Source organism: Cytobacillus purgationiresistens, assembly GCF_030813235.1.
Taxonomy (GTDB): Bacteria; Bacillota; Bacilli; order Bacillales; family Cytobacillaceae; genus Cytobacillus; species Cytobacillus purgationiresistens.
In genome coordinates this window covers 1-57,091 of the sequence record NZ_JAUSUB010000008.1, presented here as the reverse complement: position 1 = coordinate 57,091, position 57,091 = coordinate 1, and the positions used below count along the sequence as shown (strand labels likewise).

Below are 57,091 nucleotides of genomic sequence, written 5' to 3'. Positions count from 1 at the left end.
AACATTGCCTGAAATGTTAAAGGATGTCAAAGTGTGGCAGTTATCTCTTCTCTACTTTTCCGCCTATACAGGGGTATATGGGCTATCTTTTTGGATGCCGACAATCATTAAGTCCTTTACAGAATCAACCACAACGAACTTGGAAATCGGCTGGATGGCGATGATTCCGTCACTTGTAGGCATTCCAGCGATCTTATTTGTTGGCTGGAACGCTGATCGGACAAATGCATATAAAGCCCATTTAATGGTTTGCTTTATCATCTCTATTCTTGGTTTTATCGGCTGTGCATTGGCAGATAGTTTATTTATGATGGTCCTGTTGCTGACAATTACTTCTTTAGGGCTTTATGGCTTTATCGGCTGTTTCTTTGCCTATATGACCTTCTTCTTTACAGAATCAACGGCACCAGTCGGTATTGCTCTTGTTAACTCTTTTGCTGCGCTAGGCGGTTTCGTGGGGCCGATGATCTTAGGTTTAGTTGCTGTTTCAGAAGGAATGTTCATTCTTGCAGGATTATTATTGATCGGTATGATTGCACATATTGCCTTAAAGCAGAGAAAGGCAAATAATACCATTGATAAAGACCCGTCGCACAAAGCTAGCTTGTAACGTATTTCTCTCATTTTTAGAAAAGGAGGATCCTTATGTTAACACATGGAAATCACACAATCTATACTTATTTGGTGAAACAGGCAGAAGTCTATCGGGATAAACCGTTTCTATACTTTAGGGATGAATCAATATCCTATGCATCTATGTTGGAAAGAAGCAATCAAGTGGCACATTGGTTAATAAACAAAGGAATAAAAAAGGGAGATACCGTTGCAGTTATGTCCAAGAATTCTCCTCATTTCTATGATTTATGGTTCGGCTGCGCTGCTATAGGGGCCATTATTCTTCCTATAAACACAGCTTCAACTGCAAGAGAATTGGAATACTTTTTATCGCATTCAGATAGCAAGGCCATTCTTTATGATGAAGATTTTAAGAGCAATGATTTGCAGCAAGTTTCTGACGAGCTTCAGCTAAAGACGTGCCACTCCATATCAGGTGCTTGGAGAAAAGAAGTAAAAGCCTGTAAAAAAGATTTTGTTGAAATGGTTAGTGTAAGTGGTGATGATGTTTGTACTATTATGTATACATCGGGCACAACTTCCATGCCAAAGGGCGTAATGATTACGCATGAAAACTACCTTTTTGCTGGCCATTCATCTGTCCTTTATCAAGGATTATCATCCTATGACCGGTATTTAATCCTGCTGCCCTTATTCCACGCCAATGCACAATACTATACATCTATGGCCATGCTGGTTGTTGGCGGAACAATAGTATTGCTTGAGAAATTTAGCGTGTCAACCTTTTGGGAAGATGTGGAGAAATATAAACCAACCGTATCCAGCTTTGTGGCAACGATTATTAAGATTTTACTAGAATTGCCTGTACACCCTTACGAAAGGGTACATGCGATAAGGCAAATTGGATACGGATTATTTGTTAATAAACAGGATATCGAAAATTTCCAAAGTCGATTTGGAATTAGGTTGTTTCAATGGTATGGAATGACTGAGTCGATCACTACAAACATCGTGACACCTTTGTATGAAAATATGCCTTATGACCCGAATACTGGAATATCAGCGATTGGAAAACCTGCTTTAGGGCATGAGGTAAAAATGGTCGATGAAAATGGCAACGAGGTGCCTCCATTTACTGCCGGACAAATGATCATAAAAGGACCATCTTTAATGAAGGGCTATTACAAAAATGAGGAAGCAACCAGACAAACAATTAGAACTGGCTGGTTATATACAGGAGATCAAGGCTATGCCAATCATGAGGGATACATTTGGTTCGTTGATCGAGATAAAGACGTAATCAAGCGTGCAGGTGAAAACGTATCCTCCATTGAAGTGGAAAATGTCATCTCAGGCTTTCCTGGAATAAGCGATTGTGCAGTGATTGGTGTCCCGGATAAACTGCGTGATGAATCCATCATTGCATTCATTCAAACAGCTCATGAAACTATTTCATTGGAAGAATTACAATCATTTTGTGAAAAGAATCTTTCATATTTTAAAATACCTCAAGCGTTTCAGATGATAGAAGAATTCCCAAGGACTTCAATTGGAAAAGTGAAAAAGAATGTCCTTCGCGAGCGATATAGCCAGCAGATTAAATAGCTTCATTTATTGATACAAGCCAATCTTCGTTTGAGATTGGCTTTTTTTTATGTATTTTTTAAATAAAAGACCTTTGATAAATTAGATGGAAATGAGGAGATAGTTCGTTTTATAAAATTGATTGTAAACTATGTGGATTGTCTAGAAGGTGAATCCCAATCAAGATTCTTGCTTCAATTTGAAGTAGGAGATGTCGATAAGAATGATAATCGGTTCTTAGAAAATGGAATTAAATTTGTTAATAAACCGCATGATCGAAAGGAATGGGGAGAACGTGTTGCACATTTTCGAGACCCTGAGGGGAACCTGATTGAAATATATATAATGCTGTGATTGATATACAAATTAAAACAAATGCAATGTTTCTAAGAAACCTCAAAAAAATATAGGTTTTAAACAACTTGATTGTTACTGATTTTTATTAGTATGAGTTTAGGTTAGAAATTTTTAACAACAATAACAACTCCTTATCGATTTATTTGAATGGAATTATTTTTGTTTGTGAGATTTAAAATTATTCATCTTTATTGATACTGAACACCCAACATTCTAATAGATATCTTATTCTTGAATAGTGGAAAATGGATAAATTTTAGTTTGATGAATGATGAACAATCAAAACTAAAAATCACTTTAATTATTGAACAATTTATTAAAATTGAACATAACTTAACTAAGGAAAAGACCCAACTTTCATATTAATATGAAAAAAATGATGAAGTGCTACTTAATTTAAAGTTTTCAGGTACCTCTTCTAATTTCAAATAAGCATAAAGAGGGTTCAACCCTTAAAACCATAAATAATCAAAAGAGAAGGGAAACGCTGGAAAGGAATTATAGGTTTATGATAATTAGCGGGGAAGAAATGGTGATATCAGGAGCGTGGATACTGGCTATTGGCTCCTTAATCGAGGGTATTGGGCAAACTAAACAATCCTTTACCGGGACAGATCTAGGAAAAGACGTAATCAGTAATGGAAATGCGATTGAAGCTTTCGGAAATTCCCTGCAGGCTGTTGGACGTACAACATTACTAAATCCAGAGAGTGGGCCTCCCGAAATATATGCCATCACCGGAGCATGGCTTGAGGCGGCAGGAAACACGGGAAATGCTATAGGAATTGATATTGCACTAAACGTTTCAGAAGAAGAGGGAGTTAGAATCGATACTCTCGGTAGTGAAGTGCAGGGGCTTGGAGCTGCTCTTGAAGGATTTGGTGCAGCTATTTCAGCAGATTCATCGTTCAAAACACTAAGTGTAACGGGAAACAGCCTTATTTCTCTCGGTTCCTTTTTAGTAGCAATGGGGAACATTTTTATAATGAATGAAAAGGTTGAAACAGGAGAACAAATACTCTTCATCGGAGGCTGGATTCAGGTTATTGGCTCATTCACAATGCTGGTAGCAATTCTCATTGAGTTCAGCAGCGAGGAGACAATATAGCTGCCTACTTAAGACAAACTACTTCGTTAGGATCTTCTGAATCTCCTATTTTTCGTCATTCTCTGACCGATACTTGTAACCTCTTACGAGCATAGCGTCTTTTAATTTTTCCAGGTAGGGTTGGCGGGCATATTCCGTTACCCCATATTAATATCATTTTGAATGTATAACTCGGTTCCACTTTTTATCTTCATTTCAATGATAAGTATGATGGAGGAATTAACAACGAAGATTACAGAGGAATTTATTTCTTATTATGACCTTAATAGTGGAGAGGTTGAAACCGCAGATTCTAATGAGACGGTAATGAAATCTACATTGAAGATATGCAGACATATTCTAAGATATAAAAACTTTTACAATGAGCAGTTCAAAAAGCCAAATTTCATTCATTATTTATCGCAAGAATTATATACGCAATTAATCAAAGTTTATTCCAATAATGGTTATGCTATTTTTGCTAGCTATGGTACAGTTGGCTATCTATCACAATGGGTACATGAAGATTAGCCCGGAAGAAGCGTCAAAGGGATTGGCAAATATCGGAATGGCAAATTGGGCTAAATTCACTTAAAATTATCGTGATTAGAACCGCTTAATCTTTTGGAGCATTCCTATTATCGAGTTCAGCCAGATAGAACTGGTTGAACTTTTTTTTGCATTTAACTACCAGGAGCAGCATAGAAAGACTATGGCGAAGATATTGATCCGATAGCTTAATTTCCCCGCTACTCGAGAAGCAAAGGATCAGGCTGTCATTTCACATTTCTTTCTTAGACTACAGAAGGATTTTCCAGTACGATTTAACTCATTAAGGTCAACCCTAGGACCTTCGAACTCATGTCTAGACCCATACTATACGCACATTGACTTTAGAAAATTTTAGCATTAGTATGAAAATATACTTTAATTAAAGTACTTTGGATTTAATTAAAAGTGAGAACTTATACAAAATTCAAGAGGAGGATTATTTTTGAATAAAGAAGTAATATCATATGAAGATATTAAAGTATTTACGACGAGATCAGAACAATTCCATCCACTCAATTGGTATAAGCAAATGCTATTAAATGAACCTATCAGCTATAACAAATCATCGAAAACATGGAATGCATTCAGGTATGATGATGTCAAAAGAGTGTTAAGTGATTATGAACATTTTTCAAGTGAAGGCGACCGTACAACGATTTCAGTAAAATTTAGTGAAGACAACTTTAATGATAGTAAAGTAAATTTCGTTACCCTTGATCCACCTAAAAACAGAAGAGGAAGAGCGTTGCTAGCAGCGGCTTTTACACCTCGGAGTCTAGCAAATTGGGAACCTCGCATTCACCAAGTTGCTAACAATTTATTAGACCAGCTAGGTGACGAAGAATTGATTGATGTGGTTGACGGCATTTCCAATCCTCTGCTTACGATCGTGATGTCAGATTTATTAGGACTCCCCTCACCTGATATCGCATTATTTAAAAGCTGGGTAGATATATTATTCCTGCCATATAAAAAAGAAAATCAAGAAATAATTAATCAAAGGAAGAACATGGCTATTCGGGAGTTCTTCACGTATTTACTTCCAATTATAATGGAAAAGCGAAAAAATCCAGGAGTTGATATTATATCAGATCTGATTAAGGCAGAAGTTGACGGAGAAAAGCTTACCGATCAGGAAATTGTGGAAATGACTATGGCGATCCTAGGAGCTGGTGTAGAAACGACTAGTCATATGATTTCTACTACTTTTTATTCTCTATTATATGATGACGCAAAATTGTATTCAGAATTACGCAGTAATCCAGATCTTATTCCTGCTGCTGTTGAAGAAATGCTGCGTTATCGTTTCCATATGAGCAGGAGAGACCGTACCGTTAAGAAAGATAACAATTTACTAGGAGTGGATTTAAAAAAAGGAGACGTTATTGTCGCGTGGATGAGTGCAGCAAATATGGACCAAAACATGTTCAGTGATCCGTTTACTCTTAATATTCATCGTCCAAATAATAAAAAACATTTAACATTCGGCAACGGACCTCACTTTTGCCTGGGTGCTCCACTTGCGCGACTAGAATTAAAAATCATTCTTACAAACTTTCTGCAAAGGTATTCAAGAATTGAATCAGTGGAATCATTTGAATTAGAAAAAAATTTAACAGATTCAGCCACAGGACAATCATTAACTCATCTTCCTCTAAAAGCTTATAAATAATCTTTTTAACATTATCTAAGTATCCCAGTGGGGGATACTTAGATAATGTTTTTTATATTTTTCTTTTAAATAAAACTTATTTTAAAAAACTATGTGGAAATAAATGCGGTTTAATAAGATAATATAGGTCTTGAGATACTAAAAAGGAGGTTTAATGTTGATACGGATATATATATTAGGAATGTTGGCTCAGACTGTCAATTACCCTTACATGATAAGGAAGAGATTACTAGAAGTTCAACCTTACACTTCGCTGAGTGAAGGGAAATTTTACTACGACTTTGAGTCACTAAGAAAAAAGCAATACATTGAAACAGTGGAAACAATACAAGAAGAAAAACGCCCAGACAAAACAATGTATACGATAACTAACTTGGGCAGAGATTATCTTGAAGAAGAACTCTACAAATGTTTCAAAAAAAACTCTGAGTTAGAAGACTTATACATTGCCATTAATTTTCTAGATTATATCGATACAAAAAAAGCCGGCTTGATTTTCGAAGATACAATACAAAAAGAAAAAAAGCGTTGGAAAAAGTTCGAAGAGAAGAAAAAAATACTTCTATCAGGTGAAAAATCCTCAAATACTACCCAATTCATAACTGATCATGCTTTTAATAAAGCTTACTTTAATATTGAATGGATGGAGAAACTACTTGCATTTATAAAAAAATATTAGTGTACTATAAAGTGAATCCAGAAATTAAATTTAGTAACTTTTATAGAAAGCTACTTGTGACTAATGAATAGAAAGTGTTTACCAGCTTCGATTATAGATTTATAAAATTCTGCACAAATGGAACAATATTAAGAAGTTTAGGCTATCGATATTTGAGAATCCGACTAGGTAAAGAATGATGTAAAAATGACGAGTCGCAAATTATTTGTATAACCGGAAAATCCTGGTTGTGCACTATTTTAAGAGGATTGGCAACAATCACTCTCAAGTTGAATTCAGTTTATAAGACTTACCAATTTCTTCAGAAAAATAAATGTAAAGGCATTATCTTAGGCATCTCCCAAAAGAACGCCAAAGATAATGCCCCATAATCAGATTTTCTTTCTAATTGACTATTTAAGCTGATTATATTCATGGGAATTTGTGTCCTTTTGAATATATAAAGCTCAGTCCTAAAAAAGACTGAGCTTTATATTGATAAGCTACTTACCTTGTGTAGTAGAGTGATAAATGTTTTCTTCCTCTAAAATGGAAAGTGCAATATTCATTGCATAAACTCCACCAGCCGGCTTTGTGCCTTCAATATGAACAGCAAAGAAAAAAGTATTATCTCCATTCTCTATATAACCTACAAACCAGCCATTAGTATTTTCCCCGTTTACTTCTAAGGTTCCTGTTTTTCCAGATAACCGATTGCCGTCTGATACTTCTAGAAGTAGAGAGTCTTTAACTGTTTGGATATTAGATTGTTCAAAAGCCAATTCATTATTATAGAATTTTTTTAACATATCTACCTGTTCAATCGGAGAAATTTTTAGAGATCCATCTATCCAATAATTAGAAATATGACCTGCAAAATTTTCATTTCCATAATTAATTTTTTCGAAGTAATTCTTCAATTGCTCTTTGCCCATCTTTGAATCGAGATTTTGAAAATACCATGAGGCAGACCTTTCCATAGCAGAGAATAAATCGAGGTCTTGATTCCATTCCTCATAAGGATTTTGATTTCCATTCCAAGACATTTGAGAATGCTCCCTTGTAATAATTCCAGATTCTAACGCAAACAATGCACTAAAAATCTTATATGTGGAACTTGGCTCGAATCTAGTAGTACTTTCTTCTTTATTGTGTATCGTGTACTTCTTTTTATTTGAATCATATATTACAGCACTGCCTGAAAGTTCATCGAAAAAACGACTGTAATCTCTGTATACTACATTTGTACTAGCAAAAGTATGCGTCTCTTTATCTACCGCTAATGCAGATATTGTAGGAATACTAATCAAAGTGACCGCGAGAACAATGGTAAACACAAGATAACTTTTCATCTTAAGCTGATTTGATTCTACTTGGAAATTAACGATCTCAACTATACGTCTCTTTACTTGTTTGAAAGAGCTGCTGATTTCTGAAGCAGACGACAAAAAGCTTGAGGATCGTTTTGATGGTGAAGCAAGTTTTAATATTACCTCGCCATATTTGATATGCGATTGCTTATCTAACGTTTTTAATACGGCATAATCGCATGAAATCTCCATTTCTGTTTTCATCTCTCTTAAGAAATACCATACGAGAGGATTAAACCAATACACAATTCTAGATAAGCACATCAGATAATTTATTAGTATGTCTCTGCGCTTACAATGATGCAGCTCGTGAAGCAAGACAAACTTCATTTCGTGACTTGAAAGAGTAGAATTATCTTTCGGTATAACAATAAATGGACGAATAAGCCCGAAAGTAATTGGTGATGTCACCAATGAAGAATATCCAAAAATAATCTCCTTATTAAAATGCATTTCTTCTTTACATGTATAAAAAAGTGTTGATAATTCTTTGTTTTTCACTTCTTGTACGCTTTTTTTTATTTTATAGATTCTTAGATTGCTATATAAAGTAGCGGTAAACATAACAATCATTCCTAATATCCATACAATAAAAAAGACAGTATTCATCGGACCAAGTGACGATTGTTCAATTGACATAGAAAAGTCTTGCAGCCAATTTGCATTTTGATCAATTGTGTCAGCAGCATTGCCTATGGAATTTATATCAGAAAATTTCGGATAATCTATTCCGAAATTTACCAACCAGTCAAATAAAGAATTTATTTTTAGAGATTGAAAGGGGATAAAAGGAACTATCAATGAGAAAAGCGCAATTAAACTAATATGAAATTGAGTATTTACAGTTGTTTGCGCCCTTAATGATTTTTTAAAGAATATGATGATGCAAAAAATCAAGGATAAAATGAGATTACTAATAAAAAAAAGAGTAAAGAAAGAACCTTCCATGTTATTCCTTCTTTCTATTCTTACGTTCTTCTAATATTTGATGCAACTCATTAATTTCATCATCTGATAGCTTATCTTTTTCCAAAAAGTTTAATACCATAGAGTTAAGCGTACCATTATAAAAACGATTTAAAAAACTATGACTTTCAACTTCAATGTAATCACTTTCAGCTACATTCGGTGTGTAAACAAACACACGGCCTTCCTTGCCATGATTCAGTGCACCTTTTTTTATGAGCCTTAGCAACATTGTTTGAATGGTTTTAGGATTCCAATCACTTGTTTTGGATAACTTTTCAATGACCTCATTTGTATTAATTTGGGGATGTTTCCAAACAATTTTCATTACTTCTAATTCTGCCTCTGAGATTTGAGGTAATTTTTTCATTTTAACCACCCTTAAACTTACAATTGTAATATTATAATTATATGGTTCATATCTTTATTAGTCAAATCACCCCTGCAATTTAATTATAAGTATTGCAATTAAATCTTACATATGTAATACTTTTAAAAACTACAACTGTAAGATTTGGTTCTTAGGAGGTTACTAATGATTAAAAATAAACCGTTAATGAAACGTTTTGGGATTGGCGAAGAATTGAAAATTGGCTATCCATTAACCACAAGCCAAATCTCAAATGATGGCAGCATGAACAGTGATATTCTCCTTGCTGATTCAGGGTATGGACAAGGAGAAATTATGGTTACTTCATTAAATATGGCTCTAGCTTATAGTGGTTTGTCAAATAATGGAGATATCATGACGCCATCACTTGTTCAAACAGGTAATCAAAAAGCGGAAGTTTGGAAAGAGGGAGCGATATCATCCGAGCATCTGAATACATTGCATGATGCATTCACTGCTGTCATTCATGAAGAAGGCGGCACCGCAATTAATTCTAAAATCTCTGACGTTCTATTAGCTAGTAAAACAGGAACAGCAGAAATAAAAGTATCTAAGGATGATGAAGCCGGAAGTGAAAATGGCTGGTTCATTGCAACAGATTTAGATACCTCTAAAATATCACTTGCAATAGTGTTAGAGGATGTAAAAGCGAAAGGTGGAAGCCGCGCTGCTATACCAGTTGGTAAAAATGCATTGTCAGACTACTTGCAAAGATGATGGTAGTTAATAGCTTGTGGCAAGTGTTAAAAAGAATTAAATTGCCTATAAACAATTGGCAATCCAAAAATATAATGAATGGAGTTAGATATTTATGAAATTATTAAACACGTTTTTTACCACATCTAAAATGAAAAAAGTAGTTCCTATACTACTTCTCTCATGTTTAACGCTAGCAGGCTGTTCTGGTGATAAAGCCAATACTACTGAACCTATAACCAAAAATAAAGAAGCTGCAATAGCAGATAATCTTAGCAGGCTTGAAGAGAAATTCGATGCTAGACTAGGTGTCTTTGCAGTGGATACTGGCACGAATCAATCAGTGGCCTATAGATCAGATGAGCGTTTTCCCTTTGCATCAACTCATAAAGCTTTAGCTGTTGGAGCACTATTACAACAAAAATCAATCGAGGAACTTAACGAAAGAATTACCTATAATCGTGATGATCTTGTTGATTATAGTCCGATAACAGAGAAGCATATTGATACAGGAATGACTTTAAAAGAGCTTTGCGACGCATCTATTCGTTACAGTGACAACACTGCAGGCAACCTTATACTTAAAGAACTGGGCGGACCTAGTGGTTTTAAAAAATCACTCAGAGAGATTGGGGATAAAGTTATCAATCCAGAAAGATTTGAGCCAGAGCTAAATGATGTAAAACCAGGAGAAATTCAGGATACTAGCACACCGAAAGCATTAGCTGCGAGCCTACAGGCTTTCGTGATTGAAGACATACTCCCAGAAGAGAAACGTGTTATTTTAACTGATTGGCTTAAGAGAAACACCACTGGAGATCATTTAATTCGTGCGGGCGTTCCGAAAGGCTGGGAAGTTGGAGATAAAACGGGTTCAGCATCATATGGAACACGAAATGACATTGCTATCATTTGGCCGCCGAATGGAGAACCTATTGTTCTTGCCATACTTTCCAGCCGTGATATAAAGGACGCTGATACAAACGACAAACTGATTGCAGAGGCTACAAAGGAAGTCATCGATGCCCTTAAAGGCAAAAAATCATATTAAACACAGTATAAAAGAAAAGATAGCTGAATCTATTTCCTTATTAAATAGATCCAGCTATTTTAATTTTGGATTGGGTAATCCTAAACATCAATTTTTAACCGGTTAATGTTTACTTCAACAATAGGATATAAGTTTGTGTCTGCTGTTTTACCATTTCGATGCGGCTTACATAGTAAATTCTTTTCTTCATACCATATGAAGGAGGGAAGAGTTTTATAGATGCTGAGTCACTCCTGCTTTTTAATAGTAGGATTAATTTTAGCATATATTGTATATAACATCTTTTCTAATTAAAAATTACATCATTATTCTTTTAATATTACGCTCAACCCATATCAGTTATATGGGAAATGATCTTCTATCTTTGTTTGATATTTTTTATAGCAGGTTTATTTGGTGGTGTTTACTTACTTGCAAATATATCAGCTGTCTTTATTCTATTATCAAGCTTTAAAAAGGAAAAAAATAGGGGAAGTCTTTTTTGCTATAGCTCCATTTGTTTTATTTTTTCTCGTGCAAAACTGATTAAACTAATGGGGACTTTTTTAGAAATATGAAGGAAAGTACGAAAAAAGAAATATATTCTTGGGTAAAATCTATTGTATTTGCTTTCATCATTACTTTTATTTGTAGAGTATTTATTTTTATACCTACAACTGTATTCGGAGAATCAATGTTACCTACTTTTAATAATGAAGATAGGATTGTAGTGAGTAAAACGTCAGAAATACAACGATCTGATGTGATTGTGTTCGATGCTCCAGATATGGCTGGTAAACAATATATTAAAAGGGTAATAGGTCTTCCAGGAGACAGTATTGAGATGAAAGATGATGTGCTTTTGAATGATTCCAACGGTGCCTTTTATTCAATCCCTGAAGGATTTACTTTTCCTCTGCAACAAAGCGACAGATTGGTTGAACAAACAATTGGGGATAAATACAAATAAAAACAACTAGGGTAATTGTATCTATCCCTGTTGTTTTCGACTTAATTAGATAATATCGGACTGTTCATTTCAAAGAATTATTGAGTAATTTCATTAACAATTTGAGTATGTGCCTCTATAGTTGATGTAATTGGTCGTCCAAGAAGTTTTTCAAAATCATTGCTCTCGACCTCTAATGTGCCTTCTCGAATATCCTTCTGAATGTCAACAAGCATAGAAATAAGTAAATCTGGTAAACCAGCACCTTTCATAATATCGGCATAAGTAACGTCATAAACCTGCTTCACTTGTACTTCTTTACCTAATACCGTGCTAAGAGCAGATATAAGTTCTTTTTGAGTCAATAGCTGGCCAGAAAGCTCGTTGATGGTATTTTCGTGTCCTTGACCAGATAGTACTGTTGCCGCAGCGCCCAGCCACGGCAGCTCAGGGAATTAGAAGAAGACCAAATGGTTCACAGAGAGGTATATAAAGAAGTTCCTCCCAAAGTAGAATACTCACTAACACCAAAAGGTTTAGCTTTATTCCTATACTGGATAAGATGGGAGAGTGGGGAAAAAAACTAAAAGAATTAGCCAAAGGAGAAGTAACTCATCAAATAACAAAAAGTAATAGGGCGATCGATCCCTTCTATACAGGCATTAACTAGAGAGAGCGTTTCTTCATAACGATTGAACGCTTTTTTGTATGCAATAATAGAAGCGGTTTAACAAAAAAAGTGATGAATAAGAATTAAACACTATTTTTAAAAAACTATTAGATCTGATTCTCTATCATAATCCCATATTCGTAAGTTTTTGATTCTACCAGTACAAAATCTATAGTTTTCATGGCTGCCGATTATTCCTGATGCAGATATAAGTAATGCATTAGTTAAAAATTATTCTAAATTCTCTTTGACTTTTTGTATACAATTGTATACGATTTAAATATATTTTATGTATACAATTGTATACAAGAAAGGAGCCTTCTATTGGAAAAAGAAGGATTTAAGGGTCATAGCAAAGATAGTCACCATTGGGGTGATGGAAGAGATCACAAGAAGAGCAGACATGGTGCTAAAACGTTTCGCCGAGGAAGAGCCATTGCATTTTTAGAAAGGATGAATCTTAAACGTTCGATATTAAAACAACAATTAGAAACACCAGAGCTTCAATCTATTAATCCAATTTTAGTCGGGGAATTAAAAGCAATTGATATGGTCATCAATGAATTTGTTCAACTATTTGAAATTCATGAAAGTGAAGTAATAGAATTGCCTAATGAGAAGAAAGAACCAACGAAATCATCATTAATGGATAGTAAACAATCTGGTGAAGAAAGGAATTCATTTTAATGAAACAAACGAACAGTTATATCGATTCAGTGTATAATGCACAAGATGCTCTTTTGGAGGAAGTGATAACATCTATAAAAGAAAATGGAATGCCATCCATTTCGGTATCTCCCTCTTCGGGAAAATTACTAACTTTGCTTGTATCAATTTCAGGAGCTAAAAATGTTCTGGAGATAGGGGCTCTTGGGGGATATAGTGGAATTTGCCTTGCCCGAGGATTCGGGAGCGAAGGGGAACTGACTTCTCTTGAATTAGAAGAAAAATACGCTAAATTAGCACACAGGAATCTATCAATTGCTGGCTTTGCCGATCAAGTATCATATATTACTGGGGAAGCTTTGCAGAGCTTGGAAAAACTAGTTAGTGATAATAAGCAATTTGATTTTTTCTTTATCGATGCTGACAAAGAAAATTATGAACATTACCTAGGATATTGTATTAATCTAGCTGAATCGGGTGCTTTAATAGTAACTGATAACGTACTTGCCGGCGGTAGTGTAGTAGATCCCGGTGCTAAACGTAAACGTTATACAGAAATAATGAAGAATTTCAATGAAACTGTGGCCAATCATCCTCAATTAGAATCTTTGCTTATTCCAATCGGAGATGGTATGACCATTTCAAAAGTTAAGAAATAAACAGCAAAGTACTGAACTAAGAACCATTAAGCAGCTGGTTAGAATAACAAAATCACAGTGATAACGGTATTTAATAGCGTTGTTGATTTCCCAATGCTAATGAAGTGTCTTTATTAATTCACTGTAAATTAGTTGATGATAATAGGTGATTATTGTTTAACAAGCAAAAGCGAAAAAATCCGTAACTTGACGATTCTAAATTTATATTCGTGAGTGAATTTAAGAACATCGAATTGGCAAATATGTTAATTCTATTGGTTTTGTAATTATTTCATCAATTACTATTGTATATTGTAATTCATCATATTTTAATTTTTTCAAGTCAATAGAGGATTAGGTACTGTTGTTATGAAAATAACAACAGGAGCAAGTACATGGAATTGAAGGTTACGTGCTGAAAAATTATTCCTTTTTCGTTTGCATCCATGGTGATTGGTGGACAAATAATTGGAGAAAGCGGGAAAGCTAAACGAATTGATGTATTAGCAACAGCATTACATAATAAAATGGCCATAGATCAATTGTTAGATTTAGCTTATGCAGCTCCATATAATGGAGTATGAGGTCCCTTTAGGTGAAAAACTTGTAATTTATGTTTTAATCGCGATATTGGAACATGATTTAGGTAAAAAACCTGTAATTCATGTTCTAATCGCGATATTAGAACATGATTCAGGTGAAAAACCTGCAATATATGTTCTAATCGCGATATTGGAACATGATTCAGGAGAAAAACTCGGAATATATGTTCTAATCGCGATATTAGAACATGATTCAGGTAAAAAACTCGGAATATATGTTCTAATCGCGATATTGGAACATGAATCAGGTAAAAAACTTGGAATATATGTTCTAATCGCGATATTGGAACATGATTCAGGTAAAAAACCTGTAATATATGTTCTAATCGCGATATTGGAACATGATTCAGGAGAAAAACTCGGAATATATGTTCTAATCGCGATATTGGAACATGATTTAGGTAAAAAACCTGAAATATATGTTCTAATCGCGATATTGGAACATGAATCAGGTAAAAAACCTGTAATATATGTTCTAATCGTGATATTGGAACATGAATCAGGTAAAAAACTCGGAATATATGTTCTAATCGCGACATTGGAACATGATTCAGGTAAAAAACCTGTAATATATGTTCTAATCGCGATATTAGAGCATGAAAATCCAACAATCGGCTAGCAAGAATAAATTAAAGTGTTAGAAACCCAATCATTTTGTGGAATTTTCAATCACAAAATAAGGTTCGGTCTGCACTTTCCCTATGAAGGGATATTTCAATACCATTAATTTCAACATTGTTTATTGCACTTATTACCTTTTTTTCCTCAGACCATTCTGCACAGAAGATTTTTTATATTATTGTAGCCTTCACGTTTAATTGATTCCATTAACCACGCAGAATCTTTTCAGATTTTCTCAAGGCCTCTGCCAACTACTTCTCATTCGTCAACTAATACTAAAGAAGGTTGGTTATCTTTAGCCTCAATTTCCCCCAGTTCAGGAGTAAAAGGCCCATTTTTTCAGAAACTTTTGCACGCTTAAGCCACCGCTCGTCTCAAGATAGGCGTTCTTTACTTTATTCATGCTTAATATCCCTGTTGCTCTTAACAAAGTCCTGAACTGCTCCATTTTAAGCTGGTTTTATTGCATTTCCTTAACATTAGATAAATGTGTACCTTTTTGCCGACTTTCTTTGCACGATAGTAATTTTTTTTGTGCAACATCGATAGCTGAATATTATCACCCGATTGCACCACTCTAACCGTTTTTTGCACCACTGAATATCATAAAACGCACCACCAAAATAAATTACACCAGATCGATATGTGAACCTGACAGAATCATGAATTTCGTCAGGTTCTTTCTGCATTCTGGCTCTTGTTAAATCAAAGTAATCTAAGCAAACGTAAAGGTATTTGATGTTTTTGTATAAGTTTACTTTACTTTTGTAAAAATTGAGTTTATAATTTGATTCAAGAGGTGGTTATCATGAAGAAAGATTTTGGTGATTCGATATCAAATAAGGTTTATGAATATCGTGTACTTGCCAGAATGTCTCAGCAAGAATTAGCAGAGAAAGTCGGGGTTTCCAAACAAACCATCTTCGTAATGGAAAAAGGAAATTATGTTCCGACTCTGCTGTTAGCTTTTCGAATTGCCGAATTTTTTAATGTTGATGTAAACGATGTTTTTACTTATGTGAAAGGAAATGATCAAAATGAAAATTAAGTCTATCTCTGATATCCCTAACGCAATTTTTTACCCTTTAAAGTCTTGGGCTGAACAATCTTCGGGAAATTGGAATATTCTCATTGGGGTTGGTGGGTTACTGCTTATTGGAAGTGCGATTTTTGCCTATTTTTTTTATAAGAAGATTGGGCAAGACGACGAACGGACAAATAAAATCTTTTTGAAAAGCAGTTACTATATGCTGTTGGCAATTATTCTATGTGACATGATTTTTCCCAATGACTATATGTGGAACATCTTTTTCTTGTTCAAATATACGTTGGCATTTTTAGCTGGTGGAATTTACTTGGCCGTCCAATATAAAAAGGATTTTTCATAAGGAAAGGTCGATGAGCGAGATCCGGCCATGGATGGAGGATTAGACAATACTGATAAATATGCTAACTAAGCGATATGGAAATTCAATAGTTTTAAAAGATCTCTCTTTAGATTTCAACCAAGGAGAAATCGTTGGTCTGATTGGAAGAAACGGCGCTGGAAAAAGTACCTGCTGAAGATTATAACGCAATCCATTCAACCTATGATGGGTCAGTTACAGACAATCATCAGGTAGGGTACTTGATCGAGGAACCAAAGCTATTCAATAATAAGACAGGATTATTCCACTTAACTTATTTTCGGGAATTTACGGAAACACCTTCAAACTCAATGAATACGAGAGGCTCTTACGGAACCTGCAATTATTCGATGTGTTGAATAAAAAGGTGAAGAAATATTCTTTAGGAATGCGGCAGAAGTTAGGAATTGTCATTAGCCTACTAAATAATCCACGCTACATTGTATTAGATGAACCTACTAACGGCATGGATGTGGAGACTCTTTTGAGGTTTTGGAAGAATTGAGAAGTATGGCTGAGGAATGGAATGTCGGTATTTTGATTTCTAGCCATAAGCTATAAGATATTGAGGCTATTTGCGATCGAGTTTTATTCTTAAAGCCTGTCTTTTGAAGCTTCAAGTCTCGATATACTCCATGTTAGAACAGTGTGATTATTCCTCTGAGGATTTCAAGGAATAGATAGTAAATATGGGGAAACATGAAATTGACAGCTACATTGCCAGTATCAGGCTGCCTGATGATAATCAACCGCTTAAGCCTGAGATTGATGATTTACCATTTTAAGAAGCCACCAATCACCGTGTTTTAATGATGATTGGTGGCTTTTTTATATGCGGTGGTGCAACTTTTGATATTCAGTGGTGCAATTGGTGATAATATTCGATAGCTGCCGAGATAACTTCATCAAGCTGGAATATTGTATTTTGCTGTTAGTGATTGCTAATTAATAAACGCTTCCAACAGCAGATGGGAAAGCAATAGGGTTTCCATTTTAAGCCCTATTTAAAGGATTTTAAAGCACATTACTAATACAAAAAGATATGTTGAAAATAAAAATAGGGAAAATATCATGAGAAGAGGCCAAATTAGTATTCATGTTAGAGGAGAAATATTTAGATAGTCTAAAGATATTAGTTGACTGCTGGAAGACTATCGAAATTGCGGCAAATAGTAAGAGAAATCAAGTTTTGTTAATAATATAAAAGTAATAATGTCAGAGAATAACCTACTTGCAATTTTGTCAATTGAGTAGTAAAGTGAAAACAAACACAAGAACAGGAGGGTGATGAATGCGGGAAAATACCTTGGGGTCGTTGATTTGGCTTCGATTAATGCGTTTTACTAACCAAAGCAATCAGATGTCGAATGATTTCTTGAAGCGATTTGATCTAACGACGGCTCAATTTGATGTCCTGATGCAGGTGCGAATTTATCAGCCGCTTACACAAATGGAGCTGGCAGAAAAAGTGACCGTTACGCAGGGCGGGATCTCTCGCATGCTTGTAAGACTTGAAAAAGAAGGCTATATTGTGAGAAAGCTTGATTGGAAAACAAAAACGATCAGCTTGACAGACAAGGCAGAGAGTATTTTAGATAGAGCTATGCCGGAACAGCTGGCGTTTCAATCGTCCTTTTTTGATGATGTTTTGAGTGCAGAAGAGCAGCAAACACTGTACAGCTTGATGACACGTATTCATAAGCATAGCCAAAAAAAGGAATTGCCGCCTGAGTGATTTTTTTTGCTTTATCATTTGACTAGTCAAGTTAGGGGAGGGAAATTTATGTATACAATACCCGGACATCATCATATTTCGATGATCACGAAGAATGGGCAATTAAATAATCAATTTTACACAAAGGTTTTAGGTCTTCGCCGTGTGAAAAAGACAGTCAATCAGGATGATCCATCCATGTATCACTTATTTTATGGAGATTTAATAGGGAGCCCTGGAACAGAGCTGTCTTTTTTTGAAATGCCGCTTGCAGGAAGAACTTATCGAGGGACGAATGCCATTACACAAATTGGTTTGCTTGTACCTTCATCTGAAAGTCTCCGCTATTGGAGGAAACGCTTTGAGTTATTTAAGGTTAAGCATGACGATATAACAACCTTCGCCGGCAGAAAAGCGTTGCCTTTTGAAGATTCAGAGGGTTTGCGGATGGTCTTAATAAACAATAATGGAGAAGATATTCCTGAGGAATGGTCAGCTTGGAATGAATCTGAGGTTAATCAAAAGCATCGCATTTTAGGAATGGGAACAATTGAAATAACCGTAAGATACGAAAGGAAATTGGCAGAAACACTTAAGGAAATGTTTGGCTATACAGATGCGAGCCGTACTGATGAAGAATTGATTTTTCAATCTGTACCTGGCCGTGCCTTTGGAGAGATCGTGATCAAACAGCAGCCAGGTCCGAGCGAAAAGCCCGGCAGAGGAAGTATTCATCATCTAGCCATTCGGGTGCGAAATGAAGTGGAACTGCAATATTGGAACAAGGTTGTTCAAGCAAACGGATTCCAATCAACAGGTATTGTGGATCGATTTTATTTTCAAAGCTTATACTTCCGCGAATCAAATGGCATTTTATTTGAAATAGCAACAGATGGTCCGGGCTTTACAGCGGATTCATCTGTAGAAAATCTTGGAAAGACGTTGAATTTACCTCCGTTTTTAGAAAAAAGAAGAACAGAAATAGAAGCAAAGCTAGCACCACTTGAATAGGGAAAGGGGAGAATAGCAATGGAACAATTTCGCATTGCGAAGAACAAAGGGGTTGAATTTGGCCTTTATTCAATAGGGGATCATCTTTTTAATCCACATACAGGAATCAAAATAAGCGCCCAACAGCGTATTCAAGAATTAGTTGATGCAAGCAAACTTGCCGATGAAGCAGGATTGGATGTATTTGCAGTGGGGGAGAGCCATCAGACTTACTTCACAACACAGGCTCACACAGTCATATTAGGTGCAATTGCTCAGGCGACGAATCAAATTAAAATTGCCAGCTCTGCTACTGTCCTAAGCACATCAGATCCTGTTCGTGTATACGAGGATTTCGCGACAATCGATCTTTTATCCAATGGACGCGCTGAAATCGTTGCTGGACGTGGCTCTCGTATAGGTGCTTATAGTTTATTAGGGTATGATGTTCGAGATTATGAAGAACTGTTTGAAGAAAAAATGGATCTACTCTTAAAGTTGAATAAGGAAGAGGCTGTTTCTTGGGAAGGTCAATTCCGTGCAGCATTGAAAAATGCATCGATCTATCCACAGCCATTAAATGGTCACTTGCCGATATGGCGAGCAGTAGGTGGTCCACCAGCAAGTGCAATCAAGGCTGGACATGCTGGTGTGCCGATGATGCTCACAACACTCGGCGGCCCGGCGATTAATTTTAAGGTATCGGTTGATGCCTATCGTGAAGCCGCAGAACAGAATGGATTTGACTCAAGCAATTTACCAATCGCAACGACTAGTTTATTCTATACGGCAGAAGATTCCAAAGACGCTTTGCGTGAATATTATCCGCATATTAACTCAGGCATGCAGGCATTACGCGGTGGCGGATATCCAAAACAGCAATTTGCCCAATCGGTTGATTATCGTGATGCACTAATGGTTGGAAGCCCTCAACAAATCGTAGAAAAAATGCTTTATCAATACGAATTATATGGCCATCAGCGTTTTATGGCACAAATAGACTTTGGCGGAGTGCCATTCGATAAAATAGCGAAAAACATTGAATTAATCGCAACAAAAATCATGCCGGAAATAAAGAAACACACAGCACAGGATTAAGGGGGGATTGGATGAAACTCGTAGGAATAGCAGGATCAAATGTTGGCTCTAAAACGCGTACCGCTATGGATTACACCCTGAAAATTGCTCGAGAAAAGTACCCGCAAGCAGACATTACCCTGCTGGATTTAGCAGAATATGATATGGCATTTAGTGATGGACGCAACTATTGGGAATACGATGGTGATACCAAATATGTAACAGAAACAATTATGGACGCAGACGCACTGATCATTGGGACACCAACCTTTCAGGCTTCCATTCCAGCTACATTGAAAAATATATTTGATTTGCTTCCAGTCAATGCTTTTCGTGACAAGGTTGTAAGTATGGTTGTAACTGCAGGGACAGCTAAGCATTATTTAATGGCCGAGCAGCAATTAAAGCCAATTCTAGCATACATGAAAGCTCATATTGTCCCCACTTACGTATTTATAGAAGAAAAGGATTATCTCAGAAGAGAAATTGTCAACGATGATGTTCTTTTTCGGATGGAAAGGTTAGTGGAAGATACTGTACTGCTTGTGGATGCCTACTCGCAAATACGTGAAAAGAAAGATGCAGAGTACGATTTTTAATATCAAATAAAAGTTTTTAAGAATCATACGGTATATTGGCCTGACTTTATCTAAAAAAGAAGACGTACAAAATAGACTTTGTACGTCTTTCTTTTTATTATATAAATCGAAACTACTCCACTTCAATACTAAAAGCATAAAAGGCATCGCCATTTGACATGTTCGAGTCCTCTTCATCCAGCCACCAAACCCCGTAGGAATAAAAGTAAACCCCTTTGCTGGAGGGTCCAGTAAACTGGTGATCTTGCAATGATATCTCTGTATCTTTATTGTTTTCCTTCACTTGATAGAGCTCATACTCTTTAGGCTTTGGTTTGTAGTCCATTAGGATGGTAATGCTCTCACCTGGTTTAACCTTGATAGGCTCCCTGTCCTTCAAGAGTTCGATTGGCCCTGCAGTATCAACGCAAGTGCTGTGGAAGCCTTCACTCCAGCAGTAAGATCCAAGAACGGTTTCGTAAGTTTTTCCATTTGCTTCAATTAACACATCGGGTGGACGGTTACCGCTTAACTTATCGGTAGAACAGGCTGTAAGAGAAAGTAATAATAAAATGAAAACAATTGAAACGGAATGTTTCATGTGAATTCCTCCTTACCTTATGGACGAAGATAGAGAGAACGAGGTTGCAAGGAAGGAGTGCTCTTTCAATAAAATATAATATTCTAACTCAACTTTAATCTGACTTAAAAACTCATCAATTTGCCTTTTATGATGATGATCATGCCAAACAAACCCCCATAATAATTAAACAATGAATGAGGATAACCGGAATATTCATCAATTGTCTCTCCCTTAATTAGGAAGGCGGGGGATAAATTCTTCCTCGGGTTTTTTTTAATCCTGAAATAAATGCATTCCTAATCTCCTGCTGCTCTGTTATTAATGCTTCAACGGTTATTCCAAATAAGGCATACTTTGAAGCCCTTTTGATTAAGTGGCACAAACTCAATACTTTGGATGACAGCATCTTGTTTCATTATCGGCAGCATATCTTCAAGAACAATAATTTGGCTAATAATTACTGCCATAGACCATTTCCCTTCAGCAATCGGTTTGTAAAAGATATCTTCCTCTATTTTATGAGTGATTCCACCCAGAAATTAAAACGTCTTCCTTGAGATGATGAATGGTATACATCATTGTTCATCTCCTCGCGTTTGTTTAGTATTTATTCCTTTTTACGTACTTAAAACCCTCTCTCAACTTAGATTGATTATGTATGTGAAATGTTAAATCTTTCAATTTGTCAATAATGTAGACTGAACTTGTTAAGATCAGATGGAATAATAAAAAAATCAACATAAAAAAGTCCGCTCCATGCAGAAGCGGAAAAGAGACCATAAATCAAGGTTAGTTCAAATGAATGATACAATATATAGTGTGGTCAATCGATAAAAACGTCTATATATTGTTGTAATTGATTTTATCATACATTTTCACCTAGAGCAAACAGCTATTGAAAATCTGCAAAAAAAGTTGAAATTTATTAAATAGGATTGCTTTTATGTCCTAGTTTTGTAAGATTTATATATATCGAAAGTAAAGGGCTGTGATTTCATGATTTACACATTGACGTTAAATCCTTCAGTTGATTATCATTTACAGCTTGAAAAATTAAGAATAGGTGAACTTAATCGTTCAGTATATGAAGAGAAGCAGCCTGGAGGTAAAGGGATTAATGTCTCTCGTGTTTTAAACGAAATGGGAGTAAACAGCATTGCGCTTGGATATGTAGGCGGATTGACAGGTGAATATATTAAAGATTGTTTGGCTCGTGAACAAATCGAGACGAGTTTTATTCATGTGAACGAAGATACTAGGATAAATATAAAAATAAGTGCAGAAGAAGAGACCGAGGTGAATCAATCCGGTCCCATCATTTCAGATACCAATTATGCAGATCTTTTAAGAATAATGAACACTCTAACAAATGAGGATATGGTAATTATTTCTGGGAATCCTCCAACTGGAATAGATTATATCGATATTTTTCAAATCTGTATGAAAAATGCCATTCCATTTGTCCTTGATGCAGAAGCTGAGCATATTAACATTGCTTTAGCATATCGTCCATTTTTTCTGAAGCCGAATCATAAAGAACTAGGAGCTTTATTTAATACATCGTTTTCTGCTCTTAATGAGATGATTCCTTATTGCTTGAAGCTGGTGAAAATGGGAGCGCAGCATGTCATGGTTTCTATGGGGGACAAAGGGGCAGTCTTGGCGACAAAGGAAAAGGTTTATCAAGCGGAAGCGCCAACTGGAAAAGTCCTTAGTACAATTGGTGCAGGAGATTCAATGGTCGCAGGGTTTTTGGCTAAATACATAATGGGTGAAGATATTGAGCGTGCTTTCGCAGGTAGTGTGGCAGCAGGCAGTGCGACAGCTTTTACAAATGGTATATGTCGAAGAGAGCAGGCTGACTGCTTAGTAGAGCGTGTAATTGTCACAAAGGAAGAGGTGGAAGGGTGTTGAGAATCACAGATTTAATGACAGAAGACACTATACTTCTCAAGATGGAGGAAAGGACTAAGACAGAAGTAATCAATAGAATGGTCGAGAAGCTCGATGAAGCAGGGGTCTTGTATAATCGCCAGGAGTTTTTACAATCTGTTCTAAAGAGAGAAGAACAAAGTACAACTGGATTTGGTAATGGAATAGCGATTCCACATGCAAAATCGAAGTCAGTTAAGAAGGTCACAATCGCCTTTGCGAAATCGGTTGAAGGTGTCCACTTCGAGTCATTAGATGGGAAACCAGTCAATCTTCTTTTTATGATTGCTGTCCCTGAAAATGCCAATCAAACTCATTTAGATATTTTGGCGAAGCTGGCAACCGTTTTAATGAAAGACGATGCAAGGATAGAGCTGTTGAAGGCGGAATCGACTGATAAAATTAGAGAAATCCTGCATTCTTTTGATGAAAGTGAATTCAGTGGGGATAAAGAGGGTATAAGTGAGGAATCTCCCTATATTGTTGCAGTAACAGGATGTCCAACAGGCATTGCTCACACTTATATGGCTGCTCAGGCTTTAGAGGAGCAGGCTGCAAAGCTCGGGATAGGGCTTAAAGTGGAAACGAACGGTGCGGCAGGTGTGAAAAATCATCTGACAAAAAGAGAAATCGAAAACGCGGCTTCTGTCATTATTGCTTCAGATACGAAGGTGAATCTAGCGAGGTTCAGTGGCAAGCATTTAATCATTGCATCGGTCGCAGATGGCATGATTAAGCCGGAAGTGCTACTTGAAAAAGCGCTAAAGCAAGATGGCCCTTTTTATGATTATTATGATGGTCTCGAAACGAGTAACGGGAGAAGAAGAGATTTTTATCAGCATTTAATGAGTGGGTTGTCCAATATGCTGCCATTTGCTGTAGGCGGCGGTATTTTGTTCTCGATTGCTTATTTAATTGGCTTTAATGAGAATCCTTTTGCTCAGTCATTACATTTTATAGGTGGTCAAAGTGTTTTTAGCTTGCTGCTTCCTATTCTGTCAGGCTATATTGCTAAAAGTATTGCAGATCGCCCTGGTTTTGCCCCAGGAGCTGTTGGGGGATTGCTAGCTGCGATGGATGGAGCGGGCTTGCTTGGTGGTATAATTGCCGGATTTCTATCAGGGTGGATCGTGAATTTATTGAAAAGGGCTGTCAGTCGCATCTCTCCTTCATTTTCAGCAATGACGACTATTCTTGTTTATCCTGTACTTGGTATGCTCTTAATTGGAATGATTATGCTACCGGTAAATCCTTATATTGAATTTTTTAATGATAGAATAGCTAACACTTTTTTTGGACTCAGTCCAAGCTTAGAAATAATTATTGGTGCATTATTGGGTATGCTCATGGCAATTGATATGGGAGGACCTATCAATAAAATCGTCTATTTAATTGGCATTGGATTTTTAGTCGGCGGGATATATGAACCGATGGCTGCAATTATGGCAGGAGGAATGATACCGCCGCTTGCAGTGGCCTTGGCATCAACTTTGTTCAAACATAAATTTTCGTTAGCCGAGCAGAAATTATATAGGGGAAATTATGTAAAGGGACTTTGTTTCATGACAGAAGGAGCGGTTCCGTTTGTTAACACTTATCGAAAACGTTATCTCTTGCCTATACTGATTGGCTCGGGATGTGCGGGTGCCATTTCGATGGCTGCAGGTGTCGGACTTGCCACACCCCATGGGGGAATCTTTGTTGTTCCACTCGTATTTGGTCAATGGTATTTATATGTATTGGCTATCATAATCAGCAGTTTAATTTCAGCGCTTTTAATAGGAGTCTTAAAAAAACAATCAGCATGATAGGCTGTTAGACTCAATTTCGAAAAATAGAACATGTGTTCTGATAAATATGCTGTAATATGATATAATGAAATGGCAATAGATCGTTCATATGGGTGGTCGGCTAACCCCGTTTTGAAAGGGGGTGATGCCTTTTGACAGTATTTGAATCGTTGATGCTTATGATTTCTTTTTCAACTTTGATTATGGCTGTCTTAGCTTTTAAGCATAAAAAATAGACCTCCCTTGATCTGATAACCTGAGGGTAAGGTCTACGTCTTTTTCTGGCCGACCCCTAAGGGACAAACCTATTGCAGATGACCGTGGGTGCAGCAACACCTGCGGTCATTTTTTTCATATGATATCTCTTTTAGGATATCATATGAATTTTCGAAAGTCACGGTTAAATGCACACGGCATACATATTATCTTTACGATTGTCATTTGAAAACTATGCGTGTCCACTATGATTTCACATTCCCTGGCTTAATTGCGAATAATGTTGCGAGGGCTGCTAAAAGGATTAGGCCGCTTAATAAATAAAATAGCATATTGTCCGATTGTTTTAACATTACGGCAACAACAGGTGGCCCTGCAGCAACACCTATAAATCGCATGGAACTATAAATTGATGAAATCGTTCCCCGTTCTTCTTTTTCAATTCCTTCTGTAATCAGCGCATCTAAACATGGCAAAGCAACGCCAATACCGATTCCGCTAAATAAGAACAAAACGATTAAGAACCACAGTTTATCTGAAAAGCTTAAAATAATGATGGCTACAGAAGACAACGCGCATCCGCAAAAGGTTATCCATTTCATCAATTTTTTGTTTTCTTTTATCAGTTTTCCTGTGATGAAGGAGGAAGCACATAGTGCAGATAAAGGAACTGCGAGTAAAAGCCCCTTTTTTATATCTTTAATATGATATGTTTTTTCAAGCACATCTGACAAATAAAATAACACACCAAATAGGGCAAACATTAGAATTGCGCCGATTGCAAAAATAGCATAAAGCCATTTTCCCTTTTGAGTGAAAGTTTCTTTTACCTTCTTAAAGAACTGCTTAAACGGAATGGGCTTTTCCCTTTTCTTTGGTGTTTTTACAAGAAAGAGCATAAGAATAATGGATATTGCACAAAAAACCGGAATTGAGAAAAAGGGTAAAAACCAGAAAATTCCTGCCAGTAATGCACCCAAAATAGGGCTTAAAACTTTTCCGAAAGTGTTGGATGTCTCAATTAATCCAAGTGAGCTGCTGACATCGTCATCATTTTTAAACATATCGCCTACAAGAGGCATGACAATGGGGGATGCCCCCGCAGCTCCTACTCCTTGCAATGCGCGCCCGATTAATATTACCCAATAGGGATCCTTGAATTTCCACGCTGCCCAGCCGGATATAATGCCGCCAATCCCTGCTATCAATAGACTCGGAATAATGACTTTCTTTCTCCCAATATGGTCAGACAAATATCCTGCAATCGGAATTAGAAAAATCGCGACAATGGAGTAAACTGTTATAATCATACTTACCTGAAAGGATGAAATGGACAGCTCCTTCTCCATTGCAGGTAACACCGGGATGAGCATAGAGTTTCCTAATGTCATCACAAGTGGGATCGAGGATATCGAGAGAATTGCCCATTTCTGATTATTTGCTCCGTCATTTTTTTTCTTTTTTCCTTTATCAGTAGATTTGCTCACCGCATCTTCAATATGTTCCATTACATCATCCTACTCGCCTTCATTTATTATTCAGCTATGTATTAATATGAGCTAATCACGAAAGAAAAAAAGCTTACTTTTTTTGGGAATAAAAATATGAGAACAATTTGATTGGTCAAAATCGTAATTTGCCGATAAAATATGATGTATAACAAATGGTATAGAGGTGACTTAAATGAATAATAGGAAATTGATCTCATTAAGCATTGGTAAACCCAAAGCTTATGATTGGAAAGGTAAAAAGATAGAGTCTGCAATTGGGAAAACGATTGTAGCGGAGGCTTATTTAACTAAAGAAGCATTTTCAGACGACGGAGTTGCAAACCCTGTTTTTCATGGCGGACCGGATCGAGCAGTTTGTCTTTATCCATACGAACATTATCATATGTGGAAGAAGGAGTTTAATCAAGAATTTCAGCCGCCATCTTTTGGTGAAAATATTTGTATGACTGGCATGCTTGAAAAAGATGTTTACATAGGTGATATTTTTTCCTTAGGCGAAACAACCATTCAAGTTACACAAGGAAGGATTCCATGTTCAACGATTTCTATGCATAATGATGTAAATCCATTATTAAGCCGTATTGTTGAAACGTGTTATACGGGTTATTTCTTCCGCGTATTAGAAGAAGGCAAGATAACAAAAGATTCGAGCATAAAGTTGATTGAACGAACACAAGTTAAAATGTCTGTACTTGATGCAACTCAAATTATTTTACATAAGAAAAGAGATCGAGAAGCAGTTGAATCTTTACTGCAAATCAAGGGGTTAGCAGAAGATTGGAAAAATCGTTTAAATAAAGCAATGCAAAAGTAATTAAATTTTCTGTTGACTTTTTCAATCATAAGGAATAGTATAATAATCAATATATAGCACGGCAATGACGAAGAGGAGTAACTTTTACGGAAACTTAAGAGAGCTGATGGTTGGTGAGAATCAGTGTGGACGTAATGGTGAATGGACTTCCGAGCTCCCAGACCGAACCTTATTAACTAGTAGGCTCTGGCGAAAAGTCTCATCGTTACAAGAGACAGGTATTATAGCCTTTTGGCTTTGATATCTGTTCAAGTGAGCTGTTTTTTACAGCTAATGAAGGTGGCACCACGGGTTTCTCGTCCTTTTTTTATAGGAGAGAGCCCTTTTTTATTTGAAAAAAATAAGTAAAATCGTTTGAACAAGAGGAGTACATTAATCTTGAATCGTTACAGAGAGCCGGTGTGGGTGGAATCCGGTACGATGGATTAGTCGAATGGGCTTGTGAGAGGTACCCTGAAATAATAGTATGGGACCCGGACTTCCTCCGTTAAAAGGATAGGGTATCGATAAATAAATCTATTTATCCGTACCTGAAGAAGGGAGCAGATATTGCTCTAAATTGAGGTGGCACCGCGTCTTAGCAAATACGTCCTCTATATGCACAGGTTTACCTGTGTGTATAGGGGACTTTTTTATTTTCTGCCTGTCGTGGCAGCTTGGGATCCACTTCCATCATTCAAATAAAGGAGTAGTGAAAATTATGCAAAGTATGCAAGATCAGATTGTCACGATAGAGCTTGAGGGAGATACATTAACGCCTATACTCATCTATCAGCGATTAAAAGGAAAGAAAAAATTCCTTTTTGAGAGCTCGTTAAAACATGAAAAGTCAGGGAGGTATTCCTTTATCGGAGCGGATCCGCTCTTTGAAATCACAGGGTTCGGCGGAAAGACGATCGTACTCAAGGATGACAAGGAGGAATTAATAGAGAAAAAACCTCTGGACGTTTTAAGCGAACTTTTACCTCATATAGATGAAAGCGAAATGGCTTCCTTGCCATTTATCGGCGGAGCGGTTGGCTATGCTGGGTATGACGCAATCAGGGAGTATGAAAAAATTGGTGGCCCGCTTAATGACGAGATTGAAGTACCGGATGTTCATTTCATGTTCTTTGAAGAGATAGCAGTCTTTGATCACTTAGAACAAAAAGTCACACTCCTTGGCATTCCAATCCAAACGAGCCGGATTGATTTGGAAAAAAAGTTAACGCAACGAAAAAAAGAGATCATAGAAAATACCGCTGCAATTCAAAGAAAAGAGTTGAAATTATCAAGCTTTAAGGCATCCATGGAACAGAGCAAATATATCGAGAAGGTGAAGGAAGCAAAGGAGCATATTGTCGAGGGTGACATCTTTCAGGTAGTTTTATCTCAGCGTTTAACAGCGGATATTGAAGGTGACCCATTTACTTTTTATCGCAGGTTGCGTGTGCAGAATCCTTCACCATATATGTATTACATTGATTTTGGTGATTACGTAATTGCTGGTGCTTCACCTGAAAGCTTAGTAAAAGTAACAGGAAATCAAGTCATAACTAATCCGATCGCAGGTACGAGGCCAAGGGGGAAAACGGAGCAAGAGGATAAGAGATTGGAGAAAGAACTCGCAGAAGACGAGAAAGAGATTGCCGAACACCGTATGCTATTAGATTTAGGGAGAAATGATTTAGGCAGGGTGTGTGAATTTGGAACTGTGGCTATTAGTAAGTATATGGAAATAGAAAAGTATAAACATGTGATGCATCTTGTGTCTGAGGTGGGTGGGACGCTCCGTGAAGGAATATCAAATTTAGAGGCATTGGTTGCTTGTTTGCCTGCTGGAACAGTATCGGGTGCGCCCAAAATCAGAGCAATGGAAATCATCAATGAGCTGGAAGAGGTAAAGAGAGGGATTTATTCAGGAGCAATCGGGTATTTATCGGCTAATGGAAATATGGATTTCGCGTTAGCCATTCGGACGATGGTTGCAAAAGGTAATAAAGCGTATATCCAAGCTGGTGCTGGCATTGTCCATGATTCCATCCCTGAAAAAGAATATGAAGAAACAATTCATAAATTAAGTGCTTTTCTGGAGGCAGACCATGATTTTATTGATTGATAATTATGATTCTTTTACTTATAACCTCTATCAATATTTAGGAGAGCTTGGCGAAGAAGTGCAAGTCGTTCGCAATGACAGTATAACTATCGTGCAAATCAAGGAAATGGAACCGGATGCTATCATTTTATCGCCTGGTCCGGGGAGACCTGAAAAGGCAGGGATTTGTATCGATGTAATTCAGCAATTGCATCAACAGATACCGATGTTAGGCATTTGCCTTGGACACCAGGCAATCGGGTATTCATTCGGTGCCACTATTGATAAAGCCAAAAAAATTATGCATGGGAAAACGTCGAAACTAATGCATAATGGCTCGGAGCTTTTTCAATATATGCCTCAGCCAATTGATATTATGAGATACCACTCACTAGTGATTAAACAAGGAACTTTGCCCTCAACCTTTAAAGTGCTGGCAAAATCAATGGATGATAATGAAATGATGGCAATCAAGCATGAAGCCTATCCGCTTTATGGACTGCAATTCCATCCAGAGTCAGTCGGTACTGACTATGGGAAGAAAATCCTTGCTCATTTTTTACAATTAACTAGGAGGGAACAGAAAGATGAAAAACATACTGCAACAATTATCTGAACGACAATCCTTATCAGAAGCAGAAATGCAGGATGCGATGGATCATATATTTTCACCGGAAGTGACTGATAGTGAAATTGCTGCATTTCTTATCGGTTTAAAAACAAAAGGTGAAACAGTGGAAGAGATTGCGGGAATTGTGCATTCATTAAGGAAAAGATCGATGAAATTTAACAAGAAGATTCCTAATATTCTTGATAATTGCGGAACAGGCGGTGATGGATCAAAGAGTTTTAATATTAGTACTACGTCGGCTTTCGTAATAGCAGCCGCAGGAATTCCGGTCGCAAAGCATGGGAATCGCAGTGTATCAAGTAAAACCGGAAGTGCGGATGTCCTTGAACATCTGGGCATCAACTTAAACTTATCCGTTGAACGCACAGAGGAAATTCTTGATGAAATCGGCATCGCCTTTTTGTTTGCACCCCATGTGCATCCGCAAATTAAAAGAATTATGAAGGTACGGCAGGATTTAAGGATCCCGACTACTTTTAACTTAATTGGTCCACTCATTAATCCTGTGCAATTAGATCATCAGTTATTAGGCATTTACCGTAGAGATTTAGTAGAGATGTTTGCTGAAGTCCTGCAAACATTAGGGCGGAAGAGAGCCGTTGTTCTCAACGGTGCAGGTTATATGGATGAGGCTTCACTTCAAGGAGATAACTATTTAGCCATTCTAAAGGATGACAGGATTACTGCGAGAACCCTTCATCCAGAAGAGGTAGGTTTATCAGTCTATTCTAATGAAGAAATACGCGGCGGAGATTCGAAGGAAAACGCAGAAATTTTATATAAGGTATTAAAAGGAGAAAAAGGAGGATACAGAGAGACTGTACTCCTTAATGCAGGGATTGGTATTTTTACTGGTGGGAAGGCAAACAGCATTCGAGAAGGCGTAAAAGCTGCACAAGAAATAATTGACACAGGAGCCGCGTTAAATAAATTGGAGCAGCTTATTCAACTAAGTAAGATATCGAAAGAAAAGGTGATTTAATTGGATACAATCTTAGACAAAATCATTGCTGAAAAAGAAAAGGAAGTTGCGGTTTTATCGAATGCAGCCATTTACGAAGATAACCTTGTAAGAGAGAAAAGGTCATTATTGTCACGGTTGCAGAAGGGTGAAGAGCTCGCTATCATTGCTGAATTTAAGCGTGCATCTCCATCTAAAGGAGAAATTAATGCAACTCTCGACCCAAGTGAGCAAGCGAGAATGTATAAGGCTTATGGTGCAGACGCCATATCTGTGTTAACGGATAAAACCTTTTTTAAAGGGAGTCATGAAGACTTGACAGTAGTCTATGAAACGGTTGATGTGCCGATATTATGCAAAGACTTTATCATTGATGAAAAGCAGATCATTCAGGCAAAAAATGCAGGTGCAAGTTTAATTCTATTGATCGTTGCTGCGTTGGAGCGTGAAAGGCTACAAACATTATTTGACTTCGCTGTCAAGAATGACCTTGAGGTATTAGTGGAGGTTCATAATGATGCAGAGGCAGCGTTAGCGATAGGATTGGGTGCTCAAATAATCGGCGTGAATAACCGTGACTTGAAAACATTCCAGGTTGATATCGGAATGACAGAGAAACTTGCGCCAGTGATTAAACAGGCAGGAGCATTCTTAATTAGTGAGAGCGGGTTGAAAACAGAGGAAGATGTGGCAAGGGTGATCCGTGCTGGAGCAGATGGTATCTTAGTCGGCGAAGCCTTTATGAAAGCGGAGAATTTAGAAGGCTTGTTAATAAGCATGAAGCAGCCAGTGAAGGGAGTCAAGCGGTAATGAAAGTGAAAATCTGCGGGATAACAGAAGTGGAAACAGCCAAATTTGCAGTAGAGTCAGGAGCAGATGCCTTAGGTTTCGTCTTTGCCAACAGCAAAAGAAAAATCGACCCTGAAAAAGCAAAACAAATCATCGATCAACTGCCAGATTCCATACTAAAAGTCGGCGTCTTCGTCAACGAAACCAAAGAAACAATCAGACAAATCACAAACCAAACCGGCATCAACGCCATCCAACTCCACGGCGACGAATCCCCCGAATTTTGTCGAAATTTGGAGGTGACAGGCACCACAAATGCTGCAAAAAGCACCGCGAAAATAAAAGCCTTCAGCATTAATGCGAGAGAGGATTTGCAGCAGCTTGAGGGGTATGATTGTGATTATGTTTTGTTGGATAGTGCGAGAGGGAAGTATCATGGAGGCAATGGTGTTGCGTTTGATTGGACGATGCTTGAGGGAATTGAGTTGGTTGATAAGAAGGTAATTCTCGCTGGTGGTCTCAGCCCGCAAAATGTGGCAGAAGCAATAACACAAACAAACCCTTATATGGTGGATGTCAGCAGTGGCGTAGAAACCAATGGTAAAAAGGATATGGAGAAAATAAAAGCCTTCATTAAAGAGGCTAAAAGTAATTTAAAGGAGGAAGTCAGATGACTATGACAAGCACATTACCTGATGAAAAAGGCCAATTCGGTATATATGGTGGCAGATACGTTCCTGAAACATTAATGCAGGCTATACTCGAACTGGAAGAAGAGTATAAAAAAGCAGTAAATGACGAATCCTTTCAAGCTGAGCTTGATGATCTCCTTAAAGACTACGTCGGCCGCGAAACACCGCTTTATTATGCCAAGCGCCTTACAGCATATGCCGGTGGCGCTAAAATCTACTTAAAGCGTGAGGACTTAAACCATACAGGAGCTCATAAAATTAATAACTCTTTAGGCCAGGCGCTTTTAACTAAACGCATGGGTAAAAAAAAGGTAGTTGCTGAAACAGGGGCAGGACAGCACGGTGTCGCAACCGCAACAGCGTGTGCACTCTTAAATCTAGAATGCGTCATTTTCATGGGAGAAGAAGATATTAAGCGTCAGCAGCTTAATGTTTTTCGGATGGAAATGCTGGGTGCCAAAGTAGTGGGGGTGAACTCCGGCAGCTCAACTTTAAAAGATGCAGTCAATGAGGCATTGCGCTACTGGGTCACGAATGTTGAAGATACTCATTATATTCTTGGCTCTGCTATGGGACCCCATCCATTCCCAATGATGGTTCGCGACTTTCAAAGTGTAATAGGCAAAGAGACAAGACAGCAATTTTTGAAAAAGGAAGATAAATTGCCAGATGCAGTCGTTGCTTGTATTGGCGGAGGCAGTAACTCTATAGGGATGTTCTACCCCTTTATTGAGGATGAATCTGTCAACCTTTACGGAGTAGAAGCAGCAGGGTTAGGCTTGGATACCGATAAGCATGCAGCATCGTTAACTAAAGGAAAACCAGGTGTTCTCCACGGAGCGCTTATGTATTTATTACAGGATGAGCATGGACAAATTCAAGAAGCACACTCCATCTCAGCCGGGTTAGACTATCCAGGAATTGGTCCAGAGCATTGCTACTTAAAAGAAATTGGCCGCATAAGCTATGAGTCAATTACAGATGAAGAAGCGCTAAATGCCCTGCAGATTCTATGCAAAACAGAAGGGATCATTCCTGCATTAGAGAGCGCTCATGCAATTGCTTATGCATTAAAGTTGGCGCCAACAATGAAAAGTGAAGAAAGCCTTGTCATTTGCTTATCTGGACGAGGGGATAAAGATGTAGAAACAGTACGAGCAAGACTAGGAGGCGAAAATAAATGAACAGGATAGAAAAGGTATTCCAAACTTTAAAGCAAAAGAATCAAAAGGCATTCGTTCCTTATATTATGGCGGGTGATGGCGGGCTCAAAAGCTTACAGGAAAAAATCACTTTTTTAGAAAAGGCAGGGGCTACCGCCATTGAAATTGGAATTCCGTTTTCTGATCCAGTTGCGGATGGACCAGTGATTCAACAAGCTGGCATTCGTGCATTGAAGGAAGGTACCACCCTTAGGGATGTTGTATCTGCTATTGCGGAAATTCGTCCGATTGTTCATATTCCATTATTATTCATGACCTATACAAACCCAGTAATGGCTTATGGAGTGGAGGCGTTTATTCATGACATTAAAAAATCAGGTGTGGACGGTCTAATCATTCCAGACATGCCGATTGAACAAGAGGACATCATTTCACCATACTTAGAGGAAGAGAATATTGAGCTGATTCGCCTCGTTACTCTGCAAAGCCCGCTCAGCCGAATTGAAGCAATCGCGAAAAAAGGAAAAGGCTTTGTTTATGCGGTGACTGTTAATGGGATAACAGGCTCAAGAAGCGGATTTAATGAGAAGTTGGGAGAGCATTTAAAAAAGGTAAAAGAGGTAAGTCCGATTCCGGTTCTAGCTGGCTTTGGCATTTCAACTCCTGAGCATGTCGAGGAAATGATCAGTTATTGTGATGGTGTCATTGTTGGCAGCAAAACGATAGAATTACTTGAAAAAGGGGATTATCAAGGGATTGTAAATCTCATTGATGCCTCAAAAACTACAATAAAATTATAATGAAGAAAAACCTCCATTACTCTGTAAAATTCAAGACAAGTGAATGTTTGTTTTTATAGACAGAGTAAGAGTTCATCTTTAATGTCACACATTAAATAAAATGAAGCATATCACTTTTATCCAGTGGTATGCCTTTTTTATTAATTAGACCACTAAATGGTCTCACTTACTACAACAACAATCATAAAATTGCTATCATTTTACATTGGCAAAAGCGCATTTCATCAATACTGAGTGATGCATTTTCTTATTTAGTTGAATAAGGTTAAGTGACAAAAATAATTGTGAAAGTATTTTTTTGTGATAATCATTACTCTTTTTCCATTTCATTTAAAATAGAGAACGTGATTGTAGTACCATTCTTCACTTGAAATTTAACTTGCATGTTACGTAACCTCATACCCTATAGTAAGATTGAGTGAAGGGTTATTTTTATATGAAAAGAAAAAAGGCATGGATTATTTTAGCTGTAATTTCTTTCGTTTTATTCTTACGATTGTCCGTTATCGGGTTTCTTTTTAAAGATGATGGTTCAATAAGTGGTTTTGTTACAGATGAAGGTAAGGAAGAATATGTGCAATCATATAATGAAGCGATGAATTTTTTACCACAACCTGTAGAGTCAAAAATAATCAGCACGGATTTTGGCGAGGTGCAGCTATACAAATTTCAAGAAGATGAAACGCCGAATAAACACCTATATTGTTACTTTCCGGAAAAGGGTCTGCGACACCCATGGGGGAAGCAAATCTCCATGATTTCCTAAGACACCGTCCTGTTTACACAGTTGATTTGATAGGTGAGCCAGGGCTAAGTGCAGGAAACTTGAGCCTTGATACGATTATTACTGAAAATCATCGATGCAGCCAAGAGGTAAGAGCTTTTTTTAAGTCAGTGATTAGTTCTAAATTTCATTTTTCTACTTTCATTCAAACCTACTTCAAAAACAATGTAGGTAAAACATATCGTGATGTTGTAGATGTATGGTACGAGGAAGAGGAGAGAAAAAGAGACCCCTTGTACATGAAGAGCATCGCTCCTCAATTCGAATACAATCAATTCATTCGTGATTTCTTCTTAGACTCGGCAAATAAAGGAGAAACCCGTGAAAAAGCGATTGAAGCTTGGAATGAAATAAAAAAACTTGCCGGAAGTAATCAAAAAAATAAGTCTCTATCTACATTTTATTATTAATACTGAAGACATACCTATAGGCTTAAAAGAGCTGTGGTACTTTGCATGATTTCATGGGTTCAATTACTCCGTCCATAATTTTCACCCAGACGGCTATTATCTAAAGGTCAAATCCATCACCCTTACAAGGAGTGAAATCTCTCTGATTATGCTCCCCCCTTAAAAGCCTGTTTAGCTTCCAAGGATAAAAACAACTATTCTGGAAAAAATATAAATAGCAAATAAATAATAAAGGGTGATGGTGATGGATTATGGAATGGAGCAATATCAAAATGATCTTGAACGGTATGTAAACGATATTCAAGGACAATTGAATCATCTATCCCATTCCTGGAGAGAATTTAATTGCTGTATCATGACTGAGTTTGAAACATTGCAGAAGCTCGTAAATGAAGCCCATAATATCACATCAACCTATTATTTACAGCACTATTTATCTCCTTATACGGAACACTTCGCAACCTTATCTCTAGCTGCTCAACATTTATCAAATAAACGGCATGGTGGATTAATTGTCATTGAACGCGATATCAATGTTGATCCGTATATACATAGTGGAACCCCAATTGGAGCAAAGGTCAGTCATACCTTATTAGAGACGATTTTTTATCCAGGCAATCCAATTCATGATGGCGGGACGTTAATTAGAAAGGATGAGATTGTCTCTGCAGGTAATATTCTCCCTGTAACAGAAAAGCAAATTGCAGGAAAAATCCTTGGAACCCGCCATCGTGCAGCCATCGGTATGACAGAGCAGACTGATGCAGTTGCCATTGTTGTTTCAGAGGAAACCGGCAGAATTTCATTTGCATTTGAAGGTGAATTATATGTTGTTCGCCCATAAGTAAACATAATGTAGAGCATGAATTCCTCTGTTCATAAGCCTTATGTTGAACACGTTATCGTTCATGACTCCAAAATCCATACGATCCACTTACAACGAGTCCTCTGTTGGAGTCGTTTTATATACCTCTTGCTCCTCGTTGTGAAAGGGATAGCAAAGTATGAATATGATTGAAGTGAATAAGTGCTTCAATTAATTAATCACCAGGCTGCTTGCTCTTTTTTTTACAGATCTATTTATTCCGCTTGCATTATATTTCTTAAAATGGATAAATAGAAAATGCTGTAATGGGGAACATTGTTAATAGTTCCCAAAGGAGGATAATCATGAACAATAATGAAAATGATACAAACTATGAAACGGATGAAACGTTAACGACAAGGCAGGGACATCCGGTTACAAACAACCAAAATATTCGTACGGTAGGCAATCGTGGACCTGCAACCCTTGAAAATTATGATTTTATTGAAAAGATCAGTCATTTTGACAGAGAACGTATACCAGAGCGAGTCGTTCATGCCCGCGGAGCTGGTGCACATGGGTATTTTGAAGCGACAGGGATGGCGGGAGACGAACCTGTATCTAAGTATACTCGAGCAAAGCTATTTCAGGAAAAAGGCAAACAAACTCCTGTTTTTGTCCGTTTTTCTTCGGTTATTCACGGCGGTCATTCTCCGGAAACTTTGCGTGACCCACGAGGGTTTGCGACAAAATTCTATACGGAGGAAGGCAATTGGGATTTAGTGGGAAATAACCTTAAAGTGTTTTTTATCCGTGATGCGATGAAATTTCCTGATATGGTTCATGCCTTTAAGCCTGACCCTTTAACAAATATTCAGGATGCAGAGAGGTTCTTTGATTTCTGTGCGAATTCTCCTGAAAGTTTCCATATGGTTACTTTCTTATATTCACCATGGGGAATCCCAGCCAACTATCGTCAAATGCAAGGTTCAGGTGTCAATACATACAAATGGGTGAATGAGAAGGGCGAGGCAGTTCTTGTTAAATACCATTGGGAGCCGAAGCAGGGTATCAAAAACCTAACACAAAAAGATGCAGAAGAAATTCAAGCGAAGAACTTTAACCATGCTACCCAAGATTTATACGATGCCATCGAACGTGGAGATTACCCTGAATGGGAGTTCTATGTGCAAATGATGAGCGATGATGATCATCCGGAACTTGATTTTGATCCGCTTGATGATACAAAGCTTTGGCCGGAGGACCAATTTCCATTTAAGCTTATCGGGAAAATGGTGCTGAATAAAAATCCGGAAGATTACTTTAATGAGGTAGAGCAAGTTGCTTTTGGAACAGGAGTCTTAGTAGATGGACTTGATTTCTCTGATGACAAGATGCTTCAAGGCAGAACGTTCTCTTATTCCGATACACAGCGTTACCGTGTTGGACCGAACTACTTACAGCTGCCAATTAATGCACCGAAAAAGCAGTCACAAACGAACCAAAGAGGCGGTCAAATGTCATATTATGTAGACAAGGCGCCTGGTCAAAACCCGCATATCAACTATGAACCATCAGATCTTGGCGGGTTAAAGGAAGCGAAGCAATCTGGTAAAGAATATACGCCGATGATTAAAGGCAATCTAGTTCGTGAATCAATTGACCGTGCGGATAATACAAAGCAAGCAGGACATACTTATCGTGAATTTGAGAGCTGGGAACAGGCTGAATTGGTTTCGAATCTTGTTGGAGACTTATCAATTTGTGCAAAAGTCATTCAAGATAAGATGATTGCACTTGCTGAAGAAGCAGATGAAGATTATGGACGCCGTTTACGCGAAGGTCTTTCGAGTGCACGTAAGGAAACGGGCACTCATAAAGGACGACCATTAGGTGATAAAGATGGCGATGATGCCCCACAAACAGCTGAGGACAAAGGCCATGAAGCGGACCGCTATTAATATTTAACAAAGGAAGGCTGCTTGTGCCTTCCTTTTTCTTTTGGGGAAAGGGATATAATCAAGGAGATTTTAACAAACTTTGTTCATAAAATCCTATTAATAAATTGATTATGATTGATGAAAACGGTTAGACTTCATAAATAATATGAATGTTTTTTGAACGTTTACAAACGATAGATTTTTCTAGGGGTGATATTAATGTGCGGTCGATTTTCATTAACAGAAGCAGTATTTGAATTGCAAAAGGTGTTTGATTTTTATTTTGCAGAAGAAGAGGCACCGAGATATAATATTGCTCCAGGGCAACAGATTTTAACAATCATTGAGGAGGAAGGAGCAAGGATTGGAACAAAGATGAAGTGGGGACTTGTTCCTTATTGGTCTAAGGAAGCGAAAATTAGCTATAAAATGATTAATGCACGTGCTGAAGGAATTGAAACAAAACCGAGTTATAAAGTTCCTTTTAAAAAAAGAAGATGTATAATATTGACAGATGGGTTCTATGAGTGGAAGAAAACAGAAGAAGGCAAACAGCCTTATCGGTTTACTATGAATAACGGCAAGCCTTTTGCATTTGCAGGTTTATGGGATGTGTGGGATAAAGGAGAAGAACCGCTTAAGAGCTGTACAATCATTACAACGGGTCCTAATGAAGTCACAGAAACGATACATGATCGTATGCCTGTCATATTAAAAGAAAAGGACTATGATTTCTGGCTTAATTCATCTGAGCAGGATTTGGAACAATTAAAATCACTAATGAAGCCTTACGACGGTGGTGAAATGAAGAGGTATCCTGTTTCCACACTCGTCAATTCATCCAAGTTTGATACACCTGATATGATACAAAAATTAAATAGTTTATAAATATGCAAGGTCATTTAGTGAAGATTCACTAAATGACCTTATTTTCACAGCTTAAAATGTATTAAATGTGGCTTAGAAACTTACTAAAGGATGTGGCGAGTGAATAGCGAATCCATCATCGACAAAGTCGATTTCTGTGCCTTTTAAGTAACGGAGGTCAGACGGATGATACACAACCGTAACTCCATCAAATGTTATATGCTCTTCTTTCTTATGTACTTCAGTTGTAATGGATAAATCATACTGCAATTGATTACAGCATTCGCTTGTCACACGGTATCGAAGAATAGATGCATCATTGATTCCCTTATCAAATGACCGTATAGCATGGATGGCATTTGCGGTTAAGATAAACATACCATCATCCTTGGCTGACATACATCGGTAATTCAATGTGACCCATTTCCCTTACGTAGACAAAAAGCTGGCCTTTATGGTTAATTTCATGATCCATGCCCATTTGGAAGAGCTGCTGCCCCGTGATTTCTGAACCAAATATTTTACTTAAATCTAATGAACGAGCTAAGTCCTCTGCGGTCACTTCAGAAAGCAATTCTGCTGTTATTTCAGTAAGCATTGTCGCTGCATCGTAAAGGTCTTCCGGTATGTTCTCTGCAGGTTTGAAAATAAGGGCAGGGTTGCCAGTTTTAATCGTTTTAGCAAAGCCGTAAAAAGTATTAAGCATATGAATGACTAATTTATCAGTAGCCATGGAAGTTTCTGTTGGCTTATAATCATAATGCTTTTCACTAATCTTATGGATCAATTCATTTGTAACTTTACGGTGAGATAAAAAGTAATTAACTAATTGGTTTGTTTCAGTCATGGTTTTTCCCTCCTAATATGCTAACCACTATCTATCTTAACCAAATCAATATACGTTCATCAAATTCTTTGCCTGTACAACCGATCATTGCAGCCTTCATTTAATCCATGGCATGTCTTATAAAAAAGAAATCAAATACAAAAAATGTGGAATGAGGTCGGATGAGGTTTAAACCGGTCTATAGCTGCATATTAAGTGAAGATTAAGAGGGGATGTTTTTAATTTTTTTCCTTTTAATCATGTTCGTTAATTTACTCCATCTCTTCTCCTTTATCTCTGTACTTTGACCAACGAGACGACGAATCATGAATTGAATAGTCTCTTCGATGAAAGCAATAATAAGTATAGGTCCTGCAATGACAGCGATCCAAAGCCACATATTGATGCACCTCTTTTACTTTAGAAGTAATAATCATATTATATATATTTATATTATCCTAAGAAATATACCTCTTTCTCTAAGAAATTACTTTACCAATTAAAAGGATATCCGCAAGAACTAGCTGTTTTATCTCTTCATCTTTACATCTATAATATTCACCAAATAAAAGTCCTAATTCATTTACGAATATTAGATATTCAGTTTCTTCTATCATCTATTTAACTCCCTATCTCTTAATTGATACTATAAACATTTCCGATTTAGCCCAAAGTTAAACTCTTTACTATTTACAGTAATAGAAATAAATGTTAATTATTCTGATGGTTATTCATTATGAGCACCGCATGATTTGGAAATGTGTACAAAGAGATACAGCTGTGTTTACGATAGGACGGAAAGTGTGTAGTCGAGAAAGATTAAGTTTTACAATGTTACATTGACTGATGTCCATTGTGGCACGGTATTTGCAAGAAATATTACAAGTGAAAATAAAGCGCTTTCTTTATTGTATGATCAGGGTTCGTCAGGGGGGAGAACAATTGAAGTAATAAATGGATGATAAACAGTGATGTTTTCCGACTATTCCACCTTATTCCAAGAAACATTGAGAGGAGTGAAGTCTGTTGAATAAACGGTGGCATAAATATTATCCAGAATGAGTCACACGCAATGAAATAACGATTCCTGAATGGACAATTATTGATTTACTTGATCAATCTGCAAAAAAATATCCAGGGAAAATTGCAGTGATAGACGGGGAACGACCATTGACTTTTAAAATTGGTCGATTAGCAACCGTTTAGCTGCAGCGATGCACCAGAGGGGTTTCAGGAGAGGTGAAAAATCCTTCGTCAAAGTTTAAAAGAAGAACCTTTGCAAGAACCATTATGAAGTTTTTGATGACTAAAAATATTGAATTCCAAGGGGATGAGGGCCGATGCGTTGGGTAATATTAGGATTCTTGTTTTTTCTCTACATTATTAATTATGCGGATAAAGCAATCGCAGGGTACGCTGCAGTAGAAATAACGAATGACTTTTCCTTAACGCCCACACAATGGGGCTTAGTAGGGAGCAGCTTTTTCTGGTCCTTCGCTTTAGCAAATATATTTGGAAGCGGTTTAGCTGATCGCTTCGGTACAAAAAGGATGCTGTCTATCATGGCATTAAGCTGGACGATTCTTCAATTTGGAGTTTATTTCATCACTAGTCTAGAGATGCTGATTGTCTATCGAATTCTTTTAGGAATATTTGAAGGTCCATTTTTCGCAACAGCTATCACACATTTAAATAGATGGTTCAAACCGGAATCACGCGGTTTGTCTACTTCGATTTTAAACTTTGGGGCGACAGTCGGCGGATTAATTAGTGCCCCTGTATTAGTGTATTTAATTGTCAATCATGGGTGGAGGTTCTCCTTTGCTTCTCTAGGTTTTCTTAGTCTAGTCTGGGCAATTCTATGGTTGATTTTTGGCAAGGACGCCCCAAAGGATGGAAGCTATGTTGAAGTCAAGGTCCAAAAGGAAAAGCCGAAATTCAAATGGGCAGATATGAGTAAAGTACTGCTTTCTATCCATTTTCTCATTCCATTGTTCGCATCGTTTGCCGTTTATTGGTATATCTCATGGAATCAAGTTTGGATGCCGTCGTTCCTTGTCCAATCCGTAGGCGTTTCACCAACTCAAATGGGCTATTTTGCCGCTCTGATCGGATTAACAGCCGGATTGTTCACGATCGGGCTTGCCATGTTTTCGGATTATTTGTTTAAGAAGAATGGCAGTTACAAAATTTCCCGTGTCGTTGTACTGGGGTTTCATTGATCATTGGTGCAGGTTTGTTTTATTCATTGACTCAATTCCGCAATGTCGCTTGGATTCTTATAGCATTTATTATTGGTAAAGGTTTGCTCAATGCGACCTTTACATTGGGACCACATATTGTGAGCAAGTTGATGCCCGAACGCGCCACGATGCTAATTGGCACATTTATTGGTGTAGGTACGATGGCTGGAGCTGTAGGGCCGCTTGTTAGCGGAAGCCTTGTGCAAATGGGTGGAGCTGATGTTGTTAAAGGCTATGATTATACGATTCTATTAATGGCTGGTTTTGCCCTGGCAGCAGGTCTCTTGCTGTTACTATTTACTAACCCTGATAAATTTGCGAAGAAGAACGCTGCCATCCGTTTGGATGAAAGTGAGAATCCAGGGGTAAAGGGTTAAATTGTGAGGCAGTTGGTTGGAGCAGTTTTTGTATATGAAATAAAACTGTCTCCTTTAGTGGACATTGTCTCATTTACCGTCCATATAAGGAACGTTTTACTTGAGAATATACCCGAAAAGAGTGGGTTTCTTACCCGCTCTTGTTTTGGCATACTTTTTGCATTAAATATAAGTAAACGCTTGCAAGGAAAAGTATTTTTTTAAGAGAGAGGAGAACGCATTATGTTAAAAGGGATTCGTGTCATTGATTTTTCTCAGTACCTTCCAGCTCCTCATACAACATTGAGACTTGCAGATTTAGGAGCGGAGGTAATTAAGGTGGAATCACCAACTGGAGATCCATCGAGAGCGCCATCAGGCAAAGAGGATATGGGATACGTTTTTTTAGCACAAAACCGCAATAAAAAGAGTGTTGCGCTGAATTTAAAAGAAGAAGCCGACCGAGATGCTGCCTTACAGTTAATTGCAAGTGCTGATATTGTCATAGAAAGCTATCGGCCAGGTGTTGCTGACCGCCTTGGTATTGGATATGAGGATGCTTTAAAAGTTAAAAAAGATATTATTTATTGCTCCTTATCAGGGTATGGCGGAACAGAAGTAATGCGTCATTTAGGCGGTCATGATTTAAATTATTTAGCAATAAGCGGGCTGCTTTCACAGCTCAAGGATGAAAACGGCCGCCCTATTCAGCCGGGGACACAGCTAGCTGACTTTATTGGAGGTATCACTGCAAGTGAGGCCATTCTTGGTGCGCTTGTTAATAAGGAAAGAACAGGAGAGCCCAGTTATTTGGATGTTTCCCTTACTGATTCCGTCTTGCCGCTTATGTCGAACCACATTCTAATTGAAAGTCTTACTGGGGAACAGAATGGTGTAGCAAAACTTGGCGGTAAACATGTTTGTTACTTTATTTATGAGACGAAAGATGGTCGATATGTGAGTTTGGGTGCATTGGAGCTTAAGTTTTGGAGAAATTTTTGCTATGGCTTACACAAAGAATCATGGCTGACAGAGCATTATTCCTTAGCTTCAGATGAAAATCCAATTTTTACAGAAATGAAAGCAGTATTTGCCAGTCGTACATTAGATGAGTGGGCACAATTCTCGTTGGAAGTCGATTGCTGTTTAGCGCCTATTCTGGAAACGGCAGAAGTGGTTAAGCATCCATTGTTCAAAAGCCGTCAATTCATATTCAACGAAGAGGGTGTCAACTATACATCTACAAGGTTCACTGAGGAAGCACAAGAATTCACCCGAGCGCCACAACTTGATCAGCATGCAAATGAATTAAAGCAAACAAAGTAAAAATAAATTAACGAAACGAGTTTTCATCAAAGGGAGGAAAGGAAATGAAAGGGATTATTTCTTATGGGGCTTACATACCTTACAATCGCCTGCAAAGGAAGAAGATCGGTGAATTTTTTAATAAACCCGTTTTTGGTGGAGAAAAAGCAATCGCTGGCTATGATGAAGACAGTGTGTCAATGGGAGTCGAGTCTGCTATCGATTGTCTGGCTGAAATGGAAGCAACAAACATTGATCGCATCTACTATACAACCACAAGCGCACCTTACAAGGAAAAAGGATCGGTGTCTACGATTACAGCTGCCTTGAATCTGACCGCAAATATTCATGCAATTGAAGCTGCCTCATCTTTAAGGAGCGGTACTTCCGCTATTATGGCAGCAAATGAATCTGAAAAAACATTAGTCATTACAGCTGATTGCCGCATAGGCGCACCGACTGGTCAAAATGAACAATGGTTCGGAGATGGGGCAGCCTCATTTTTGATTGGATCAGGTGAAGATGTCATCGCTGAAATTGTGGACTCAGGTACGGTTCAAGGTGAAATCATTACTGCGTGGCGAAGTCAAGGTGATAGCTTTACACAAGACTGGGAAGAAAGATTAGGAACAACTGTCTTTCTTGATCAAGTGAAATCGAATGTTCAGCCATTTCTAGAGAAGAATAACTTAACAGCAGATGCTCTAACAAAGGTGATTATCTCAGGACCGGGGACACGTGCGCATACTGCAGCAGCACGATCATTAGGCCTCCAGACACATCAAATTCAAGATCCGCTGTTTGATAAAGTTGGGCGGACAGGAAATGCACATGCCCCAATGATGATGGTCTCTGCTTTAGAGTCAGCTCAGCCAAATGACCAACTGTTGATCATCAACTTTGCTGAAGGGCTTGATATGATTCTATTAAAAGTAACAGAAGCCATCACACAGCTCACACAGCGGAAAGGTGTAAAAGGCTATCTCGAAAGAAAGAGTGATAAGGTCACTTATAGTGATTATTTGAAATGGAGAAATCTCATAGAAACAGAGCCGCCAAGAAGACCTGATACCGATCGGCCCTCAGCTCCTGCTTTGTATAGAGGGTATCGTCAGAATCTCTCTTTCACTGGGTCAAAATGTAAAAGCTGCGGGACACCGCAATTTCCAAAGCAGCGAGTGTGTGTACAATGCCAGGCAAAAGATGAAATGGAGGATTATCGCTTTGTTGGTCAATCAGCTAAAGTAACAACCTTCACGCTCGATCATTTAGCTGCTTCTCCAGCACCCCCGATGATTGTTGCCGTTATTGATTTTGAAAAAGGCGGGCGAATCATCTGTGAGGTCACGGATTGCAATCCAAAGGAAATAAAGATCGGGATGAATGTAGAAATGACTTTTAGGAGATTATCCGAAGCTGGCGGCATCAGCAACTATTTTTGGAAAGCAAGGCCGATAAGGCAGAAGGAGAGTAGCTGAGATGAGTAAAAAAGGGATAACAGATAAGGTAGCTGTAATCGGAATGGGTTGTACCCGATTTGCCGAGCATTGGGATAAAAGTGTCGATGATTTATTAGTGGAAGCTGCTTATGAAGCATTTACGGATGCAGGGATTGAGCCTTCAGATGTTGAGGCCGCTTGGCTTGGAACAATGATATCAGGCTATGCAGGCATTACTCTCTCAGGTCCTTTAAAAACACAATTCATTCCCGTAACAAGAGTGGAAAATATGTGTGCCACAGGGTCAGAGGCGTTTAGAAATGCATGTTATGCAGTAGCATCCGGGGCATATGACATCGTGCTTGCAATTGGAGTGGAAAAATTAAAGGATTCAGGGTATAGCGGATTAAATGCACCGAGACCAGCTAGTGATGGCACATCACCAAATATTTCTGCACCTGCCTCCTTTTCATTCTTAGCACCGGCCTACTATAACAAGTACGGGCTATCTGACGAGCAAGGCAGGGAAGTACTGTCAAAAATTGCATGGAAAAACCATTATAATGGCTCATTAAATCCGAAAGCACAATATAGAAATGAAGTATCGATGGAGAAAATCACGAAATCTCCTATGGTGGCAGCTCCATTAGGAATTATGGATTGTTCGGGAGTAGCAGATGGGGCAGCGGCAGCGATTATCGTTAGGTCAGAAGATGCCCAAAAATATAGAAAAGATCCAATGTATGTAAAAGCGCTTTCCATTGCTGCAGGTCCAGGAGATGGGAAGCTGCGACAAGATTATGATTTTACTACTTTCAAAGAGAATGTTGCGGCTGCACAAGCTGCCTATAAGCAAGCTGGCATACAAAATCCGCGTAAAGAGATTGATATGGCTGAAGTGCATGACTGTTTTACTCCTACTGAATTGGTTATCTATGAAGATTTAGGTTTCAGTGAAAGAGGTCAGGGCTGGAAAGATGTTTTAAAGGGTGTATTTGAATTAGGCGGGGAGCTGCCTATTAATCCAGATGGCGGACTAAAATCATTTGGACATCCGATAGGAGCAAGCGGACTTAGAATGCTCTATGAAATGTACTTGCAATTTCAAGGGAAGGCTGGAAAACGGCAATTGGATGATCCAAAAATTGGCTTGACCCATAATCTAGGAGGCACGCCGATGCAATGTGTATCCTTTATTTCAATTGTAGGCAAAGAAATTTCATAAAATATGAGGAGTGAGGTACATCGCAGCTGTATTGGAAGAGAAGATTGGCATTAAATTAAAATCGCTCTCATTTAAAGTGGAAAGCGGAAAAATCCCAACTAGTGCCCGAAAGAGTCAATTATGAGTAAAAGGGGTAACTAGATCGCCCAACTAGTGCCCGAAAGAGTCAATTATGAGTAAAAGGGGTAACTAGATCGCTCAACTAGTGCCCGAAAGAGTCAATTATGAGTAAAAGGGGTAACTAGATTGCCCAACTAGTGCCTGGCATTATCAATCTTGAAGCAGTAAGGGAACTACTTCAAACATCAAACCACAATACACAAAAAATACACGTCAGAATTAATCTCAGACGTGTATTTTCTTTGATTAAACTAAGTTTTCAAATGAAGTAAGGGCTATCCATATACGATTAGCTCAAGTTCGCTATCATTCAAAGAATATCCAACTTCCGCAACTTTTTATAAAATTGTGATCTGCTAATTCCTAATAGTTTAGCAGCAGCTGTGCGATTTCCATTGGTTTGATTTAATGCGAAGGTAATTGTGTCCTTCTCTGCATTGTCCATATTCAACTTATAAAAATCAGATATGGACACTTGTTCAACATTGGTTTTTTTAAGAGCAGGAGGCTCGGAAGATTGATTGATTTTCTGTTTTTGGATATATTCCGGAAGATGCTCGATTTCCAACACATCACTTTCGATTGCATTCAATGCTCGTTCAACAGCATTTTCTAATTCGCGCACATTACCAGGCCATTGATACATAGATAAAGCCATTAAAACAGTTTTACTTAGATGGACATTGCCTAACCCCATTAAGTGACATAATTTTTTCGTTATTGATTTGGCAAGCAATGGTATATCATGAGCTCGTTCACGTAACGGCGGGATATTGAGGACGATTACGTTTAATCTATAAAATAAATCCTCTCTGAATTCATTTTTTGCGACCATTTCAGTTAAATTCTTATTGGTGGCTGCGATTATGCGAACATTGACATTGATCGTTTCGTTACCGCCAACTCTCTCAAACTCTTTCTCTTGTAAAACCCTAAGCAGCTTAACCTGCATTAATAAAGGCATATCGCCAATTTCATCTAAAAATAGGGTGCCATTATGAGCTAGCTCAAATTTACCCGGCTTTCCGCCCTTTTTTGCCCCGGTAAAGGCTCCATCTGCATAGCCAAAAAACTCAGATTCCCATAATTCCTCAGGGATGGCAGCACAGTTCACCTTAATGAACTTTCCAGTACGATGGGATGCGTTATGGATGCCCCTTGCAAAAAGCTCTTTACCTGTGCCGCTTTCACCTAATAAGAGGACGTTTGAAAATCCAGAAGCAGACTGTCTGGCAAAGTGCTTCAATTTCTTTAACTCTGGATCTTGTGTAATAATATCGTCCAAATCAAAAGGAGTTCCGCCTATTAATGATAACTCTCCTCGATAAAAAGACACCTCTTTCTCTAGGTCTGTTAAAGTTTTAATCACGCTTTTCCATTTATTTAAATCTTTATATATAATCTTTGCAATCGTTCCAACTCGTTGATGGTCTTTAAAGATTGGCGTCTTCTGAACTAGACATTTGCGTTTTTCGATGATCATGGCCTCTAGCTTCTCACCTTGGAAATCATCATTTAGCGCTTCTTCTAAATGAATTTCAGGAATGGCCAACTTAACGGATCGTCCTAAAAGCTGCTGCTTTGGTTTTTTTGTAAAATCCATAGCTGCTTCATTAATCATATCAATTTTTCCTGTTTGATCGATGACGATGTAGGCGTCGTTTGTTGTGTTTAAAACGGTTTGCAATGTTCTCTCCAGCCTTTTTGTGATCTCCAATTCCTTAGCAATTTCTTCATAATCTGTTAAATCGGAAATCAAGATAATGCCCCCCCAGTATTTGCTTTCCCGGGATAGAGATTTATATTTTACTAAAAGCTTTTTATGATCAATGGTAATACGTTGAAGTGGGATATCAGTCATTTGCGGATTATCACTTTTAAATTCTATTAGATCAGGGAATATTTCCGAAAAGTGATGGCCGATGCTGTAATCTCTTTTGATGTTGCACATGGATTCGGCCGCATGATTAGCAACGAGAATTCGCCCTTTGTAATCTAAGGCCAGAATGCCTGTTTGCATGTGCTGAAAGAGAGATTCTAAAGAATAACCATACGTATCACTTCGTGTTTTATAGGCTTGAATAATGTTTTTCGTGTCTAAAACGCCGCTTACTCTATTATCAGCTGAAAGTACTACAGCTTGGCCAACCTGTTTTTCTAGGAGAAAGGAACGTACTTCTGTTAAATCGTCCGTTTCATATACAGTAATCGTATTTTTTATGATGTAGGGTAGGATAGGTTCATCTATGGAAGCGTTTTCCGAAAGGGCTTTAAATATCGCGGAAGGTGTCAACGCACCGACAAACAAATTTTGTTCATCCATGACAGGGAGAATCCATATTTTATCTTTTCTGAATATTTTAACTGCATCAAGGATCGTATGTTGGTCGGTTAATTTAGGAACATGCCTATTCATATAATTACTAACCGTCTGCGTAAAGGAATTTTTTATAAGCATATCTTCACCCCGTTGTTTTGTATTTAATATGAGACATTATATGTATTCTCCATAATACAACAAATTCCTTTATGTATTTAAATACACTTGTTTTGAAAAATTGTGTGTAATAAGAAACACTGTCTACAAAAAAACACAGAAATAGATAGATAAAATACCATGAATCGCCTGAAATCAGCGTTTGTTTGTGTTGGCATGTTATTTGCATCATATTATATTAAACAATTGGATAGTCATATGTTGAATCATCGATCACTTGGGCATTTCCTGATTAAAGTAATTGTTAGAAGGGAGAATCGAAAATAAGTGAGTATACCAAACTTAGCTCATCAATTATTAATTGGAGAAGCGTTGAAATATGCAGCCCACAGGTCACCTGAACGAACGGCATTTGCTTTTGAAAATGAAAGTTTAACATATAGGGGATTAATGGAACGTGCCGATCATTTGGCAAGATGGCTGAGGGATCATGAAATTGGCAAGGATGAGAAAATTGGCTGTTTGTTTAAGAATGGTTTGTCGTTTGTAGAAGTTTACTTTGGTGTGAGTTTATCGGAGGGTGTGCTCGTACCAGTCAATTTTCGCCTGGTACCGAATGAAATCGAATATATCTTAAACCATTCGGATGTCAAAATCCTTTTTATCGAAGAAGAATTATTAAGCCAGATAGAGCCTATCATTGCAGAGCTAACAAAGATTGAATTAGTGGTAATAGTAGGAACTGCTCAAAAGCATTTTCATAAAAATATGATTAACTATGATTCGATTTATAATGCTGCCGTCAGCATCAGTGAAATTAAAGGACAAAAGGATGATGATGCCCATGTTATCATCTATACTTCAGGGACGACGGGAAGACCAAAGGGAGCGGTACTTACTCATAAAAACCTCTACATAAATGGTATGAACAAGTGCTATCATGGCCAGAACAAGCGCGGAACAAAACTTTTACTCATCCCACCGCTTTTTCATGTAGCTGCCTTATCTCTACTGGTCTCGAATTGCATGATGGAAGGTACGATAGTGATTCACCGAGATTTTCAACCAGAGAAAATTTTGCAAACGATAGAAAAAGAAGAGATTAACTCAATGTTTCTGGTTCCTGCTATGTGGAATATGCTTCTCCAAGTCCCCAATTTGCAACAATATCGGTTAGATTCTATTAACAGCTGTTCAACTGGAGGGGCCATTTGTCCGCTGGAGTTGAAGAAAAAAATTATGGATACCTTTGAAAATGCCGGTCTGCACGAAGCGTTTGGACAAACGGAAATGAGTCCATCCACGACCTATTTGTCAGGTGAGGAATCAATCCATGCTAACAAGGCAGAATCCGTCGGGAAGCCATCGTTAAATGTGAGAGTGAGAGTAGTAGATGACGAGATGAATGATGTACCCGTTGGGGAAGTGGGAGAGATCATCTATCAAGGTCCGACAATGATGAAGGAATATTATAAAAATCCTGAAGCGACAGCAGAAGCTTTCAAAGGTGGCTGGTTCCATAGCGAAGATTTAGTGCGCATGGATGAAGAAGGCTATATTTATGTCGTCGATCGGAAAAAAGATATGATCATTAGCGGTGGAGAAAACATCTATCCTAAAGAGTTAGAAGAAGTTTTATACACGCATCCGTCCATATTGGAAGCGGCTGTTGTCGGCATACCAGACCCGAAATGGGGCGAAACAGTAAAGGCTTATATTGTTCTAAAAAAAGGAGCGCAATTATCCGCAGAAGAGGTCATCTCTTTTAGTCAAACCAAGATAGCCTCATATAAAAAACCTAGAGTAATAGAATTTTTGGAAGCGTTGCCACGAAACGCTACAGGTAAGGTATTAAAAACTGTTTTGCGTGCTGATGTTTTAATAAATAATAGAAAAGAAGGATGATGAGAAATGGGAAAACTAGATGGAAAAGTAGCAATTGTAACGGGTTCAGGTAGGGGAATAGGCAGGGAGGTTGCTCTCCTTTTAGCAAAGGAAGGCGCTAGTATAGTTGTCAATGATTTAGGAGGCGGTTCTGACGGCAATGGCAATGATACGCAGGTGGCGGATGAAGTGGTAGCAGAAATAAAGGCATTCGGCGGTTCTGCAGTCGCTAACGGTCAATCAGTAACTGAACTGGAGAATGCGCAGAACATAGTAAATACCGCTGTTAAAGAATTTGGGAAAATTGATATTATTGTTAATAATGCAGGCATCTTGCGGGATCGGATGCTGTTTAAAATGAGTGAAGAGGAATGGGATGCGGTCATAGCGGTGCATCTTAAAGGCTCGTTTAACATGACTAGGGCAGCTTCGCCATTTTTTAAAGAACAGAAAAGCGGAAGGTTCATTAATTTCACCTCCACTTCAGGGTTAATCGGCAATATCGGGCAGGCAAACTATGCTGCTGCAAAGCTGGGGATAGTAGGCTTAAATAAGATTACAGCATTAGATATGGCCAGATATAATGTAACAGCCAATGCGGTTGCACCGTTTGCATGGAGCCGGTTAATCGGATCCATTCCAACTGATACAGATAAAGAGAAAGATCGAGTTGGAAAGTTGAAAAAGCTTTCTCCAGCGCATATTGCACCGCTTGTCGCTTTCTTAAGCTCAGATGAAGCGGATGATGTGTCAGGTCAAATCTTTGGGGTGAGAGGTAAGGAAATCATGGTCTTCTCTCAGCCACGTCCAGTGCGCTCTGTTTACAGAGAAGAAGGCTGGTCGATTGAGAGTTTAAGCGAAATGAAAGGCTCGTTGCAATCCAGCTTCACTCCACTTGAAGTAAGTGCGGATGTATTTCCTTATGAACCGCTTGTCTAACAGCTGAAGGAGTTGAATGAAGATGATTAATACTGATGTTTTATCAAAGCTATCCCTTTATGAGTTATTACAGCAAACCGTTCAGGAATTTCCAGAAACAATCGCAGTCATTGATGGTCCTATGCAGCTTACTTATGAAGAATTAAAGGAGGCTGTAGATTCATTTGCATCCGTTCTTTTTAAACAGGGACTTAAAAAGGGTGATCGCGTTGGATTAATGCTTCCGAATTGCATTCATTATATCGTTTCATATTATGCAGTTCAGCGTTTGGGTGGGGTAATTGTACAGGTCAATCCGCAATATCAAACATTTGAATTGGCATACATTTTAGATGACGCTGCACCAGCATGGTTTATCTGCGAGAGAAAGCAGCGGGATAAAGTTGTGCTGGTCCAGGCTTTCAACGATGTGCATGTGATTTATACAAAAGATGAAAACGATAAGGATCAGGTTTTTCAAAGGACAGAAAAGATGGAGCTCCCTCCGATTGATATAGAGACAAAGGAAGATGTCGCTGTCATTCAATATACCGGCGGGACGACTGGCCAGTCTAAAGGTGTAATGCTTACTCATTTTAATATTGTGTGCAATATTCATCAATCTGGAGCTGCCTTTGCAGACGCACTTATAAAAGGGGAAGAAAGAATTCTTGGGGTGGCACCACTAACGCACGCCATGTCCATGACAAATATGAGCAATACCGTTAGACTTGCTTCCACCTTTATTATTCTTGAAAAATTTATTGCGACTAAAGTCATTCAGCTCATTCGTAAATATAAGCCAACGATGATGCTGGGTTCCCCAACCATGTATATTGCATTATTGAATCATCCCGACCTGCAGCATGATGATTTATCTTGCTTTAAAGTCTGTATATCCGGTTCAGCACCGATTCCAGCACAGGTCTTGAAAAGTCTTGAAGAAAAATCAGGAGCGAATATTTTTGAAGGATTCGGTCTTTCTGAGGCAACAACATCCACACATCGGACACCGCTAAACGGTAAAAGGAAAATAGGCAGCGTCGGTTCACCAATTGCTTTAACTGAAGCGAAAATCGTGGATGAACTAACAGGCATGACAGAACTGCCTCCTGGTGAAAAAGGGGAATTAATTATCAAAGGTCCACAAGTCATGAAAGGCTATTGGAATAAGCCTAATGAGACAGATTTAGTCATTCGCGATGGATGGTTATATACAGGAGATATCGCTGTCCGCGATGAAGAAGACTATTATTTTATCGTTGGCAGAAAAAAAGACATGGTTATTGCCGGTGGTTTAAATATCTATCCAGCTGAGGTGGAGGAAGTGATTTATCAGCATCCTTCAGTAGCTGAAGCTTGTACATTTGGAGTGCCGGATCCATATTTAGGTGAGAAATTATATGCAGTCGTTATTTTAAAAGAAGGCGCATCGTTATCAGCGGAAGAATTAGCCAAGTGGTGTGAAGACAAAATTGCCCGTTATAAGGTGCCGCGTGTAATCGAATTCCGCGATGCGCTTCCAAAGACAATCGTAGGAAAAATACTAAGGCGCAAGCTTGTAGATGAGTTTACTGAAAAAGCAAAATCTTAAACCATTTTCCTAAAATAGAGGTGTTGATATGAAAGGGAAGACAGTGATTGTAACCGGTGGAGGAAGCGGAATAGGCAAAGCGATGGCGAGGAAGTTTGCTGACCAAGGTGCCAATGTAGTTCTTACTGGGCGCAATGGAGAGAAATTAGCTGGGGCACAGAAAGATATAGAACAATTTGATGGCCAGGTTTTAACTTTTCAGATGGATGTGAGAAATCCCGAGAATGTGCAGGAGATGGTGAAAGTCACAAAGGATGCATTCCAGAATATTGATACATTGATAAATAATGCAGCAGGCAATTTTATTTGTGCAGCGGAGGATCTCTCCATTAATGGCTGGAATTCTGTCATTGATATCGTATTAAATGGAACATGGTATTGCTCTCAAACTGTAGGAAAGGATTGGATTGCATCAGGTCAAAGTGGAAGCATTCTAAATATAGCTGCTACGTATGCCTGGGGTGCTGGGGTTGGAACAATTCACTCTGCAAGTGCAAAAGCAGGCGTGCTTGCGATGACCCGTACACTGGCAGTAGAGTGGGGCAAGAAGTATGGAATCCGAGCGAATGCGATTGCCCCAGGACCTATTGAAGATACAGAAGGAGTAGCAAGACTGGTTGCAACACCTGAAGCAATGGAAAGAGCAATAAAGTCCATTCCATTAAGCCGTTTAGGCAAGGTTGAAGAAATTGCTCACTTGGCATACCTACTGTCTACACCAGAATTAAGCTATATCAATGGCGAATGCATCACGATGGATGGAGGCAAATGGTTAAATAATCAAACGAGGGATATATAGGTGCTAGGTTCCTTATAAGAATAGAGGTACAGGAAAAACTATTTTGTTTTTCCTGTACCTCTATTTTGTTTTGATTTTGTTTAGTGACGATAGGGTTACGACTCCCTTTTCGGATAAAGGAGAAAGCTTTATGCTACAGTTTTGCAGTGGAGGCTAAAATCGCTCATATATTATCCTTTTTTTCTTAAAACACATTACCTTTGAACTGATTTTCTTTCATCCATGTTAAGACTTAGTCGTTTTTATCAAAACAGAAAACTCATAACAGTGATATATACTTAATTTTCAGAAATATTGAATTGAATTTGATTCTAACTCTAACTCGTGTGCATAGAGGGTTATTAACTAATTAATTTCCTTTTTAAGCATTCTTAAGCACTAATTGATTATTTGTTCTTTATTACGATTAACTCATATTACATAACTCGACAACTTCACTTCGTTTTATTAGGTAAAGTATGTAACGAGACGAGGTTTTCAACATGATTAACACTACTTGAAATATATTGTGAGGTGAAGATTTTCTATTTGTGTTTGTTGGAAGTTACCATTATCGATTCATGGAGGGGAAAAACTTGAAAAGGGAAAGAAAAAACACTTTCCGATGGATCAACATCCTGATGATTGCTTTCTTAATCGTCTCAATGATGTTTTCTAGTGTCGGATCAGCAGAAGGTAAAAAGCAAGTGGAAAGTCCATTAATAACAAAATCTGCAACTGAAGCAACCGGGGATAAAATTAGTAAATCTTTAACTAAAGAATTTGATAAAAAAGATAAAATTACCTTTTTAATTAAATTTAAAGAAAAAGCAAATCCTGCTGCTTCTGCTAAGAAAGCTGAAAAAGCAGCTTCAACCCAAAAACAAACAGCTGCACAAGCAATATACATGAAAAGATCTGCAATCATTGCAGATTTAAAAACAACAGCGATTGAAGCTCAAGGCGAGGTCACTGATTTCGTTGAAAAACAAGAGGAATCTGGCCAAGTCACAGGCATTCAGTCCTTTTATATTGTGAATGCAATGGCTGTTACTGCAACTGAAGAAGTGATGGAGAAAATCGCCGCATTCCCGGAAGTGGAAAAAATTCTTCCGAATAAAACCATGCAGCTTCATACACCTGCTAAGACAGAGGAAGCTTCTAATGTTAAAAAAGCTGGAGGAACCAATTCTATTGAATGGAATATTGATCATATAGGAGCACCCGCTGTATGGGAAATGGGCATTGATGGTTCTGGTACCGTCGTAGCCTCGATTGATTCAGGCGTTCAAGGGATCATCCGGCATTAAAGGAAAAGTATCGTGGCTTCTCTAGTGATAAAGCTTTCGGAACTAAACTTGCTGGGAATTATGAAAACCGCGGCGGTTGGGTTTAGTATTGCCGCTTATTACTTGATTCTAGGTGGATCAGCGGGAAGAATGCGTCCCGTCCCTTGGTTAATCGGAGGTGCAGCAGGTTTAATCCTACTAATGGGCGCACGTCCAATCGCAGAAAGCATTGACGGGAACGTGCAATTTCAGTTCATTCAAACGCTGTTAAATATGCTTTAAAGGGGAGATAGCGAATGATGTCAATTCTTATAACGATCATTTGCTTTCAACGTTTGGTTTCCTTGCATTAAGGTGAAATCGGTTTGTTTCCCCTTTGTTCTTTGGTTGCGCGTTGTAGCCTTGTGTCAAGGCGTAGGCTTCGGCAAAGGGGTACTTGTGGAACTCTTGAATCCCCTCAATGCCGCAATTCTTAAATCCGACTTCAATCACGGCGCTTCCTCCTTTCTTGTTCTTTTGACACGACATCCATCTCAGCTTTTCCTTCTCGAAAATACTTGCCCATCAACTTGTTTTGAACAAAGGAAAGGAAAATAGACTCTCCAACGAGGCTCATTAGATGGATGAACATAGCACCGATAACTAGCGCCATAATCATCCATGTTGACAGGATAACCATGTTCTCCCCTCCTTATTTTCTTGGCCGATTAAAAACAAAAAAACCCGCTGAAAAGACGATCACTAAAGTGTGACATCCAGTGGTCGGATCGGTGTTGTAAAACAATTAAGAAAAGATGATATGATGTCCGTCTTTGAAATGGCAAACTGATTTTATGAGAAAAAAGAGCAAAGGTCCTTGATCCAAACCAGGCACAGGCAGTTATGTTCATAAAAATGGTCAACCAGAAATACCTGGCTGACCTTATAATACGAATGGGGAAGCATTCCTGTAATAACTGAAAATGCGAAAGACCTCTTGGTAAGATGAATGTGTCCTGAGCTGGCCAGCTAAAAAGGACAAAACATCTACTCGGAGGACTCACCATGAATTATAACCAAAAT

General features: G+C 38.1%; 63 protein-coding genes, 2 pseudogenes and 2 other annotated features (1 of these 67 cut by a window edge). Of the genes and pseudogenes, 51 read left to right on the top strand and 14 right to left on the bottom strand.

Annotation, left to right across the window (positions count from 1 at the left end; genetic code table 11):
- The 7 genes from J2S17_RS11105 to J2S17_RS11075 all read left to right on the top strand — a co-directional run.
- Positions 1-610, top strand: the 3' end of a protein-coding gene (locus tag J2S17_RS11105; RefSeq protein ID WP_307474798.1) for an MFS transporter. Its footprint begins 698 nt before the window's first position; only the last 610 of its 1,308 coding nucleotides appear in the window; its start codon lies beyond the left edge, outside the window; it ends in the stop codon at positions 608-610.
- 35 nt (positions 611-645) lie between these two features.
- A complete protein-coding gene (locus J2S17_RS11100) occupies positions 646-2,181 on the top strand; it encodes a class I adenylate-forming enzyme family protein (protein WP_307474796.1) in 1,536 nt (511 codons plus the stop codon).
- Positions 2,182-2,280: 99 nt separating this feature from the next.
- Positions 2,281-2,514, top strand: coding sequence for a VOC family protein (locus J2S17_RS11095; RefSeq protein ID WP_307474969.1), 234 nt, complete (start codon positions 2,281-2,283; stop codon positions 2,512-2,514).
- Between the two features lie 511 nt (positions 2,515-3,025).
- Positions 3,026-3,625, top strand: a complete 600-nt coding sequence (locus J2S17_RS11090; protein ID WP_307474794.1) for a DUF6944 family repetitive protein — start codon at positions 3,026-3,028, stop codon at positions 3,623-3,625.
- A gap of 198 nt (positions 3,626-3,823) precedes the next feature.
- Positions 3,824-4,135 (top strand): hypothetical protein, encoded by a 312-nt coding sequence (locus tag J2S17_RS11085; protein WP_307474792.1) that lies wholly within the window; start codon positions 3,824-3,826, stop codon positions 4,133-4,135.
- Between the two features lie 463 nt (positions 4,136-4,598).
- Positions 4,599-5,828, top strand: a complete 1,230-nt coding sequence (locus J2S17_RS11080) for a cytochrome P450 (RefSeq protein ID WP_307474790.1) — start codon at positions 4,599-4,601, stop codon at positions 5,826-5,828.
- A 157-nt stretch (positions 5,829-5,985) separates the two neighbouring features.
- On the top strand, positions 5,986-6,507 hold the full coding sequence (locus J2S17_RS11075) for a PadR family transcriptional regulator (RefSeq protein ID WP_307474788.1): 522 nt from the start codon (positions 5,986-5,988) through the stop codon (positions 6,505-6,507).
- A gap of 482 nt (positions 6,508-6,989) precedes the next feature.
- On the opposite strand, the gene J2S17_RS11070 is transcribed toward J2S17_RS11075, so the two are convergent.
- Together J2S17_RS11070 and J2S17_RS11065 are read right to left on the bottom strand one after the other, a co-directional pair.
- Positions 6,990-8,804: a BlaR1 family beta-lactam sensor/signal transducer gene (locus J2S17_RS11070; protein ID WP_307474787.1), complete on the bottom strand. Its 1,815-nt coding sequence runs from the start codon at positions 8,802-8,804 to the stop codon at positions 6,990-6,992.
- Between the two features lies 1 nt (position 8,805).
- A complete protein-coding gene (locus J2S17_RS11065) occupies positions 8,806-9,192 on the bottom strand; it encodes a BlaI/MecI/CopY family transcriptional regulator (RefSeq protein WP_307474785.1) in 387 nt (128 codons plus the stop codon).
- Between the two features lie 165 nt (positions 9,193-9,357).
- Here J2S17_RS11065 and J2S17_RS11060 point away from each other — a divergent pair, with 165 nt between their 5' ends.
- From J2S17_RS11060 to lepB, 3 genes are all read left to right on the top strand, one after another.
- Complete coding sequence (locus J2S17_RS11060) at positions 9,358-9,930, top strand: penicillin-binding transpeptidase domain-containing protein (protein ID WP_307474783.1); 573 nt, start codon at positions 9,358-9,360, stop codon at positions 9,928-9,930.
- Positions 9,931-10,024: 94 nt separating this feature from the next.
- On the top strand, positions 10,025-10,960 hold the full coding sequence (gene bla, locus J2S17_RS11055) for a class A beta-lactamase (protein ID WP_307474781.1): 936 nt from the start codon (positions 10,025-10,027) through the stop codon (positions 10,958-10,960).
- A 553-nt stretch (positions 10,961-11,513) separates the two neighbouring features.
- Positions 11,514-11,909, top strand: a complete 396-nt coding sequence (lepB, locus tag J2S17_RS11050) for a signal peptidase I (RefSeq protein ID WP_307474779.1) — start codon at positions 11,514-11,516, stop codon at positions 11,907-11,909.
- Between the two features lie 77 nt (positions 11,910-11,986).
- Here the strand turns inward: lepB and J2S17_RS11045 are convergent.
- A pseudogene (locus tag J2S17_RS11045) lies at positions 11,987-12,319 on the bottom strand (Rossmann-fold NAD(P)-binding domain-containing protein); the annotation flags it as partial.
- 9 nt (positions 12,320-12,328) lie between these two features.
- Between J2S17_RS11045 and J2S17_RS11040 the strand changes: the two are divergent.
- The 5 genes and pseudogenes from J2S17_RS11040 to J2S17_RS11020 form a co-directional block, all read left to right on the top strand.
- Positions 12,329-12,558, top strand: a pseudogene (locus tag J2S17_RS11040) (winged helix-turn-helix transcriptional regulator); the annotation flags it as partial.
- A 324-nt stretch (positions 12,559-12,882) separates the two neighbouring features.
- Positions 12,883-13,245 carry a hypothetical protein gene (locus J2S17_RS11035; protein ID WP_307474777.1) on the top strand — a complete coding sequence of 121 codons (363 nt, stop codon included), beginning with the start codon at positions 12,883-12,885 and terminating at the stop codon, positions 13,243-13,245.
- Positions 13,245-13,883, top strand: a complete 639-nt coding sequence (locus tag J2S17_RS11030; RefSeq protein WP_307474776.1) for an O-methyltransferase — start codon at positions 13,245-13,247, stop codon at positions 13,881-13,883. The genes J2S17_RS11035 and J2S17_RS11030 overlap by 1 nt, the downstream gene beginning before the upstream one ends.
- Positions 13,884-14,308: 425 nt before the next feature.
- Complete coding sequence (locus tag J2S17_RS11025) at positions 14,309-14,446, top strand: hypothetical protein (RefSeq protein ID WP_370874997.1); 138 nt, start codon at positions 14,309-14,311, stop codon at positions 14,444-14,446.
- Positions 14,436-15,083 (top strand): hypothetical protein, encoded by a 648-nt coding sequence (locus J2S17_RS11020; protein ID WP_307474774.1) that lies wholly within the window; start codon positions 14,436-14,438, stop codon positions 15,081-15,083. Before J2S17_RS11025 ends, J2S17_RS11020 begins: the two co-directional genes overlap by 11 nt.
- A 318-nt stretch (positions 15,084-15,401) precedes the next feature.
- Here the strand turns inward: J2S17_RS11020 and J2S17_RS11015 are convergent, their stop codons facing one another.
- A complete protein-coding gene (locus tag J2S17_RS11015; RefSeq protein WP_370874996.1) occupies positions 15,402-15,533 on the bottom strand; it encodes a YetF domain-containing protein in 132 nt (43 codons plus the stop codon).
- Between the two features lie 360 nt (positions 15,534-15,893).
- Between J2S17_RS11015 and J2S17_RS11010 the strand changes: the two genes are divergently transcribed.
- The 9 genes from J2S17_RS11010 (at position 15,894) to J2S17_RS10975 (ending at position 20,871) form a co-directional block, all read left to right on the top strand.
- Positions 15,894-16,133: a helix-turn-helix transcriptional regulator gene (locus tag J2S17_RS11010; RefSeq protein WP_307474772.1), complete on the top strand. Its 240-nt coding sequence runs from the start codon at positions 15,894-15,896 to the stop codon at positions 16,131-16,133.
- Positions 16,123-16,473, top strand: coding sequence for a DUF2178 domain-containing protein (locus J2S17_RS11005; protein ID WP_307474771.1), 351 nt, complete (start codon positions 16,123-16,125; stop codon positions 16,471-16,473). Before J2S17_RS11010 ends, J2S17_RS11005 begins: the two co-directional genes overlap by 11 nt.
- 58 nt (positions 16,474-16,531) lie before the next feature.
- A complete protein-coding gene (locus tag J2S17_RS11000) occupies positions 16,532-16,648 on the top strand; it encodes an ATP-binding cassette domain-containing protein (protein ID WP_307474768.1) in 117 nt (38 codons plus the stop codon).
- Positions 16,614-16,850, top strand: coding sequence for a hypothetical protein (locus tag J2S17_RS10995; RefSeq protein WP_307474978.1), 237 nt, complete (start codon positions 16,614-16,616; stop codon positions 16,848-16,850). The genes J2S17_RS11000 and J2S17_RS10995 overlap by 35 nt, the downstream gene beginning before the upstream one ends.
- The gene (locus J2S17_RS28855; RefSeq protein WP_370874995.1) at positions 16,844-16,996 is read left to right on the top strand and encodes an ATP-binding cassette domain-containing protein; all 153 of its coding nucleotides are present in this window, start codon (positions 16,844-16,846) and stop codon (positions 16,994-16,996) included. Before J2S17_RS10995 ends, J2S17_RS28855 begins: the two co-directional genes overlap by 7 nt.
- Positions 16,997-17,782: 786 nt before the next feature.
- Positions 17,783-18,226, top strand: a complete 444-nt coding sequence (locus J2S17_RS10990) for a MarR family winged helix-turn-helix transcriptional regulator (protein ID WP_307474767.1) — start codon at positions 17,783-17,785, stop codon at positions 18,224-18,226.
- Positions 18,227-18,274: 48 nt separating this feature from the next.
- Positions 18,275-19,216: a ring-cleaving dioxygenase gene (locus tag J2S17_RS10985; protein WP_307474765.1), complete on the top strand. Its 942-nt coding sequence runs from the start codon at positions 18,275-18,277 to the stop codon at positions 19,214-19,216.
- A gap of 18 nt (positions 19,217-19,234) precedes the next feature.
- Complete coding sequence (locus tag J2S17_RS10980; protein WP_307474763.1) at positions 19,235-20,293, top strand: LLM class flavin-dependent oxidoreductase; 1,059 nt, start codon at positions 19,235-19,237, stop codon at positions 20,291-20,293.
- A gap of 11 nt (positions 20,294-20,304) precedes the next feature.
- Entirely contained in the window at positions 20,305-20,871 is a 567-nt protein-coding gene (locus tag J2S17_RS10975; protein ID WP_307474761.1) for an NADPH-dependent FMN reductase, read from the top strand.
- Positions 20,872-20,983: 112 nt separating this feature from the next.
- On the opposite strand, the gene J2S17_RS10970 is transcribed toward J2S17_RS10975, so the two are convergent.
- Together J2S17_RS10970 and J2S17_RS10965 are read right to left on the bottom strand one after the other, a co-directional pair.
- Positions 20,984-21,451: a hypothetical protein gene (locus tag J2S17_RS10970; RefSeq protein WP_307474759.1), complete on the bottom strand. Its 468-nt coding sequence runs from the start codon at positions 21,449-21,451 to the stop codon at positions 20,984-20,986.
- Positions 21,452-21,759: 308 nt separating this feature from the next.
- On the bottom strand, positions 21,760-21,900 hold the full coding sequence (locus J2S17_RS10965) for a hypothetical protein (RefSeq protein WP_307474757.1): 141 nt from the start codon (positions 21,898-21,900) through the stop codon (positions 21,760-21,762).
- A 529-nt stretch (positions 21,901-22,429) separates the two neighbouring features.
- On the opposite strand from J2S17_RS10965, the gene pfkB reads away from it, so the two are divergent.
- The 3 genes from pfkB to J2S17_RS28850 all read left to right on the top strand — a co-directional run bounded on the left by pfkB (position 22,430) and on the right by J2S17_RS28850 (position 25,391).
- Positions 22,430-23,347 carry a 1-phosphofructokinase gene (gene pfkB, locus J2S17_RS10960; RefSeq protein ID WP_307474755.1) on the top strand — a complete coding sequence of 306 codons (918 nt, stop codon included), beginning with the start codon at positions 22,430-22,432 and terminating at the stop codon, positions 23,345-23,347.
- Positions 23,341-25,173 carry a PTS fructose transporter subunit IIABC gene (locus J2S17_RS10955; protein WP_307474753.1) on the top strand — a complete coding sequence of 611 codons (1,833 nt, stop codon included), beginning with the start codon at positions 23,341-23,343 and terminating at the stop codon, positions 25,171-25,173. The genes pfkB and J2S17_RS10955 overlap by 7 nt, the downstream gene beginning before the upstream one ends.
- 134 nt (positions 25,174-25,307) lie before the next feature.
- A complete protein-coding gene (locus J2S17_RS28850; RefSeq protein ID WP_370875001.1) occupies positions 25,308-25,391 on the top strand; it encodes a putative holin-like toxin in 84 nt (27 codons plus the stop codon).
- A 225-nt stretch (positions 25,392-25,616) separates the two neighbouring features.
- Here J2S17_RS28850 and bcbE read toward each other — a convergent pair whose 3' ends face one another.
- Entirely contained in the window at positions 25,617-26,879 is a 1,263-nt protein-coding gene (gene bcbE, locus J2S17_RS10950) for a bacillibactin exporter BcbE (RefSeq protein WP_307474751.1), read from the bottom strand.
- A 175-nt stretch (positions 26,880-27,054) separates the two neighbouring features.
- On the opposite strand from bcbE, the gene J2S17_RS10945 reads away from it, so the two are divergent.
- The 13 genes from J2S17_RS10945 (at position 27,055) to J2S17_RS10885 (ending at position 39,636) form a co-directional block, all read left to right on the top strand.
- A complete protein-coding gene (locus J2S17_RS10945) occupies positions 27,055-27,696 on the top strand; it encodes an MOSC domain-containing protein (protein WP_307474749.1) in 642 nt (213 codons plus the stop codon).
- A 55-nt stretch (positions 27,697-27,751) separates the two neighbouring features.
- Positions 27,752-28,003, top strand: a binding site (T-box leader).
- Between the two features lie 37 nt (positions 28,004-28,040).
- Positions 28,041-28,293, top strand: a binding site (T-box leader).
- A 103-nt stretch (positions 28,294-28,396) separates the two neighbouring features.
- Positions 28,397-29,794 (top strand): anthranilate synthase component I, encoded by a 1,398-nt coding sequence (gene trpE, locus J2S17_RS10940; protein ID WP_307474747.1) that lies wholly within the window; start codon positions 28,397-28,399, stop codon positions 29,792-29,794.
- Positions 29,778-30,389, top strand: coding sequence for an anthranilate synthase component II (locus tag J2S17_RS10935; protein ID WP_307474745.1), 612 nt, complete (start codon positions 29,778-29,780; stop codon positions 30,387-30,389). The genes trpE and J2S17_RS10935 overlap by 17 nt, the downstream gene beginning before the upstream one ends.
- Entirely contained in the window at positions 30,361-31,386 is a 1,026-nt protein-coding gene (gene trpD / locus J2S17_RS10930; RefSeq protein ID WP_307474743.1) for an anthranilate phosphoribosyltransferase, read from the top strand. The genes J2S17_RS10935 and trpD overlap by 29 nt, the downstream gene beginning before the upstream one ends.
- Positions 31,387-32,175: an indole-3-glycerol phosphate synthase TrpC gene (gene trpC, locus J2S17_RS10925; protein ID WP_307474741.1), complete on the top strand. Its 789-nt coding sequence runs from the start codon at positions 31,387-31,389 to the stop codon at positions 32,173-32,175.
- Complete coding sequence (locus tag J2S17_RS10920; protein WP_307474739.1) at positions 32,175-32,828, top strand: phosphoribosylanthranilate isomerase; 654 nt, start codon at positions 32,175-32,177, stop codon at positions 32,826-32,828. The genes trpC and J2S17_RS10920 overlap by 1 nt, the downstream gene beginning before the upstream one ends.
- Before the next feature lie 2 nt (positions 32,829-32,830).
- On the top strand, positions 32,831-34,030 hold the full coding sequence (gene trpB / locus J2S17_RS10915) for a tryptophan synthase subunit beta (protein ID WP_370875000.1): 1,200 nt from the start codon (positions 32,831-32,833) through the stop codon (positions 34,028-34,030).
- Entirely contained in the window at positions 34,027-34,809 is a 783-nt protein-coding gene (trpA, locus tag J2S17_RS10910) for a tryptophan synthase subunit alpha (RefSeq protein WP_307474735.1), read from the top strand. Before trpB ends, trpA begins: the two co-directional genes overlap by 4 nt.
- Before the next feature lie 436 nt (positions 34,810-35,245).
- The gene (locus tag J2S17_RS10905; protein WP_307474733.1) at positions 35,246-35,575 is read left to right on the top strand and encodes a hypothetical protein; all 330 of its coding nucleotides are present in this window, start codon (positions 35,246-35,248) and stop codon (positions 35,573-35,575) included.
- The gene (locus J2S17_RS10900) at positions 35,545-36,003 is read left to right on the top strand and encodes a DUF6434 domain-containing protein (RefSeq protein WP_307474730.1); all 459 of its coding nucleotides are present in this window, start codon (positions 35,545-35,547) and stop codon (positions 36,001-36,003) included. Before J2S17_RS10905 ends, J2S17_RS10900 begins: the two co-directional genes overlap by 31 nt.
- 244 nt (positions 36,004-36,247) lie before the next feature.
- Positions 36,248-36,847 carry a sporulation-specific diadenylate cyclase CdaS gene (cdaS, locus tag J2S17_RS10895; protein ID WP_307474728.1) on the top strand — a complete coding sequence of 200 codons (600 nt, stop codon included), beginning with the start codon at positions 36,248-36,250 and terminating at the stop codon, positions 36,845-36,847.
- Between the two features lie 326 nt (positions 36,848-37,173).
- Entirely contained in the window at positions 37,174-38,769 is a 1,596-nt protein-coding gene (locus tag J2S17_RS10890) for a catalase (protein WP_307474726.1), read from the top strand.
- A gap of 198 nt (positions 38,770-38,967) precedes the next feature.
- The gene (locus tag J2S17_RS10885; protein ID WP_307474724.1) at positions 38,968-39,636 is read left to right on the top strand and encodes an SOS response-associated peptidase; all 669 of its coding nucleotides are present in this window, start codon (positions 38,968-38,970) and stop codon (positions 39,634-39,636) included.
- A gap of 72 nt (positions 39,637-39,708) precedes the next feature.
- On the opposite strand, the gene J2S17_RS10880 is transcribed toward J2S17_RS10885, so the two are convergent.
- From J2S17_RS10880 to J2S17_RS10865, 4 genes are all read right to left on the bottom strand, one after another.
- Positions 39,709-39,993 (bottom strand): HesB/IscA family protein, encoded by a 285-nt coding sequence (locus J2S17_RS10880; protein WP_307474722.1) that lies wholly within the window; start codon positions 39,991-39,993, stop codon positions 39,709-39,711.
- Between the two features lie 4 nt (positions 39,994-39,997).
- Entirely contained in the window at positions 39,998-40,462 is a 465-nt protein-coding gene (locus J2S17_RS10875; RefSeq protein ID WP_307474720.1) for a DinB family protein, read from the bottom strand.
- 202 nt (positions 40,463-40,664) lie between these two features.
- Positions 40,665-40,841 (bottom strand): hypothetical protein, encoded by a 177-nt coding sequence (locus J2S17_RS10870; protein WP_307474718.1) that lies wholly within the window; start codon positions 40,839-40,841, stop codon positions 40,665-40,667.
- A gap of 79 nt (positions 40,842-40,920) precedes the next feature.
- Positions 40,921-41,058, bottom strand: coding sequence for a hypothetical protein (locus J2S17_RS10865; protein WP_307474717.1), 138 nt, complete (start codon positions 41,056-41,058; stop codon positions 40,921-40,923).
- Between the two features lie 723 nt (positions 41,059-41,781).
- On the opposite strand from J2S17_RS10865, the gene J2S17_RS10860 reads away from it, so the two are divergent.
- The 5 genes from J2S17_RS10860 (at position 41,782) to J2S17_RS10840 (ending at position 47,009) form a co-directional block, all read left to right on the top strand.
- On the top strand, positions 41,782-42,663 hold the full coding sequence (locus J2S17_RS10860; protein WP_307474715.1) for an MFS transporter: 882 nt from the start codon (positions 41,782-41,784) through the stop codon (positions 42,661-42,663).
- A gap of 26 nt (positions 42,664-42,689) precedes the next feature.
- A complete protein-coding gene (locus tag J2S17_RS10855) occupies positions 42,690-43,061 on the top strand; it encodes an MFS transporter (RefSeq protein WP_307474713.1) in 372 nt (123 codons plus the stop codon).
- A 222-nt stretch (positions 43,062-43,283) separates the two neighbouring features.
- The gene (locus J2S17_RS10850; RefSeq protein ID WP_307474711.1) at positions 43,284-44,366 is read left to right on the top strand and encodes a CaiB/BaiF CoA transferase family protein; all 1,083 of its coding nucleotides are present in this window, start codon (positions 43,284-43,286) and stop codon (positions 44,364-44,366) included.
- A gap of 44 nt (positions 44,367-44,410) precedes the next feature.
- Complete coding sequence (locus J2S17_RS10845; protein WP_307474709.1) at positions 44,411-45,823, top strand: OB-fold domain-containing protein; 1,413 nt, start codon at positions 44,411-44,413, stop codon at positions 45,821-45,823.
- A 1-nt stretch (position 45,824) separates the two neighbouring features.
- The gene (locus J2S17_RS10840) at positions 45,825-47,009 is read left to right on the top strand and encodes an acetyl-CoA acetyltransferase (RefSeq protein ID WP_307474707.1); all 1,185 of its coding nucleotides are present in this window, start codon (positions 45,825-45,827) and stop codon (positions 47,007-47,009) included.
- Positions 47,010-47,439: 430 nt separating this feature from the next.
- Here J2S17_RS10840 and J2S17_RS10835 read toward each other — a convergent pair whose 3' ends face one another.
- Positions 47,440-49,587 (bottom strand): sigma-54-dependent Fis family transcriptional regulator, encoded by a 2,148-nt coding sequence (locus J2S17_RS10835; protein ID WP_307474705.1) that lies wholly within the window; start codon positions 49,585-49,587, stop codon positions 47,440-47,442.
- Between the two features lie 306 nt (positions 49,588-49,893).
- Between J2S17_RS10835 and J2S17_RS10830 the strand changes: the two genes are divergently transcribed.
- From J2S17_RS10830 to J2S17_RS10805, 6 genes are all read left to right on the top strand, one after another.
- Positions 49,894-51,471 carry an acyl-CoA synthetase gene (locus tag J2S17_RS10830; protein WP_307474703.1) on the top strand — a complete coding sequence of 526 codons (1,578 nt, stop codon included), beginning with the start codon at positions 49,894-49,896 and terminating at the stop codon, positions 51,469-51,471.
- Positions 51,472-51,477: 6 nt separating this feature from the next.
- Entirely contained in the window at positions 51,478-52,389 is a 912-nt protein-coding gene (locus tag J2S17_RS10825; RefSeq protein ID WP_307474701.1) for an SDR family NAD(P)-dependent oxidoreductase, read from the top strand.
- Between the two features lie 22 nt (positions 52,390-52,411).
- The gene (locus tag J2S17_RS10820; RefSeq protein ID WP_307474699.1) at positions 52,412-53,962 is read left to right on the top strand and encodes a long-chain-fatty-acid--CoA ligase; all 1,551 of its coding nucleotides are present in this window, start codon (positions 52,412-52,414) and stop codon (positions 53,960-53,962) included.
- Positions 53,963-53,990: 28 nt separating this feature from the next.
- The gene (gene fadH, locus J2S17_RS10815) at positions 53,991-54,761 is read left to right on the top strand and encodes a 2,4-dienoyl-CoA reductase (RefSeq protein WP_307474697.1); all 771 of its coding nucleotides are present in this window, start codon (positions 53,991-53,993) and stop codon (positions 54,759-54,761) included.
- 575 nt (positions 54,762-55,336) lie between these two features.
- Positions 55,337-56,050 (top strand): protease inhibitor I9 family protein, encoded by a 714-nt coding sequence (locus J2S17_RS10810; protein ID WP_307474695.1) that lies wholly within the window; start codon positions 55,337-55,339, stop codon positions 56,048-56,050.
- Between the two features lie 24 nt (positions 56,051-56,074).
- Positions 56,075-56,311 carry a hypothetical protein gene (locus J2S17_RS10805; RefSeq protein WP_307474694.1) on the top strand — a complete coding sequence of 79 codons (237 nt, stop codon included), beginning with the start codon at positions 56,075-56,077 and terminating at the stop codon, positions 56,309-56,311.
- 36 nt (positions 56,312-56,347) lie between these two features.
- Here the strand turns inward: J2S17_RS10805 and J2S17_RS10800 are convergent, their stop codons facing one another.
- Both J2S17_RS10800 and J2S17_RS10795 read right to left on the bottom strand, forming a co-directional pair.
- On the bottom strand, positions 56,348-56,521 hold the full coding sequence (locus tag J2S17_RS10800; RefSeq protein WP_307474692.1) for a hypothetical protein: 174 nt from the start codon (positions 56,519-56,521) through the stop codon (positions 56,348-56,350).
- A complete protein-coding gene (locus J2S17_RS10795) occupies positions 56,514-56,708 on the bottom strand; it encodes a hypothetical protein (protein ID WP_307474690.1) in 195 nt (64 codons plus the stop codon). Before J2S17_RS10795 ends, J2S17_RS10800 begins: the two co-directional genes overlap by 8 nt.
- Between the last annotated feature and the right edge of the window lie 383 nt (positions 56,709-57,091).

What these genes read in the sequence shown, in the direction of transcription:
- J2S17_RS11100 (WP_307474796.1), top strand. Translation starts at nt 646, where the DNA reads ATGTTAACACATGGAAATCACACAATCTATACTTATTTGGTGAAACAG.
- J2S17_RS11090 (WP_307474794.1), top strand. Translation starts at nt 3,026, where the DNA reads ATGATAATTAGCGGGGAAGAAATGGTGATATCAGGAGCGTGGATACTG.
- J2S17_RS11085 (WP_307474792.1), top strand. Translation starts at nt 3,824, where the DNA reads ATGATAAGTATGATGGAGGAATTAACAACGAAGATTACAGAGGAATTT.
- J2S17_RS11070 (WP_307474787.1), bottom strand. Translation starts at nt 8,804, where the DNA reads ATGGAAGGTTCTTTCTTTACTCTTTTTTTTATTAGTAATCTCATTTTA.
- J2S17_RS11065 (WP_307474785.1), bottom strand. Translation starts at nt 9,192, where the DNA reads ATGAAAAAATTACCTCAAATCTCAGAGGCAGAATTAGAAGTAATGAAA.
- J2S17_RS11060 (WP_307474783.1), top strand. Translation starts at nt 9,358, where the DNA reads ATGATTAAAAATAAACCGTTAATGAAACGTTTTGGGATTGGCGAAGAA.
- bla (WP_307474781.1), top strand. Translation starts at nt 10,025, where the DNA reads ATGAAATTATTAAACACGTTTTTTACCACATCTAAAATGAAAAAAGTA.
- lepB (WP_307474779.1), top strand. Translation starts at nt 11,514, where the DNA reads ATGAAGGAAAGTACGAAAAAAGAAATATATTCTTGGGTAAAATCTATT.
- J2S17_RS11030 (WP_307474776.1), top strand. Translation starts at nt 13,245, where the DNA reads ATGAAACAAACGAACAGTTATATCGATTCAGTGTATAATGCACAAGAT.
- J2S17_RS11025 (WP_370874997.1), top strand. Translation starts at nt 14,309, where the DNA reads ATGGTGATTGGTGGACAAATAATTGGAGAAAGCGGGAAAGCTAAACGA.
- J2S17_RS11020 (WP_307474774.1), top strand. Translation starts at nt 14,436, where the DNA reads ATGGAGTATGAGGTCCCTTTAGGTGAAAAACTTGTAATTTATGTTTTA.
- J2S17_RS11015 (WP_370874996.1), bottom strand. Translation starts at nt 15,533, where the DNA reads ATGGAGCAGTTCAGGACTTTGTTAAGAGCAACAGGGATATTAAGCATG.
- J2S17_RS11010 (WP_307474772.1), top strand. Translation starts at nt 15,894, where the DNA reads ATGAAGAAAGATTTTGGTGATTCGATATCAAATAAGGTTTATGAATAT.
- J2S17_RS11005 (WP_307474771.1), top strand. Translation starts at nt 16,123, where the DNA reads ATGAAAATTAAGTCTATCTCTGATATCCCTAACGCAATTTTTTACCCT.
- J2S17_RS11000 (WP_307474768.1), top strand. Translation starts at nt 16,532, where the DNA reads ATGCTAACTAAGCGATATGGAAATTCAATAGTTTTAAAAGATCTCTCT.
- J2S17_RS10990 (WP_307474767.1), top strand. Translation starts at nt 17,783, where the DNA reads ATGCGGGAAAATACCTTGGGGTCGTTGATTTGGCTTCGATTAATGCGT.
- J2S17_RS10985 (WP_307474765.1), top strand. Translation starts at nt 18,275, where the DNA reads ATGTATACAATACCCGGACATCATCATATTTCGATGATCACGAAGAAT.
- J2S17_RS10980 (WP_307474763.1), top strand. Translation starts at nt 19,235, where the DNA reads ATGGAACAATTTCGCATTGCGAAGAACAAAGGGGTTGAATTTGGCCTT.
- J2S17_RS10975 (WP_307474761.1), top strand. Translation starts at nt 20,305, where the DNA reads ATGAAACTCGTAGGAATAGCAGGATCAAATGTTGGCTCTAAAACGCGT.
- J2S17_RS10970 (WP_307474759.1), bottom strand. Translation starts at nt 21,451, where the DNA reads ATGAAACATTCCGTTTCAATTGTTTTCATTTTATTATTACTTTCTCTT.
- J2S17_RS10965 (WP_307474757.1), bottom strand. Translation starts at nt 21,900, where the DNA reads ATGGCAGTAATTATTAGCCAAATTATTGTTCTTGAAGATATGCTGCCG.
- pfkB (WP_307474755.1), top strand. Translation starts at nt 22,430, where the DNA reads ATGATTTACACATTGACGTTAAATCCTTCAGTTGATTATCATTTACAG.
- bcbE (WP_307474751.1), bottom strand. Translation starts at nt 26,879, where the DNA reads ATGGAACATATTGAAGATGCGGTGAGCAAATCTACTGATAAAGGAAAA.
- J2S17_RS10945 (WP_307474749.1), top strand. Translation starts at nt 27,055, where the DNA reads ATGAATAATAGGAAATTGATCTCATTAAGCATTGGTAAACCCAAAGCT.
- trpE (WP_307474747.1), top strand. Translation starts at nt 28,397, where the DNA reads ATGCAAAGTATGCAAGATCAGATTGTCACGATAGAGCTTGAGGGAGAT.
- J2S17_RS10935 (WP_307474745.1), top strand. Translation starts at nt 29,778, where the DNA reads ATGATTTTATTGATTGATAATTATGATTCTTTTACTTATAACCTCTAT.
- trpD (WP_307474743.1), top strand. Translation starts at nt 30,361, where the DNA reads ATGAAAAACATACTGCAACAATTATCTGAACGACAATCCTTATCAGAA.
- J2S17_RS10920 (WP_307474739.1), top strand. Translation starts at nt 32,175, where the DNA reads ATGAAAGTGAAAATCTGCGGGATAACAGAAGTGGAAACAGCCAAATTT.
- trpB (WP_370875000.1), top strand. Translation starts at nt 32,831, where the DNA reads ATGACAAGCACATTACCTGATGAAAAAGGCCAATTCGGTATATATGGT.
- trpA (WP_307474735.1), top strand. Translation starts at nt 34,027, where the DNA reads ATGAACAGGATAGAAAAGGTATTCCAAACTTTAAAGCAAAAGAATCAA.
- J2S17_RS10905 (WP_307474733.1), top strand. Translation starts at nt 35,246, where the DNA reads ATGAAAAGAAAAAAGGCATGGATTATTTTAGCTGTAATTTCTTTCGTT.
- J2S17_RS10900 (WP_307474730.1), top strand. Translation starts at nt 35,545, where the DNA reads ATGGGGGAAGCAAATCTCCATGATTTCCTAAGACACCGTCCTGTTTAC.
- cdaS (WP_307474728.1), top strand. Translation starts at nt 36,248, where the DNA reads ATGGATTATGGAATGGAGCAATATCAAAATGATCTTGAACGGTATGTA.
- J2S17_RS10890 (WP_307474726.1), top strand. Translation starts at nt 37,174, where the DNA reads ATGAACAATAATGAAAATGATACAAACTATGAAACGGATGAAACGTTA.
- J2S17_RS10885 (WP_307474724.1), top strand. Translation starts at nt 38,968, where the DNA reads ATGTGCGGTCGATTTTCATTAACAGAAGCAGTATTTGAATTGCAAAAG.
- J2S17_RS10880 (WP_307474722.1), bottom strand. Translation starts at nt 39,993, where the DNA reads ATGTTTATCTTAACCGCAAATGCCATCCATGCTATACGGTCATTTGAT.
- J2S17_RS10875 (WP_307474720.1), bottom strand. Translation starts at nt 40,462, where the DNA reads ATGACTGAAACAAACCAATTAGTTAATTACTTTTTATCTCACCGTAAA.
- J2S17_RS10870 (WP_307474718.1), bottom strand. Translation starts at nt 40,841, where the DNA reads ATGTGGCTTTGGATCGCTGTCATTGCAGGACCTATACTTATTATTGCT.
- J2S17_RS10865 (WP_307474717.1), bottom strand. Translation starts at nt 41,058, where the DNA reads ATGATAGAAGAAACTGAATATCTAATATTCGTAAATGAATTAGGACTT.
- J2S17_RS10860 (WP_307474715.1), top strand. Translation starts at nt 41,782, where the DNA reads ATGCGTTGGGTAATATTAGGATTCTTGTTTTTTCTCTACATTATTAAT.
- J2S17_RS10850 (WP_307474711.1), top strand. Translation starts at nt 43,284, where the DNA reads ATGTTAAAAGGGATTCGTGTCATTGATTTTTCTCAGTACCTTCCAGCT.
- J2S17_RS10845 (WP_307474709.1), top strand. Translation starts at nt 44,411, where the DNA reads ATGAAAGGGATTATTTCTTATGGGGCTTACATACCTTACAATCGCCTG.
- J2S17_RS10840 (WP_307474707.1), top strand. Translation starts at nt 45,825, where the DNA reads ATGAGTAAAAAAGGGATAACAGATAAGGTAGCTGTAATCGGAATGGGT.
- J2S17_RS10835 (WP_307474705.1), bottom strand. Translation starts at nt 49,587, where the DNA reads ATGCTTATAAAAAATTCCTTTACGCAGACGGTTAGTAATTATATGAAT.
- J2S17_RS10825 (WP_307474701.1), top strand. Translation starts at nt 51,478, where the DNA reads ATGGGAAAACTAGATGGAAAAGTAGCAATTGTAACGGGTTCAGGTAGG.
- J2S17_RS10820 (WP_307474699.1), top strand. Translation starts at nt 52,412, where the DNA reads ATGATTAATACTGATGTTTTATCAAAGCTATCCCTTTATGAGTTATTA.
- fadH (WP_307474697.1), top strand. Translation starts at nt 53,991, where the DNA reads ATGAAAGGGAAGACAGTGATTGTAACCGGTGGAGGAAGCGGAATAGGC.
- J2S17_RS10795 (WP_307474690.1), bottom strand. Translation starts at nt 56,708, where the DNA reads ATGGTTATCCTGTCAACATGGATGATTATGGCGCTAGTTATCGGTGCT.